Origin of the sequence: Arthrobacter gyeryongensis (assembly GCF_039543785.1) — a bacterium.
GTDB classification, from domain to species: Bacteria; Actinomycetota; Actinomycetes; order Actinomycetales; family Micrococcaceae; genus Arthrobacter; species Arthrobacter gyeryongensis.
In genome coordinates this window covers 112,458-168,584 of record NZ_BAABKK010000003.1, presented here as the reverse complement: position 1 = coordinate 168,584, position 56,127 = coordinate 112,458, and the positions used below count along the sequence as shown (strand labels likewise).

Annotated in this window: 60 protein-coding genes and 2 pseudogenes (2 of these 62 running past the window's edge); 40 read left to right on the top strand and 22 right to left on the bottom strand. The window is 63.5% G+C overall.

Going from position 1 to position 56,127, the window contains the following annotated elements; all coding sequences use genetic code 11:
- Together ABEA18_RS02505 and ABEA18_RS02500 are read right to left on the bottom strand one after the other, a co-directional pair.
- On the bottom strand, positions 1-1,248 hold the 5' portion of the coding sequence (locus ABEA18_RS02505) for a molybdopterin-dependent oxidoreductase (RefSeq protein WP_345447754.1). Its footprint begins 549 nt before the window's first position; only the first 1,248 of its 1,797 coding nucleotides appear in the window; its start codon is at positions 1,246-1,248; its stop codon lies beyond the left edge, outside the window.
- 658 nt (positions 1,249-1,906) lie between these two features.
- Positions 1,907-2,884, bottom strand: a complete 978-nt coding sequence (locus tag ABEA18_RS02500; protein ID WP_345447752.1) for an MIP/aquaporin family protein — start codon at positions 2,882-2,884, stop codon at positions 1,907-1,909.
- 245 nt (positions 2,885-3,129) lie between these two features.
- Here ABEA18_RS02500 and ABEA18_RS02495 point away from each other — a divergent pair, with 245 nt between their 5' ends.
- Positions 3,130-3,519 carry a hypothetical protein gene (locus ABEA18_RS02495; protein WP_345447750.1) on the top strand — a complete coding sequence of 130 codons (390 nt, stop codon included), beginning with the start codon at positions 3,130-3,132 and terminating at the stop codon, positions 3,517-3,519.
- 1,056 nt (positions 3,520-4,575) lie between these two features.
- On the opposite strand, the gene ABEA18_RS02490 is transcribed toward ABEA18_RS02495, so the two are convergent.
- A complete protein-coding gene (locus ABEA18_RS02490; protein ID WP_345447748.1) occupies positions 4,576-4,845 on the bottom strand; it encodes a hypothetical protein in 270 nt (89 codons plus the stop codon).
- 194 nt (positions 4,846-5,039) lie between these two features.
- Between ABEA18_RS02490 and ABEA18_RS02485 the strand changes: the two genes are divergently transcribed.
- On the top strand, positions 5,040-5,927 hold the full coding sequence (locus ABEA18_RS02485; protein WP_345447746.1) for an IclR family transcriptional regulator: 888 nt from the start codon (positions 5,040-5,042) through the stop codon (positions 5,925-5,927).
- A gap of 230 nt (positions 5,928-6,157) precedes the next feature.
- Positions 6,158-6,445 (top strand): hypothetical protein, encoded by a 288-nt coding sequence (locus tag ABEA18_RS02480; RefSeq protein ID WP_345447744.1) that lies wholly within the window; start codon positions 6,158-6,160, stop codon positions 6,443-6,445.
- Between the two features lie 225 nt (positions 6,446-6,670).
- Here ABEA18_RS02480 and ABEA18_RS02475 read toward each other — a convergent pair whose 3' ends face one another.
- The gene (locus ABEA18_RS02475) at positions 6,671-6,928 is read right to left on the bottom strand and encodes a VOC family protein (protein ID WP_345447742.1); all 258 of its coding nucleotides are present in this window, start codon (positions 6,926-6,928) and stop codon (positions 6,671-6,673) included.
- A gap of 155 nt (positions 6,929-7,083) precedes the next feature.
- Positions 7,084-7,746 carry a helix-turn-helix transcriptional regulator gene (locus ABEA18_RS02470; protein ID WP_345447740.1) on the bottom strand — a complete coding sequence of 221 codons (663 nt, stop codon included), beginning with the start codon at positions 7,744-7,746 and terminating at the stop codon, positions 7,084-7,086.
- Between the two features lie 150 nt (positions 7,747-7,896).
- Between ABEA18_RS02470 and ABEA18_RS02465 the strand changes: the two genes are divergently transcribed.
- The 3 genes from ABEA18_RS02465 (at position 7,897) to ABEA18_RS02455 (ending at position 9,359) form a co-directional block, all read left to right on the top strand.
- A complete protein-coding gene (locus tag ABEA18_RS02465; RefSeq protein ID WP_345447738.1) occupies positions 7,897-8,085 on the top strand; it encodes a hypothetical protein in 189 nt (62 codons plus the stop codon).
- A 10-nt stretch (positions 8,086-8,095) separates the two neighbouring features.
- Positions 8,096-8,599: an FAD-dependent oxidoreductase gene (locus tag ABEA18_RS02460; RefSeq protein WP_345447737.1), complete on the top strand. Its 504-nt coding sequence runs from the start codon at positions 8,096-8,098 to the stop codon at positions 8,597-8,599.
- A 412-nt stretch (positions 8,600-9,011) separates the two neighbouring features.
- On the top strand, positions 9,012-9,359 hold the full coding sequence (locus tag ABEA18_RS02455; protein WP_345447736.1) for a cupin domain-containing protein: 348 nt from the start codon (positions 9,012-9,014) through the stop codon (positions 9,357-9,359).
- A 516-nt stretch (positions 9,360-9,875) separates the two neighbouring features.
- On the opposite strand, the gene ABEA18_RS02450 is transcribed toward ABEA18_RS02455, so the two are convergent.
- From ABEA18_RS02450 to ABEA18_RS02440, 3 genes are all read right to left on the bottom strand, one after another.
- Positions 9,876-10,406, bottom strand: a complete 531-nt coding sequence (locus ABEA18_RS02450) for a universal stress protein (RefSeq protein WP_345447734.1) — start codon at positions 10,404-10,406, stop codon at positions 9,876-9,878.
- 52 nt (positions 10,407-10,458) lie between these two features.
- On the bottom strand, positions 10,459-10,821 hold the full coding sequence (locus ABEA18_RS02445) for a DUF488 domain-containing protein (protein ID WP_345447732.1): 363 nt from the start codon (positions 10,819-10,821) through the stop codon (positions 10,459-10,461).
- A gap of 243 nt (positions 10,822-11,064) precedes the next feature.
- Positions 11,065-12,081, bottom strand: a complete 1,017-nt coding sequence (locus ABEA18_RS02440; RefSeq protein ID WP_345447730.1) for a universal stress protein — start codon at positions 12,079-12,081, stop codon at positions 11,065-11,067.
- Positions 12,082-12,361: 280 nt separating this feature from the next.
- Between ABEA18_RS02440 and ABEA18_RS02435 the strand changes: the two genes are divergently transcribed.
- From ABEA18_RS02435 to ABEA18_RS02420, 5 genes are all read left to right on the top strand, one after another.
- Positions 12,362-12,715 carry a DUF3040 domain-containing protein gene (locus ABEA18_RS02435; RefSeq protein ID WP_345447726.1) on the top strand — a complete coding sequence of 118 codons (354 nt, stop codon included), beginning with the start codon at positions 12,362-12,364 and terminating at the stop codon, positions 12,713-12,715.
- Between the two features lie 64 nt (positions 12,716-12,779).
- Positions 12,780-12,953, top strand: coding sequence for a hypothetical protein (locus ABEA18_RS02430; RefSeq protein ID WP_345447724.1), 174 nt, complete (start codon positions 12,780-12,782; stop codon positions 12,951-12,953).
- A 78-nt stretch (positions 12,954-13,031) separates the two neighbouring features.
- Positions 13,032-13,289, top strand: a complete 258-nt coding sequence (locus ABEA18_RS24595; RefSeq protein ID WP_425550465.1) for a YegP family protein — start codon at positions 13,032-13,034, stop codon at positions 13,287-13,289.
- A 131-nt stretch (positions 13,290-13,420) separates the two neighbouring features.
- The gene (locus ABEA18_RS02425; RefSeq protein WP_345447722.1) at positions 13,421-13,900 is read left to right on the top strand and encodes a hypothetical protein; all 480 of its coding nucleotides are present in this window, start codon (positions 13,421-13,423) and stop codon (positions 13,898-13,900) included.
- A gap of 442 nt (positions 13,901-14,342) precedes the next feature.
- Positions 14,343-15,059: a uracil-DNA glycosylase gene (locus ABEA18_RS02420; RefSeq protein WP_345447720.1), complete on the top strand. Its 717-nt coding sequence runs from the start codon at positions 14,343-14,345 to the stop codon at positions 15,057-15,059.
- Positions 15,060-16,106: 1,047 nt separating this feature from the next.
- On the opposite strand, the gene ABEA18_RS24590 is transcribed toward ABEA18_RS02420, so the two are convergent.
- Complete coding sequence (locus tag ABEA18_RS24590) at positions 16,107-16,643, bottom strand: YegP family protein (RefSeq protein ID WP_425550466.1); 537 nt, start codon at positions 16,641-16,643, stop codon at positions 16,107-16,109.
- On the opposite strand from ABEA18_RS24590, the gene ABEA18_RS02410 reads away from it, so the two are divergent.
- From ABEA18_RS02410 to ABEA18_RS02395, 4 genes are all read left to right on the top strand, one after another.
- The gene (locus ABEA18_RS02410) at positions 16,539-16,838 is read left to right on the top strand and encodes a hypothetical protein (protein ID WP_345447716.1); all 300 of its coding nucleotides are present in this window, start codon (positions 16,539-16,541) and stop codon (positions 16,836-16,838) included. The genes ABEA18_RS24590 and ABEA18_RS02410 overlap by 105 nt on opposite strands.
- Positions 16,839-17,169: 331 nt before the next feature.
- Complete coding sequence (locus ABEA18_RS02405) at positions 17,170-17,622, top strand: hypothetical protein (protein ID WP_345447714.1); 453 nt, start codon at positions 17,170-17,172, stop codon at positions 17,620-17,622.
- A 123-nt stretch (positions 17,623-17,745) separates the two neighbouring features.
- On the top strand, positions 17,746-18,834 hold the full coding sequence (locus tag ABEA18_RS02400; RefSeq protein WP_345447712.1) for a hypothetical protein: 1,089 nt from the start codon (positions 17,746-17,748) through the stop codon (positions 18,832-18,834).
- Between the two features lie 1,022 nt (positions 18,835-19,856).
- Entirely contained in the window at positions 19,857-20,822 is a 966-nt protein-coding gene (locus tag ABEA18_RS02395) for a hypothetical protein (RefSeq protein WP_345447710.1), read from the top strand.
- A gap of 312 nt (positions 20,823-21,134) precedes the next feature.
- Here ABEA18_RS02395 and ABEA18_RS02390 read toward each other — a convergent pair whose 3' ends face one another.
- The gene (locus ABEA18_RS02390) at positions 21,135-21,278 is read right to left on the bottom strand and encodes a hypothetical protein (protein ID WP_345447708.1); all 144 of its coding nucleotides are present in this window, start codon (positions 21,276-21,278) and stop codon (positions 21,135-21,137) included.
- A gap of 452 nt (positions 21,279-21,730) precedes the next feature.
- The gene (locus ABEA18_RS02385) at positions 21,731-22,837 is read right to left on the bottom strand and encodes an IS110 family RNA-guided transposase (protein ID WP_345447706.1); all 1,107 of its coding nucleotides are present in this window, start codon (positions 22,835-22,837) and stop codon (positions 21,731-21,733) included.
- A 567-nt stretch (positions 22,838-23,404) separates the two neighbouring features.
- On the opposite strand from ABEA18_RS02385, the gene ABEA18_RS02380 reads away from it, so the two are divergent.
- Positions 23,405-24,454 (top strand): IS110 family RNA-guided transposase, encoded by a 1,050-nt coding sequence (locus ABEA18_RS02380; RefSeq protein ID WP_345447705.1) that lies wholly within the window; start codon positions 23,405-23,407, stop codon positions 24,452-24,454.
- Between the two features lie 504 nt (positions 24,455-24,958).
- On the top strand, positions 24,959-25,171 hold the full coding sequence (locus ABEA18_RS02375; RefSeq protein WP_345447704.1) for a hypothetical protein: 213 nt from the start codon (positions 24,959-24,961) through the stop codon (positions 25,169-25,171).
- Positions 25,172-25,179: 8 nt separating this feature from the next.
- Here ABEA18_RS02375 and ABEA18_RS02370 read toward each other — a convergent pair whose 3' ends face one another.
- A complete protein-coding gene (locus ABEA18_RS02370; RefSeq protein WP_345447703.1) occupies positions 25,180-26,202 on the bottom strand; it encodes a LacI family DNA-binding transcriptional regulator in 1,023 nt (340 codons plus the stop codon).
- Between the two features lie 162 nt (positions 26,203-26,364).
- On the opposite strand from ABEA18_RS02370, the gene ABEA18_RS02365 reads away from it, so the two are divergent.
- Entirely contained in the window at positions 26,365-27,300 is a 936-nt protein-coding gene (locus tag ABEA18_RS02365; protein ID WP_345447701.1) for a dihydrodipicolinate synthase family protein, read from the top strand.
- Between the two features lie 123 nt (positions 27,301-27,423).
- Positions 27,424-28,791 carry an MFS transporter gene (locus ABEA18_RS02360; protein ID WP_345447699.1) on the top strand — a complete coding sequence of 456 codons (1,368 nt, stop codon included), beginning with the start codon at positions 27,424-27,426 and terminating at the stop codon, positions 28,789-28,791.
- 482 nt (positions 28,792-29,273) lie between these two features.
- Here ABEA18_RS02360 and ABEA18_RS02355 read toward each other — a convergent pair whose 3' ends face one another.
- The 3 genes from ABEA18_RS02355 to ABEA18_RS02345 are packed head-to-tail and all read right to left on the bottom strand — an operon-like array spanning position 29,274 to position 31,547.
- Positions 29,274-29,483, bottom strand: coding sequence for a hypothetical protein (locus tag ABEA18_RS02355; RefSeq protein ID WP_345447697.1), 210 nt, complete (start codon positions 29,481-29,483; stop codon positions 29,274-29,276).
- Positions 29,484-29,511: 28 nt separating this feature from the next.
- Positions 29,512-30,534 (bottom strand): NAD(P)-dependent oxidoreductase, encoded by a 1,023-nt coding sequence (locus tag ABEA18_RS02350; protein WP_345447695.1) that lies wholly within the window; start codon positions 30,532-30,534, stop codon positions 29,512-29,514.
- Positions 30,534-31,547: a cyclase family protein gene (locus ABEA18_RS02345; RefSeq protein ID WP_345447693.1), complete on the bottom strand. Its 1,014-nt coding sequence runs from the start codon at positions 31,545-31,547 to the stop codon at positions 30,534-30,536. The genes ABEA18_RS02350 and ABEA18_RS02345 overlap by 1 nt, the downstream gene beginning before the upstream one ends.
- A 134-nt stretch (positions 31,548-31,681) precedes the next feature.
- Here ABEA18_RS02345 and ABEA18_RS02340 point away from each other — a divergent pair, with 134 nt between their 5' ends.
- The 9 genes from ABEA18_RS02340 to ABEA18_RS02300 all read left to right on the top strand — a co-directional run bounded on the left by ABEA18_RS02340 (position 31,682) and on the right by ABEA18_RS02300 (position 40,990).
- The gene (locus ABEA18_RS02340) at positions 31,682-32,470 is read left to right on the top strand and encodes an IclR family transcriptional regulator (protein ID WP_345447691.1); all 789 of its coding nucleotides are present in this window, start codon (positions 31,682-31,684) and stop codon (positions 32,468-32,470) included.
- 186 nt (positions 32,471-32,656) lie between these two features.
- Positions 32,657-34,165 (top strand): sugar ABC transporter ATP-binding protein, encoded by a 1,509-nt coding sequence (locus tag ABEA18_RS02335; protein ID WP_345447689.1) that lies wholly within the window; start codon positions 32,657-32,659, stop codon positions 34,163-34,165.
- Between the two features lie 7 nt (positions 34,166-34,172).
- Complete coding sequence (locus ABEA18_RS02330) at positions 34,173-35,291, top strand: ABC transporter permease (RefSeq protein WP_345447687.1); 1,119 nt, start codon at positions 34,173-34,175, stop codon at positions 35,289-35,291.
- Between the two features lie 71 nt (positions 35,292-35,362).
- Positions 35,363-36,505 (top strand): substrate-binding domain-containing protein, encoded by a 1,143-nt coding sequence (locus ABEA18_RS02325; RefSeq protein WP_345447685.1) that lies wholly within the window; start codon positions 35,363-35,365, stop codon positions 36,503-36,505.
- Between the two features lie 85 nt (positions 36,506-36,590).
- Positions 36,591-37,580 (top strand): NAD(P)-dependent oxidoreductase, encoded by a 990-nt coding sequence (locus ABEA18_RS02320; protein WP_425550464.1) that lies wholly within the window; start codon positions 36,591-36,593, stop codon positions 37,578-37,580.
- Positions 37,577-38,347, top strand: coding sequence for an SDR family oxidoreductase (locus ABEA18_RS02315; RefSeq protein ID WP_345447683.1), 771 nt, complete (start codon positions 37,577-37,579; stop codon positions 38,345-38,347). The genes ABEA18_RS02320 and ABEA18_RS02315 overlap by 4 nt, the downstream gene beginning before the upstream one ends.
- Positions 38,347-39,447, top strand: coding sequence for an L-idonate 5-dehydrogenase (locus ABEA18_RS02310; protein WP_345447681.1), 1,101 nt, complete (start codon positions 38,347-38,349; stop codon positions 39,445-39,447). Before ABEA18_RS02315 ends, ABEA18_RS02310 begins: the two co-directional genes overlap by 1 nt.
- Positions 39,447-39,977: a gluconokinase gene (locus ABEA18_RS02305; RefSeq protein WP_345447678.1), complete on the top strand. Its 531-nt coding sequence runs from the start codon at positions 39,447-39,449 to the stop codon at positions 39,975-39,977. Before ABEA18_RS02310 ends, ABEA18_RS02305 begins: the two co-directional genes overlap by 1 nt.
- A gap of 17 nt (positions 39,978-39,994) precedes the next feature.
- Positions 39,995-40,990: a sugar-binding transcriptional regulator gene (locus ABEA18_RS02300; protein ID WP_345447675.1), complete on the top strand. Its 996-nt coding sequence runs from the start codon at positions 39,995-39,997 to the stop codon at positions 40,988-40,990.
- 491 nt (positions 40,991-41,481) lie between these two features.
- Here the strand turns inward: ABEA18_RS02300 and ABEA18_RS02295 are convergent, their stop codons facing one another.
- Positions 41,482-42,840, bottom strand: coding sequence for an MFS transporter (locus ABEA18_RS02295; protein WP_345447672.1), 1,359 nt, complete (start codon positions 42,838-42,840; stop codon positions 41,482-41,484).
- 429 nt (positions 42,841-43,269) lie between these two features.
- Here ABEA18_RS02295 and ABEA18_RS02290 point away from each other — a divergent pair, with 429 nt between their 5' ends.
- Both ABEA18_RS02290 and ABEA18_RS02285 read left to right on the top strand, forming a co-directional pair.
- Positions 43,270-43,839: a VOC family protein gene (locus tag ABEA18_RS02290; RefSeq protein ID WP_345447669.1), complete on the top strand. Its 570-nt coding sequence runs from the start codon at positions 43,270-43,272 to the stop codon at positions 43,837-43,839.
- 166 nt (positions 43,840-44,005) lie between these two features.
- Complete coding sequence (locus ABEA18_RS02285) at positions 44,006-44,485, top strand: ribose-5-phosphate isomerase (RefSeq protein WP_345447666.1); 480 nt, start codon at positions 44,006-44,008, stop codon at positions 44,483-44,485.
- Positions 44,486-44,615: 130 nt separating this feature from the next.
- On the opposite strand, the gene ABEA18_RS02280 is transcribed toward ABEA18_RS02285, so the two are convergent.
- From ABEA18_RS02280 to ABEA18_RS02265, 4 genes and pseudogenes are all read right to left on the bottom strand, one after another.
- Positions 44,616-44,951 (bottom strand): hypothetical protein, encoded by a 336-nt coding sequence (locus tag ABEA18_RS02280; protein WP_345447766.1) that lies wholly within the window; start codon positions 44,949-44,951, stop codon positions 44,616-44,618.
- 112 nt (positions 44,952-45,063) lie between these two features.
- Positions 45,064-45,201: pseudogene (locus tag ABEA18_RS02275) on the bottom strand (transposase); the annotation flags it as partial.
- 580 nt (positions 45,202-45,781) lie between these two features.
- A complete protein-coding gene (locus ABEA18_RS02270) occupies positions 45,782-46,435 on the bottom strand; it encodes a response regulator (protein ID WP_345447663.1) in 654 nt (217 codons plus the stop codon).
- 7 nt (positions 46,436-46,442) lie between these two features.
- Positions 46,443-47,900: an ATP-binding protein gene (locus tag ABEA18_RS02265; RefSeq protein ID WP_345447660.1), complete on the bottom strand. Its 1,458-nt coding sequence runs from the start codon at positions 47,898-47,900 to the stop codon at positions 46,443-46,445.
- A gap of 614 nt (positions 47,901-48,514) precedes the next feature.
- On the opposite strand from ABEA18_RS02265, the gene ABEA18_RS02260 reads away from it, so the two are divergent.
- The 7 genes and pseudogenes from ABEA18_RS02260 to ABEA18_RS02230 all read left to right on the top strand — a co-directional run bounded on the left by ABEA18_RS02260 (position 48,515) and on the right by ABEA18_RS02230 (position 53,097).
- Entirely contained in the window at positions 48,515-49,372 is an 858-nt protein-coding gene (locus ABEA18_RS02260) for an ABC transporter ATP-binding protein (RefSeq protein ID WP_345447657.1), read from the top strand.
- Between the two features lie 26 nt (positions 49,373-49,398).
- A complete protein-coding gene (locus ABEA18_RS02255) occupies positions 49,399-50,253 on the top strand; it encodes an ABC transporter permease (protein ID WP_284991788.1) in 855 nt (284 codons plus the stop codon).
- A gap of 66 nt (positions 50,254-50,319) precedes the next feature.
- On the top strand, positions 50,320-51,426 hold the full coding sequence (locus ABEA18_RS02250; protein ID WP_345447651.1) for an ABC transporter substrate-binding protein: 1,107 nt from the start codon (positions 50,320-50,322) through the stop codon (positions 51,424-51,426).
- 178 nt (positions 51,427-51,604) lie between these two features.
- Entirely contained in the window at positions 51,605-51,835 is a 231-nt protein-coding gene (locus ABEA18_RS02245) for a hypothetical protein (protein WP_059390052.1), read from the top strand.
- Between the two features lie 40 nt (positions 51,836-51,875).
- Positions 51,876-52,094: a hypothetical protein gene (locus ABEA18_RS02240; protein WP_059390051.1), complete on the top strand. Its 219-nt coding sequence runs from the start codon at positions 51,876-51,878 to the stop codon at positions 52,092-52,094.
- A gap of 440 nt (positions 52,095-52,534) precedes the next feature.
- Positions 52,535-52,722: pseudogene (locus tag ABEA18_RS02235) on the top strand (IS30 family transposase); the annotation flags it as partial.
- A gap of 138 nt (positions 52,723-52,860) precedes the next feature.
- Positions 52,861-53,097, top strand: coding sequence for a hypothetical protein (locus tag ABEA18_RS02230; protein ID WP_345447647.1), 237 nt, complete (start codon positions 52,861-52,863; stop codon positions 53,095-53,097).
- Positions 53,098-53,536: 439 nt separating this feature from the next.
- Here the strand turns inward: ABEA18_RS02230 and ABEA18_RS02225 are convergent, their stop codons facing one another.
- Positions 53,537-53,917, bottom strand: coding sequence for a DUF7793 family protein (locus ABEA18_RS02225; RefSeq protein ID WP_345447644.1), 381 nt, complete (start codon positions 53,915-53,917; stop codon positions 53,537-53,539).
- 487 nt (positions 53,918-54,404) lie between these two features.
- On the opposite strand from ABEA18_RS02225, the gene ABEA18_RS02220 reads away from it, so the two are divergent.
- Positions 54,405-54,947: a hypothetical protein gene (locus ABEA18_RS02220; RefSeq protein ID WP_345447641.1), complete on the top strand. Its 543-nt coding sequence runs from the start codon at positions 54,405-54,407 to the stop codon at positions 54,945-54,947.
- Positions 54,948-55,099: 152 nt separating this feature from the next.
- Here ABEA18_RS02220 and ABEA18_RS02215 read toward each other — a convergent pair whose 3' ends face one another.
- A complete protein-coding gene (locus ABEA18_RS02215; protein WP_345447638.1) occupies positions 55,100-55,372 on the bottom strand; it encodes a DUF1508 domain-containing protein in 273 nt (90 codons plus the stop codon).
- 138 nt (positions 55,373-55,510) lie between these two features.
- Here ABEA18_RS02215 and ABEA18_RS02210 point away from each other — a divergent pair, with 138 nt between their 5' ends.
- Positions 55,511-55,804 (top strand): hypothetical protein, encoded by a 294-nt coding sequence (locus ABEA18_RS02210; protein WP_345447636.1) that lies wholly within the window; start codon positions 55,511-55,513, stop codon positions 55,802-55,804.
- 190 nt (positions 55,805-55,994) lie between these two features.
- Positions 55,995-56,127 carry the start of a hypothetical protein gene (locus ABEA18_RS02205; protein ID WP_113990746.1) on the top strand. The gene runs 146 nt beyond the window's last position, so only the first 133 of its 279 coding nucleotides appear in the window; it begins with the start codon at positions 55,995-55,997; its stop codon lies off the right edge, out of view.

The window sequence follows — 56,127 nt, the reverse complement described above, 5'->3', positions numbered from 1 at the left end:
CATGTACGGGGAGATGTCTTTTTCGGTGTATTGGCCCGGTTTGGAGTCGAGGTGCTCGAATAGGCGTTGCGCCGGGCCGATGAGCGCAAACCCAATCCGCTGGACCGTTCGCGGATGCCGGTAGGTGAACGGGGTAACACCCACCCAGATCACGATGATTATGGCCAGGGATGCGGCGAAGACCCAGAATCCGTACCAGTCGCCGGAATTGCGGTCCGCGTACATGTAGTTGAAGTTCCGTAATGCCTCGGTGGCGACCACCAGGGATACGTGCATCACGATGAACAGCAAGAACCAGACCATGACCAGGAAATGTAAAGACCGCGCAACCTGGATGCTGAAGACTCTGCTGATCCAACGGAATTTGGTAGACAACGCCGGGGACATGCCCAGCCCGGTGATGAACGCCAGCGGTGCGGCGATAAAGACCGTGATGAAGTAGGCCATGACCTGGAGACTGTTGTAGGCGACCCAGCTGTCGTCGGTCGGCCAGTTCAGCGAAGCGTACTGGATGGACATCGAGATGGCATTGGGGATGACGTCCCAAGTGGTGGGCACCAGGCGGAGCCACTGACCCGTGGTGAAGATGAGAATATAAAAGATCAGCCCGTTGAGCAGCCAGAGCGTGTCCATCCCGAGGTGCCACCAGCGCGCCAGTCCGATCGAGTGCCGCCGGCCCGGGAGTCCCACCCCGTTGGGGAGCGTGATGGAGTCCTGTTTGGCCGTGTACAGCGGGTCAGCAGGCACCGGTTTTTGCATCCGGAACCATTCCTTGCCCGGGGTAGAGTGCCGGGTCCAGTACAGCCGCGGGTGATCGGCGAGGATGGCCCATCCTGCCCGGATGATCGGGATCAGGAGCAGCATGTTGAAGAAGTGTTGCCAGCCGATCCAGACGGGGAAACCGGCCCGGGCTTCCGCACCCGGCGGCACGATCCGGCCGGGGAACTGCCGGATGAAATCAGCCACTGCCGGTACTCCGCGCAACCCCTTGGCGACGGCAACGGCGGTAATCAGCAGGACGAAGCCGATCGGCAGCAGCCATAGCAGATTGAACCACTTACTGGCCCCGATACGTATCCGCGGTGCCACCCCGTATTGCGCCGGGGCAGACCCGGCCCAGGAAGCATCGACGACGGTGTTCGCTTCTTGTGGAAGCTCCCCCCGGAAACCGGCCGGTGTTTGCGGTCCGCCGGTGGAGACTGTGGACCTGGAACGGTTCGGATGGCCATGATTGTGGTCTCTTGCCACGATGTGCCTTCAATTGTCGCAGCAGCTGCAGTTCGGGTGGATACCTGTTTGCTGATCCCAAGAATACGCTCCCGTCGCGGACACGCAACGGAACCAGCTGGCGTGCGTAGCATACGGTGCAGCCACCACATGTAGACAGGCTGCCGATCATATGCGCATCTGGCGGATCTGCGACTGGGACCTGGAGGTTTCCGAAGAAGCCCTTTGGGAGGACCATCCGTCTGGACGTTCAGCAGACCGCCAGAGCCATGCGGCCGGGTTACCAGAGTCAGCCGGCCAGGAGCTGGCGCAGGACGTAGGGCAGGATCCCGCCATGGACGTAGTAGGCTTCCTCGGCGGGCGTGGTGGCTCCGGCCAGCCCGGCTTCGCCGCGGGCGAGCAAAGACGGCGCCTCTCCATGCCGTGCGCTCAGGCCCCACAGGTCAGGTTCTACCGGATCCTCGGCGCCTGTGGTTCAGTTCAGTTATGCCGTCTCGATCCCCGGGAAAGCCACCAACGGCAAGTCTGGGTCCAGGCCTGAGGTGAAGCGCGGACCGACCCGTAACCTGTACTCTCGCCCTTCAAGGGAGAACTCCGGAGGGCAGATTGGCCGTTGGTGCAGCGGTCTACCGGCGCAGATGATCGTTGCCCGGTGGCTTCCGATCAGATCCTGGATGCCTTACTGTCCTGCCGTGCGTTTCGGTTCGGACGCCGGAGCGATGTCTGCGCCGGTCCGTCCCGGAAGAGTGGGTTCCGCCAACAGGGTGCGCGCATGGAGCACGTCCCCGATGAACCAGTCGTAGATCAGCACACCGATCACTCCACCGACGAGGGGGCCGACGATCGGGATCCAGAAATACCAGCTGAACGCTCCGTCAACGGTGCCCGGCAGTGCCGTCTGCCCCCACCCGGCGAGCCAGGCAAACAAGCGTGGTCCGAAGTCACGGGCAGGGTTGATGGCGTATCCGGCGTTCGCGCCCACGGACATGCCGATCGCCGCCACGGCCAGCCCGATCATGAACGGGCCCAGGTTCGACTGCACGGCCGTGTTGCGCATGTCGATGATGGCCACGACGAACAAGACGAGGAAAGCCGTGCCAACAATTTGGTCGACCAATGGACCCACGGGATTACCGTTGAAATACGGTGCCGGGAAGGTCGCGAAAATGGAGTAGGTCGCCAGCCCCTTTGGATCCGCGCGCCCGGTGCCGACAGCCTTGTTATAGGCGTCGATGGCATCGTGGTAGAGCAGGTACACCAGCGCGGCTCCGGCGAACGCGCCGACAATCTGGGCAAGGATGTAGGGGCCTACCTTTTTCCACGGGAACTTCCGCCGGACCGCGAAAGCCAGCGTCACGGCCGGATTGATGTGGGCCCCGCTGACCCCGCCGCCGACGTAGATTGCCATCGTTACCGCTATGGCCCATCCCCACGTGATCAACAGCCAGTCGCCGGCGGCCATGAAGATCGTGGTCGACGTCGCGGCCCGTCCCGAGCCGGGCAAGGCGGCAACCGCCATGGCCACAACCCCGTCGCCGAAAGCGATCAGCACAAATGTGCCGAGGAACTCGGCGAGGAGTTCACCCCAAGTACCACCCAGTTGCTTGAGGCCGCTTCCTTTGCGGACTGCATTCCTTAGTGGACTGACTTCACTCATTCCGAGTGCCTCCTTGAGTCATCCGATTCACCCTTGGAAATTGACAACCCCAGCAACTTCATGGTATGTCGAACGACCTACGGTAACCAGCCGATTGCCTTAGGTAACCAACGATTTTCCCTGGCATCCATGAGCCAAAGCGTTCCCGTGCCGGCCCACCGTTCCCTGTCGCGGAACAACGGTCCTCGCTAGACTTAAAGCGCGCTGTAGGAAGACGCGGAGTTCGTTTCGGGAAAGGCACGAACATGACCGACAACAGCAGCTTCGAAGACGCTGTCGATGAGGCGGGCACGGCGGAGAAGCCAGAAGAACCAGACCTGCGGGGCCGATACGTCGAAGGCGACTATGGCTCAGCCGGGGTTCAGAGCGGCCGCCATGCGGACGACGAGGAAGGCCAATACATCGAAGGGGATTACGGTGCGGCCGGCAGCGAAGGCGGACTTCCCGAACCTCTTGGAGAAAAGGCCAGGGAGTCGGGACGCTACGTGGAGGCCGACTTCGGCGAGACTGGATCGACCCCCGGCCGCACCGCCGAGTCCGAGATCGGCCGGTATTCAGAAGGTGACTACGGAACAGACGGCACCGTGGACCCGCTCCGCAAACCCGGCACCGGCGCCGGAACACAGCACACGTAAGCACCAACCCTGCCGAACCGGGCTTACCACTCAGGTCCGGCAGGGAATGGGCGCGCGCGATACCGTAGAAGCCCAAGCCGCTCACAAGGCCCCCTCGGCGAATACCCGGCACAGCAAATCGTTGTTCCCGACTCTGCCGCAATTATGCAGCGCGCGGAATCGGGAGATTCTTAGCCGCCTCGACTTCGCGTTCTCAACCAGAATCCCAACCGTGCAAATGAATCCTTGCTCTGGACGGGCACGGGAAGAAGAGTCAAGAATGAGCCAGCACGGGCCACCGGGATCCTGCCCGGGCTCCTCCTGCCCGGCTCGACTGATGGTTCGGGACCGAAGATGAAGGCAGTTGTTGTCGGGGCAGGGATCGCGGGACTAGTCGCCGCCCGCCAGATCGGTTTGGCCGGCTGGGACGTGGAGGGCCACTGACCACCCGCAGGCCGGGAACCGTGAAATGTCGGGCGGGCCGCCGCACCAGGGCGAACCCAACGCTGCTGGTCACCAGCGGCGGCCTGCCGTTCACCGCCATCAACACGCGCGGCCCCCGGGGTGGGAAACCATCCTAGAAGCCAGGAACGACTCCCACCCGGTCCGCCGGCGCGGCCCGGATGCGTTGTGCACCCAATACCCACAACCACCCCGGCCAACCAGCCACAGACTGTGGACAACCCCGGCCCGGGCGTCCACAGAAAAGACCCGGCGCGCCCCCGGTCCTCGGGCGCCGCCAGAGCAATCTCTCTTTCGGAGCCCGGCCAGAAGCAGCGAGGACGGGATTCCTCAGATCCTGGCGGGATGATCAGCACGTAGCTGCCAGCCGCCCCACAGTTTCAGTGAGTGGCCGTTTCCCCTGCTTCACCTATTTTCTGTGACACGAATCACGGAAAGCACGGACTTGAAGACAAGAGACTTTCTGCGTTCCTTCCGGATCCTGCAAGATGGTCCGGAAGCGGGACATCGGCTGGAGCCAGCTCCGGGCGCGCACCGCAACAGTCGCACAGGATGGCGGAAGGCCCTGCCTGACCAGGCGACGTCGGCGGACACTTCGACAACGATTGGTTCCACCTAGGTCAGGCGCACCGGCTCTCTGTCCTTGCTGAACCGGTCCAACAAGGTGGGCGGGATCTCTTCGGGCCACGAGTGACGCCCGAGAGGCTGGCGCAAATACCTGCCCAGGGTTCTGGACGGCGCGGCACTCAACTCAGTGGACCGGCCGACCATCCAAAGCCGGCCATGCGTCGGCAGCCCCACAACAACGGTTGAAGGAGCGCCCATGGGACCCGTCACGCCCGCACAGACAACGTCCAGGACATCGTGGTGCTTGCCTTCAATCACTGCCACTTTCCGCCCACGTACAGCTGGGAAGCAACCCTTGACCTTCCCCGTCAACTCGAGCGTGTTGAAGCATAGAGCTTCTGCGAGAGGCCCTTCCTTCGACGTGACTCTCGGCGGTAGCGTGCACGTGCGGCGCGGGTGCCTTTCACTGTCGGGACGTGGTTCTAAGATGGAGAGAGGTTTTCCCTATTCGGATGCCGCTGCAGGTCGTGCTGCTGGCGGCTGCGGATATCATCGACAGAGGACAGATCATGCCAGGCAGGCCGCGGCTAAACGACGAACCACTCCAGGGGGCTGCCGCCTCACTCCTTAACGGCCTTGGCGTCCTTGAAGCGTTCTCGATCGGAAAGCCCGCGCTGGGGGTAACGGAGATAGCGCAGAAGGTCAATCTGCATAAGAGCACTGTCTCCAGGATTCTCACCGGACTGGCCAAAGCCGGGTATGTGGAACGCGACGATGAGACAGGACGCTTCCGGCTTGGTCTGGGCCTGATAGGCCTCTCCGGTCCCCTGCTCGCGGAGCTTGACGTCCGCCGCGCCGCACACGCCCAGCTGGAACAACTCACGGCCACAACCGGGGAAACAAGCACATTGGCCGTATGGAACGGGGCCGAGGCAATTGTCGTGGAGGAGATCCCCAGCCCGCACCAGGTTAAACACACCGCGGCAGTCGGGACACGCTACAACCAGTACGAGAGCTCTTCGGTGCGGGTGTTTCTTGCCCAGCTCCCCTTTGCCAAGGCGGAGCAGCTTCTAGAGGCAGGGCGAATCACCCATTCGCCAGAATCGGGCCCGGACGGCGACTTCCGGCAACACCTCGCAACTGTCAAGGAACAAGGCTACGCCGTGAACGACGGCTTCACCTCTTTTGAGGAAGTAGGCATCTCCGCCGTCGTACGGGACTACCGGGACGAGGTCGTGGGTTGCATCATGCTGGCGGCACCACGTTCCCGCACCGGATCTGACCGGATTGCTGAACATTCAGACAGCGTGATGGCAGCCGCCCTTTCCGTCTCGGCCCGCCTCGGCCACCGGCCGGCGGTGCATCAGCCGGCCGGAAGCCAGCACGCTGCGGACATCTGACTTCCACGACCCGAACATCCTCGAGGAGGGCATGCAACACCTCAGCATCCCCCGAGGGCGGACATGACCCACCCGATTTTTCTGACTCCTAAAACGCCTGTCTCCTGGCCTTGGTTTCCGCGCAGCTGCAGGGCAGCCAGGCGGTAAGGAAATGGTCAGCGGTCACCGAGGTCGCTAATGCGTGTCTATGTCACGCCCGGCCAGCAGGTACTACGGCGTACGCTTCTGACATGGAAGCCCAGTTTGAGGTAGAGATGTTATTTGAGCACGAGTACCTGGTGCGTGCCCGGGCCGCGGGGGAAGTGATCGAGACTCGGATCATGGTCGAGCCAGGCGTACTGGAGCAGCTGGGCCTGGAGGGTGCGGACGAGCGGCAGGTGGTCAAGGAGACTGCGGTGTTTTTGGCGGACCATCAGCCCCTCATTGATTTTCCACCTTTGCTCGATTTGGCTGACGTTATCGCCAGCTACGACGACTTTCCTGAACAGCTCAGGCGGCACCTTCCAGCTGATCACTGAATGACTACTTGCCGCTTTACGGGCCGGATCCGGCGCCCGGGCCAACGGTGAGCCGAGCCGGTTGGTCGGTCAGGCGTACAGGTAGCTGTCGAAGATTGAACGCGGCTGTTGTGCCGGGTCAGGATGGGCTATGACGACGCGAAGGCCGTCGGGGTCCCGACCTTCGACAAACGTGACCTCGCCGGCTGTGTGGGTGTTTGTGTAACTGCCCGCGTCCTTCAGTGCCTATTCGAAATATTCCAGGCCTTGGGCGCTCTCCGTGGCCCACATCAGCAGGTGGTGTCCCAGCCCGCCCGGGTGGCGCTGAACACGTTTCCCGCGTTCGATGATATAAAGCTGGAAGCCTTCCGGGGTCAGGAGAAGGGCAGCGTCATCCGAGCGGAGGGTTACTACACATCCAAACAGGTCGCGGTAAAAGGTTACGGACCGGTCAAGTTCGGATACGAACAGAACGGATGATGCGACCTTGGCTGAATACCTCATTCAGTCATTCTTGACCTGCCGGGCTGCAAATGGCCGGCACCACCAGGCAGGTCAGTCATCGGAAGCCAAACCAAGCCGCGCAGGGGACTCCAGGGTGCCATGCTGGCGACGAGACCCGTGGGTGCCGTCACGCCTGTGTTCCGCCGGGGTGTGGCTCATTCTGTCGGCCTCGTGAGCCGGGCGCAGCAGGCTGAGCCCTCGGGTGCGGGCTCGACCCGGTGCTGCTTGTCGTTGCACCCGTCAAGAGCGCCTTGGAGAAGTGCCGTGTTGAGTCCGCAGACGAGCTGGGTGTTCCTGGTGAGGCGGTCGAACGGGCAGTTGGTGAGAACCAGGCCCCGGGCGTCAGCCTCCGGTTCAAAACCGTTGTCGGCCAGGGCTTTCTCGACGTTTCCTGCGAGCAGCCCGAGCCGCTGGCCTTCGGCGTAGGCAACGGCGCGAAGTGCCTCCGCCACCGGATCTCCCGTTTGGATCGAGGTTTCGATTGCCGACGCCAGCAGGCGTCCTGCCAGTTCATACTCCCGGGCTGGAAAGGACAGGTGGACCTCGTCAACGGCCGGCCTGTACAGCTTGGTCGGACGTCCGGAGCCTGGACCGGTTTTGGGGCCGAGCTTCCTGCTTTCGGTTTCCAGGAAGCCATCGCGCACCATCCTCTCCAAGTGAAAGGACGCCGTGCTGGGGGCGAGGTTCAACTTTCTAACCAGCTGGTCCCGACTCATGGGCACGGGACTGCGTATCAGTGCCTGGTAAATAGAGCGCCGCACGGGGTCCGCCAGCGAGGCAGCGTCCGGACCCTGGGTTGGAATCGATGAAGGATTCATATGGAAATTAGATCACCTCCAGAAGGGCTTGACGGTCCCAATTATACGTTCTAAGTTCAATTTATTCGACTTTAGAGGGCAGTCGTGCTTCCCTCAGGACTCCGCTCCAGTCGCATTCATCCGACGCGATCGAAGGTACGAGGTTCCACTGTGTCACTACCAAGAACGAAGTTGGTCAAGAAGGAAGAAGTAGCCGAACAAACCATGGCCTTCATGTTCGAGAAGCCTGCTGGATTCACCTATAAGGCCGGCCAATTCGCGGACTACACGCTGATTGACCCCCAGGACACTGACGAGGAGAAATACCCGCGGATTCTCGCTTTCGAGTGCCCCGTATGAGCCCAATCTGATGTGCACGACCCGCATGCGTGACACCGCGTTCAAACGGGTTCTCAAAGACATGCCCATCGGGACCGAGCTAGAGCTGGATGCCCCCTATGGATCGTTTACCTTGCACAACAAGGTCGCCAGGCCCGCGGTCTTCCTCACCGGCGGGATCGGAATCACACCGGTACGCAGCATTGCCCTGCAGTCGGTCCACGACCAGACAGGGCACACGATCTTTGTGTTCGCCTCCAACAAGCGGCCCGAGGACGCAGCCTTCCTGGACGAGTCAAATGCCGACATCACCTTCGTTGCCACCATGACCGAACCCGAGAATTCGCACCAGCACTGGGACGGAGAGACCGGGGTCATCGATCAGGAGATGATCTCCAGATACGTGGAGGATCTGAGCACTCCGATCTATTACCTTTGCGGCCCAGCCGGCTTGGTCCGAGCCATGCGCAGTCTCCTTAATGGCGCGGGCGTGGACGATGACGACATCCGCACAGAGGAGTTCACCGGATACTGAAATGCAAACCTGACCGGCGCGAAAGCAACACACCTCGGCGCGCTCTCTCAAGGCCGGATCGAGCGCAACTCGCGTGCGCCGGCCATGGTCAATCGGGTGCCCGGCAGGCATCCCGCCGGACAGGATCGCCCGCCTCAACGGGGATGTGTTGTCGCATTACGTAAGGCCAAATCCTGGCTCGTGCGTTGCTTGCTTCGTAGCACCTCACCTGCGGGGCTACCATGAGACAGACCCGAACAGCCGAGAAGAAGACGTCATGTCAGCCATGCAGCGGCTGCGTATCAGGAGACTGACCCGGTGGCATAAGACAGTGCTGGTGGAATTCCGACTTCCGTGATGGGCCCCCTCCTGACCCTGCTGATTCCCACGTTCGCTTAGGTCCTTTGCGGACCGGACAGATTGAGGTGTAAACGTGCAGAAATATTCCCTCGATGCTTTGGCCCGTGAGCTGCTGGGGCGCGCGGCCGCAGCCGGTGGCGGCCACACAGCTGACACAGTTGTCGGTGGCCACGAGCGCGTGCTCCGTCAGACGGTCATTGCGCTGGTACAAGGTACGTCCCTGGCGGAACACGAGAATCCCGGTGAGGCGACGGTGCACGTGTTGCTTGGCAGGGTCCGGCTGAGCGCCGGTAAGGTGTCATGGGAGGGCCGTCCCGGTGACCTGCTCATCGTTCCCGACACGCGCCACAGTCTCCACGCGCTGGAGGACTCGGCCGTTCTGCTGACGGTCGCCAAACTGGACGACAGCCCGAAGCGGTAGAGGGTTCCGGAGGCCCACGGCACTGGCTTCACCATGCTCTCCACCGACTCTCAAGAACATCATTAAAACCGCGTTGCCGGTGCAGCATTCGGCCCGGCGGACGCGGGCCAACAAGGTCCGGGCGGTTGCGTCAACGACGGCTCCACGTTCGAAGCATCGGGACCCAGGTGCTTTCCATCCGTTTGCTCGGTGGACGTTCGGCGAAATGATCCCGGACACATCGGCGCGACCGTCGCCCGAGGGGCGCTCCCCGCTGTCGCGGATCCGAGTGCGGACCGACTGCCTGCGTTCGGATCCTCCCAACAGAAAGTCACGGATCTCCGATTCGGGCACACCGAGTCGACAAGGGCCACCGACGACGCTCGGCATTACCGTGGCGGTCTCAGCAGCAGGAAACCCACCGAAGCGCGGGCAGCGATTGCCAATTAGAGGTCGGAATTTCCGGTATTCCCATTAGCCGGCCGCGGGCCATTACGCCGCGTACGGCTGCGCCGAGCAGAGGACCTACCCCCGTCGTCATGACGGGATGCCATCACGCGAAGGATCGGGGATCAGGACGACGGGGCAGCGGGCGTGGGCCACCACATGCTGACTCACCGAGCCCAGCAACGCGCCAACGAAACCTCCGTGGCCCCGGGAACCGACCACCAGCATGGCAGCGTCCCGGCCTGCACGAACGAGCACTTCTGCGGGGTGTCCCTCGACGGCCTCCCACGTGATCGCCACGCTCTGGCCCTCTCCGGCCTCTTTCCCGAGCCGGGTGATCTCGGTGTCGGCGGCACCGGCCAAAATTGTTCCCGAATCACCGGACGGGTCCATGCCCAGCCCCCACACATCGGGGCCACCGAAGTACCGGGGATATTGCCAGGCCATGACGAGATGGAGACCAGCGCCGCGCAGCCGTGCTTCCCCGACTGCCCAGTGCACTGCGGCCAGCGACCCATCCGATCCGTCCACCCCCACAACAATCCTTGCTCCATGCGGGCTGCTCGCCACGCGGACGTCGTCGGATTCAGCTGTGTCAGTAGCAGTCCCGTTGTCAGCCATCGATCGGTTCCTTCCGAAAGTCTTTCTCCTGGGGCGTGCGCGCCGTGGCCCTCTACCGTCGGAGCATGTCTGCCAGGACGGTCGCCTCACTGATGTCGGCCGCCCTCGTGGCCGTCAGCAGCGTCAGCCTGGAGCCCCTGGCGAGTTCGCGCAGGTGGTCAAGGGCCTGCGCCCGGACAGGGTCTTCAAGTTCGGCTTTGTAGCGCTCGGTGAATTCAACGAACTTGGCTGGGTCGTGCCCGTACCACTTGCGCAGTTCCGTTGACGGGGAGACGTCCTTGCACCACTCCTGCAGTGCTGCCTTGGCTTTGGTCATCCCGCGGGGCCAGATATGATCGACCAGGACCCGTGTTCCGTCGTCGTCGTTGACTGCGTCGTAGACCCGGCGCACCTGTACATCCGTTTTGGTCGACATTCTCCAGCCTCCAAGCTGACCTGCGCCCCCGTGCTGCTCCCATCGGAAGAGTGGCGTCCGATGCAATCGAAAGTCCCCCGTCTTTGGCCCCGCTTACATTATGCTCCCCACCGGTCCTTCGAATACGCGATACAGATCACCGTGCCCCCGGAGCCGGTACGACACGCGGCCTAGTGCGGCCGCCCTGGCTTCGGATTCGCCGGCCCTAACCTGCCTTCCTCTGAGGAGAACGCCGAATCCGGGTCATTGAGGACGTGTGTGCCGAGGGTGTCCGGGGTCCGGTATGAGGACGATCGGGCAGCTGGCGTGGGCCACCACATGCTGGCTCACCGAGCCCAGCAACGCCCCGACGAATCCGCCATGGCCGCGCGATCCCACCACCAGGGCGGCGGCGCTCTCGGCAGACTGAACCAGCACCTGCGCCGGGTGACCCTCGACGGCCTCACAGCTGATCTTCACGCCGCTACCCTTCACCGATTCCTTCGCGAGGCGGGTGATTTCAACGGTGGCCATGGCCATGACGGGGTCGGTATCACTCGACGGGCCGCCCGTGCCGACCGCCCAGCCGTTCGTAGCACCCGGACCCGTAATTCGCTCCCACGCTATTACCGCATGGACGGCGGCTCCGCGCAGATGGGCCTCTTTGACTGCCCATGCCAATGCCGCGAGTGATCCGTCCGACCCGTCCACACCGACCACAATCCGTCCGGACAGATCCTGGGCATGGGCGTCTGGGGTGGTACCCGTCGGCACGCTTTCCCCCGCGGGGGCGGGGATGAGAATGACCGGGCAACGGGCACGGGCCACCACATGCTGGCTCACCGAGCCCAGCAGCACCCCGGCGAATCCGCCGTTGCCCCGCGAACCCACCACGAGAGCCCCGGCACCCTCGGCCGCCCGGACCAGCACCTCTGCCGGGTGCCCCTCCACGGCCTCCCATGTAATATCTGCGTTCTGACCCTCGCCGGCCTCCTTGCCGAGCCTTTCAACCTCGGTTTCGGCGGCATGGGCCATCGTCTGGCGGCTAACACCCGAGGAGTCCATGATCATCGTCCACACCGTCGCAGGCCAGTAGGACTGTGGATGCCGCCAGGCCATCACGACGTGGACGGCGGCTCCGCCCAATTGTGCTTCCGAAACGGCCCACCGCAGGGCAACCAGCGATCCTTCCGACCCGTCCACTCCGACTACAAGCCTCCCGCGGTGGTTGTCGACGGTATCCGACCCCTCCGGTTGGGATAGTGCTCCCGTTTCGCTCATTGTCTTCATCCTTTCGGGGATACTTAACGCCGAACTGTCGATGTCGCCCGCGGCGGGAATGGCCTCCGGGGTAACGCGCTGGCCACGTCTGGCGTTCACGTCGGCGCCAGTGACCTCATCCACTCCTACCTCTGGAGATGACGAGGACGATCACTACGGCACCGCATCCAGTCAGCCTCCGAAAAAGGCTCCTTGACTTCCACCGGGAACCCTCCTATGGTCGGAATACTAACATTAAAGATGTTGGATTTAGAATCCGCGCACCGCCACTGTGAGCTGCGTGACCTCGCCAAAGGTTGAGGAAAGGTATCAGAGGAGGTTCCCGATGCCGTTGTCGGACAGAGAGCGGAAAGTACTTAAAGAGCTTGAGCTGGACTTAGCCGCTGACGATCCACGCCTGGCCCAGGAACTCTCGTCCGGGTCTGTTGAGAACAGGTTCAGGGCAAGCTCCTACTTCGGCGCGGTTGCGTGCCTGATCGGGGTTGTGTTGCTCATCGCGGGAGTCGCTTCGCAAATCGTTGTCGTCGGCGTCGGCGGCTTCCTGCTGATGGGGACAGGTACCTACCTTCTCGTGGGGAACGGCTTCGCCAGCCATATTGTCCGGCCTGAGCCATTGAAGCCCCCTTCAGGTTGATGCTGCTGCGGCTTCCGGAGGTCAGGGAATGCAACCAGAGCCGGGCCGCAGAAAGGTGAGAAACATGGACACATCAGAGTTAGCAACAGACGATATCCGGGTCCACAGCGAAGCCCCGGCCGAAGGGGACACCTCCCGGGAATTTCCCGAGATCCGCTTCCACTCCCAGGACCCCGCCGAAGGATCTGACGGGATCACTGAAGCTGACACCAACAAACAAGGGCAACCGGAACCCTAGCCCCGGTACCCAGCCGGTCCTGGCTGAGTTCATTAGGTCGCTCACTGGACCAACGCGCCCCTAGGAGGATGCACTGCCGTGACAGGAATATTCGAACTGGTGGAACCCAGCCGTGGAGCCTTTGAGTTCAGGCTTGTTTCCGGTACAGGGAAGGTGCTGGCCGTGTCCGGAACATACAGAGACAAGGACTCAGCGGTCGCGGCCATGCGCCTTGCACGACAATGCGCGGCAACAGCACTTGTCCAAGACCACACGACGGGTCCGCCGCAGCCCCCAACGCCATCGAAGGCAAAATCAGGGCGCGGCCAAGGGGCGCCGTCGCGATGGTTCGGATGAAAAGAGTCCGAACTTGAGTCGTTTGTGCATCCTTCCCCATACCGGGAACGGGTGAGTCACGCTGGCGAGTGATGGAAGAGGCGCTCCCAGCTCAATCAACTAGCAACATCAGCAATTAGAAGGAGACTATCGTGGCTGCCACCTCAATTCCTGTCCCCGCCGACGGCGGGATCAGCCGGGCCCTGCACCGTGCACGCGTGGAACCTGCCTATGCGGCGTTCCTGACGTTGTTGGCCGGTTTCGTTGTCCTCCCCATTGTCTTCGGCCTGGACAAGTTCACCAACCTCCTGACGAACTGGGAAGGATACCTGGCTCCATGGCTTGTCGCCTTGCTGCCTTTCAGCGCGCACACGGCAATGCTCATCGTGGGCGTCGTGGAGATTGTCGCCGGGATCCTGATTGCCATCAAACCGCGCTACGCCGCGTACGTGGTGGCATTTTGGCTGGCGGGCATCATCATCAACCTGTTGACATACTCAGGCTTCTACGACGTTGCCCTGCGCGATTTTGGGCTCCTCGTCGCCGCACTGGCCCTGGCGCAGCTGGCACGCACCTATGACCACGGGAGCGGCCGTCAAGACCACGCGAACGCTGAGAATCGGTCGCGTTGACACGGAGGCCCTCGAAGCTAGAGCCGGCCTCGCTTCCACCTTGTAGCTTCGCCGTTAAGCCGGTGCTGTTCCATGGACGAGGCTGATAGCCGTGATAGGAGAACGCTTCAATGGAGAATCCGAGTCTCATAACCAGATTGATGCAGTGGACTCAGCGACTTGTGATGAGCATCTTAGGCCCTGCGGACAGAGCTGATGGGGAAACTCCGGTCATCCACAGAAACGATGACAGGGAAATAGCATCCAAGGAGCAACTTGCTGACATCGACGTGGAACGCGACAACGAGGGGCATTCCTGGGCATTCCGGAAAACGCGTCCGGAAAACTGACGGCTGCATGGTTCCCACGTAAAGCCCTGGTTCGTCAGTCCGGCTTCCCGGGATGGACAGGTTTAGAAACGCGCCGGCCCCGGTACAGTCCTGCAGGACACAAAGGAACGTTCATGGCCAAATGTTCAATCCAGACATTCGTGGAACATCTTGCTGCAACCAAAGCCGGTCCGAACAGCGACAATTTCTTCGACTTCACCAGCCCTGAGAACGCCGGCCGCAGACGCAACTTGGAGCTGTATCTGCAGGAGATGTTCCAAAGGAAACCAAAAGTACTTCTCTTAGGGGAAGCGCCGGGTTTTCGAGGGATGAGAATTACAGGGGTCCCGTTTACCAACACGGCCATTCTCCAAGGCGGGACCAACCACTTTGGACTATTTGGGGCCGGAAGGGGCTACACATTGCCGAGCGGATCCCCGACTATAGCGCCCGAGCCGACAGCGACCGTGATGTGGCGAGTACTCGGGGAACTTAATTTCCTTCCTTTGCTTTGGAGCGCCTACCCGCTGCATCCACACCTTCCAAACCGATACCTGTCAAATCGCACCCCTACCATTTCCGAGACCTTGGCCGGCCAACCGTTTTGGCTGGCTCTGACCCGTTTGTTCCCCATAACGTCTGTTGTAGCCGTCGGAAACGTCGCCTACCGCAGCGTTCTCGCCAGCGGACGATCCGTGCCCAAAGTGAGGCATCCCGCCCACGGAGGCAAGGCCGGGTTCCGGCGAGGATTGCAGGAGTTTCTGGAAGCGGGGATCACCATTAGCCCGGACCCGCCGCACCGTCCCTGCGAGGGCGTTGAATGCAAGGAACCCCCGGCAAGCCAGACATGAGCGTCTGCGCTGAGGCGCCGCTGGACACCACGGTGTGCAGTCCACGGCGATCGTCCATGCCGACGCACGTCACAGGCTCGCCCTTAGCCCGAACCTAACGCGTCACGGCCAGACGGAACACATGATGCCCTCGAATTGGCATGCCGCTTTCCTCAAAGCCCCGTGGCTGGTTTCAACCGCAGCGGCGGTGGTGTCGCACCTTTTCCCGCGGATCCGGTTCCGGGTCCAGGCGGAAACCGCATTGGCATTGCCACACGAGAAGCAGATCCGGCATGGCATCGTCCGAGCTGGGAGGCACGGAATCCCCTGCGGCATCAGCGCCCTGCATGGTCAGCTGCATATCGTCACCGCAATGACGGGGACGGCTCACAGGAGGCAGCAGGGTTCCCGGGTCGACTGAAGGGTCCCCTTCCTGGCTAAATTTACGAATTGTATGATCGTTACCAAAAAAAATCATCACGTGTTTCCTCCGAACCATTCAACAAGAAAACGAGTGTGTTTTCGTGGCTCGACGTAAGCGACACCGGAAAAGTGCAAAGATCTCACCCGACCGAGTGAATGCACCGGGCACCGTAGCAAGTCGAGGTGCCTGGACCTCTTCGTGGAGGCTTGCTCCCCACTTGCCCAAAAGACTATCGGCTGGGCGTGAAGCTCCTTGCAAAAGGGGCTCTTGCGAATCAGCAGTTCCTTCTTGTTGACTTTTCTACTGCCATCACCCGGATGGCCTGGTGGCCCGCACCTGTTCTCTGATGAAGTCGCGATCTCGCGCCGATAACTCTAAACGCCCGTGCCGATCCTGATCAGCATGGCGGCCTGCCACCTCGCTAACGGCATTGGCTACCGTTCGCGGGAGAACTAGACAACCCGGGTTTTCCGCGAACCAATGCTGGATTACCGGGTCAAGGTCACCCCACCATTGTTCAATCGGCCGCTGCATCATCCTGGATCCTCCTCCTCAACCCTGCAGACCCTTAGTGGCTCGGTGATCCGAGGTGAAAGCCGGGTGCCGGCAGTTACCGTCCAGCCATGGGGATCGATCTTGCCTATCTACTCTGCGCCCGGTTCCAAGATCTCAAGCCGGCAAGGTGTGGACGCCGAGCCTGTCGCCGAGGGCAGTTTGCCGGACCGACAGGCAGACCGCAGTTCCCCCAGCGGCATCATTCCCACCGCTGCATGGCGAAGGTCAAGGACCACGGCCAGTCCGTTGACGATGGTGCTCGTACGTCGAACAACCGCATACACCGCCCCCAGATTGCGTTCGGTGACACGGCCCCGGACCTGGATGCGCGCCCCGCTCATATCGACATCGAGGCGGATCAGAAACTTCAGCTTCGATCTCATGGCCGGACCCGTACGATTGCCGCCCAACCCCGGTGTACTCCCGGGTCTCATAGGTTGTCGGGCAGCCCTGCGAGCCAGGGGGGAACAAATCTTGCGAGCGGGTACGGCGGATGCGGCGGTTGAGGACTTGTCCACTATGTGCCCCGCGGCCGCATTCTCCCGCACAGCCATGATGGCCTTCGCCGCCTGGCCTATTTCCGCAAATCCCCCCGAAACCGCAAGAACCTCGCGTTCCTCGCCAATGAGCCGGAACCAGAAGCGCGTGCCGTTCCGAAAGATTTCAAACTGTCCAGCCATTTCGAAGGCCTTTCTCTTGAACTCCGGCAGCGGCCCCAGCCCGCCTTTGTCCCACGCGGTTTCCTCACTGAAATCGCTGCAGCACCATTCCTCGTCAACTTCCCGTCGAAAGTGTTGCTGTATAAAGAATATAATTGCTGAGAGTGCAACAAGTCAAAACGGTGTCCTTGAACTGGGTACTGATCCCGTAGTCTCCACACGGGCTCCCACCAAAGTCGAGTACCAAATACGCATGAAATGCCTCGGGCACCATGCGAAAGTGGCGATCACATTCAACAACTCCAAGAGGGACCCACAAGTGAAACGACCGCCTGTTCACGTCACCTCGGGCCGACGCGCAAAGAATTCAGCAGCACCAAAGCTTCGAAAATGCGAGGTTCGCGACCGATGAAGCGGGGTATGGCATCAAACCCTCTGGCCCTCGAGCACTTCTGCCTTTACAAATTGTCGGCACCAGGTGGGATCCTGCATCATGGCAACCAAACGTCGTCGATCAAGCAGTGAGGGTGCCGGCGCCCTCGGGTGTGGCCCGCTCCTCGCCCTCATCGTGATCGGGCTCCTCATCCAGTATTGGTGGGTTCTCTTGATCGCTCTCGGATTGGTTACTGTGACCGTGGCACTCGTCCGCGTCGCTACGGCCCCGCCCCGTCCGGCCAGGGTGCGCCCGCCCAAGCCAGCCCGCCTGCCCAAGCCCCGACCGGTCATGACCCCGCCCGACCCGGCCCTCGTCGGTGACGATCTCGCGGACCAGATGCGCGCAGCCAAACAGGTCCGCCATATACGGGAAATGCAGGAGTGGGACTACGAGTGGCTCCGGCTGACCAACCCCGAGAAGAGCAGCCGTGACCTCAGTGAAATCGCTAACGCCCACTTCGCCCGGGGCCGGTCGATCGGTATCAACCATGGCGACCCCTCCGTCCCCTGACTCGGAGGCCGAAAGCCTCAGTGGCCTACCGCGCCGCTATCCTATGCGGGCCACTGTGTGCTTGGCCCCTGGGCCGGTTATGCGACTTCCCTCGTCTTGGCCCGTGAAAGTAGATGAGGCTTCATGGAATCCGTTCAGGTGTACACCAAGGCCATCCTGAAATCGTGGGTGGATGTTCCGATCCTTCGGACCTATTTCGAATCGGATCTTCCCGAGCCCGAAGTGGTGGCACTTCTCGAACGGGTTCTTGCCACAATGGACCTGCCTGCCGCCGGGGCTGGCCAGGGCGGTGTCGCACCATACCCCTTGGGCCCCATCGTTGCGATCCACCGTGCGGACTCGACTGCAAGAGCGGGATCCCTTCTGGAAGCTTTGGCCGCCGGCATCGAGGCCCAAGGCGTAACCGGAGCCCTCCGGGCTCTTCCGCGGGAGCACCGGATCGTCGGTCGCCCCGGGTTGGATATGTCTGGGTTTGCAGCCGGGGTGCGTTTGATCGGCGAAACAGACCCCGAAGCCATCAACCGACTGATTGTGCCGGTTGAGCTGATGGACGCTCTGATCGACGTGGCCCTTGAATGGTGCCAGCTACCTTCCGGTACCCATTACGTGAGCACGGCCTGGTCCCACGTGAAATGCACAGCCGGCCAGCGCAAAGCCGTACACAAAACCGGGTGGGACCCCTACACGTCGAGTTCATTTGCCTGCGTCAATGGGCCTGACGAAATCAGGATTGTTGCATTCGAGGCGTGGGGGACCGTCCAGTTTGGCCGCCTTGATCCTGATCGTCGCTGGGAGCCCGCGGTGGCCGATTTGGCCGACCTGCTGGCGTCCCTGGCTGATCAGATCGAGTACGGGTGCGTTAGGCGGGCCAGGCTTGGGAATGGATCATGGCAGGTATTCCAGGACTATGACTGGCCTGCACGGCCACACCTCAGCGATTCCCAATTCGCAACATTCTTTCTGCCGAGGCAGGTACCGGATGCTTACGGTGTCCAGGTCCTTGGTCCCGGCCACCAATTGCCGGATCCCCTCGCGCCAATCTGGACGGCGCAACAGGTAGGGAGCGCATCGACGCTCCTGCAGCACAGGGATCTTCCGTCTTTGTTTGAAGATCGACTTCCCGAACCTGACACCCTTGATGAGGCCCGCAGATCCCTTGGCCCTCTCCTGATAACCACCGAGCAGGTGTTTGTCGCCCGGGGCCTGAAGTAGGCCCGCGATGACCTTGTAGCGTCCTGAGGCTGGCTCTCTGACCGCGATGAGGTTTGGCTAACGCGTCGCCCAGGCCAGCTCAGCCGCCGAGGTGCCGGGCTCAATGTAGGTCATCGGATACAGCTGCCATTGGTCCCGTTGACGGCCTGGTGGAACTTCCTGCCCCGGACCGGGGGGAAACACGGCAAGCTTTCGCAAGAGCGTCACCAGATCACCTATCCCGGGATCGAACGGTCCCCCTCGAATTTGGTGTAGTGCCGCCCGTAAGCCGGTCTATCACCGTGCTGCGGAAGCCCGCCGCCACATTTGTCAATTTCAGAAGTCGTCTGCACTGGGACCGCAGGGAAGCGGCCATCGGAAGGCGGACCCTGACCGGGCCGAAAAATGGCCGTTCTCAAACCGCACGGAGGAGGAACCAACAGAGGCCGTATGAGGCCGGGGGCCCTGCCGGGCACAGCTATGCCATGCTTCGTCAGCGGCAACGACAGGGGGGGGAGAGGGGCTCCGGTACTTCAGGCGCCGCGCCAACTGAAAGCGACAGCTGGGGGGAGTGGTGGCCACCCAAGTGGTTCCAGTTCCAAGGAAATGGGACAGTAGGCCTCGCCATGACGACCTCTTGCGTATTTGCAAGCGAGAGGATTGGTGAATGCGTGCGGCATAGGGAACGATTCGAGTTATGGCTGACGTCGAACCAGAGATGGCAATGCATGATGGTGTGAAGGAGCAACTGCGTGAGCACATCGCCAGGCGGTACCTCGAGTCTCCTGATTTCAATGGAGTCGAAGCTCCTCGGCTCATTGACGCCTTGGGGGAGTTTCCTGTCGACATAGAGGCCGTGCTCGCTGAGCTTGTCGCAGAGGGAGTGGTGTACGCCAACTTCGGTCATGAGATGACCAACCCTCACATCATCGGATTTCCGCACCAGCCGGCCGCCGACAATCTTACGGAGGTACAGCAGCGCGGCGGAGTTTGTGCCGCCGTTCTTTACCCAACCCGGGATACTCTCGCCGCGATGTCTGCGGATGATCGCTATCCGGGTGCTCCGTACTCGGCCGCTCTCGCACTCGGCCGCTCTCGCACTCGGCCATGCCCAGCTGGAATCTGTGTTCTTCCGGGCCGACGTTCTTGGTAGGTACCGCGACGACCCTCGTTACGATTACACCCTTGACATTGGCGGCGAGATCCGGGCTCGGGAAGGCACACCTCACAACACCTACCTGACGACCTTCAGCATCGGATTCGACTCGGACAAGGACAATCACGAGATCGTGGTCGGCGTACCGCTCCGATACCTTCACGACCTCTCGCCGGCCGAACAGGCCTACTGGAAGTCATTCGAGCACGAACGGCAGGATTGGGTGCTTCACCCGGACTGGGTGCGTGCGCACCTCATGGGGGAGTTCCCCGAGCGGGTCAGTCCCTACACGGCGGTTCTGATGGAAATGCGACTCATCAATGACATCTGTGAGGCGATCGGCTACCCGAGGCTCTTCCGGAATCTTTATGACGGAGCGAGCCGCCCCACCGACTATGGGTACCTGATCCGGCCCACCAAGCGTGAATTGTTCAACTTCATCGAGCAGCTCAACAAGCTACTAATCGACAACCTCGACCAAAAGTTCTTCGTCCGTGCCCAAATCCCGCTCACAGAAGAACGGAAGGACGGTGAGGACAACACCTACCAAGGCCAGCGCGGCACAATGAACATGCTCATCGAGTGGATGGAACGCACGGTCAGACACGACCCTAAAGGGATGGTGCCTTCCGCCGTCAGCATCCTCAAGGAGATTCGTCGAGCACGGTCCAACGTCGCTCATACGCTGCGTGAGAATGAGTACGACCCATCAGTATGGAAGGAACAGCGCCGCTTTGTTGTCGAGGCGTACCTTGCGGGGCAAACCGTACGGCAGCTCCTTCAATCCCACCCGGAGGCGGCGGCGGTCGAGGTTCCCGAGGAACTTGACGAGCCCAAAGTCTGGCCGTTTTAACGGGCGGCGGAAGACCCTGAAAAACCGCCCCAAGTGTCCGGGTGTGTGCTGAGTTGTGGTTCCGTCGGGCTACGAAGGGGTCGGAACCCTCCCCTTAGGGGTTCGTCTTACGGGCGCCGGTGCGATACCGGGCGATCACAAATCTCCATCACATGGCGATCAAATCCACACCTTGGGGGAGCGTCCTACTGAGAGTCTTCCAGTTCCAAGGAACCGGAAGAGCGCTCACGGTGCCGGTTCGTCAAGAACTTTCTGAGATTTCCGCGACACGATTCTGCCCATGGACTCACTGTATCCGTAGGGAGGGGTATGTCAGTTATTGGCACTTCCGCCGGGGCTGCGAAGCAGCTGCTCCGGGCACGCCTCGTAGCCGGCCATCACGTCGTCGAAAGAAGATAGTTGCAAGCCGCCGTAGACGGCGGCAGCGTCGAGCGCCTCGGGTAGTTCCTCGTCCACGGAACATAACAGGGGCTCGCAACGCAGCCCGTCCCATTCGAGGGTGGCTACAGCCCAGGGACCTCTGCCTCTTCGAAAAAGTCGCTCTCTCGCAAACTGAGAGTCTAAAACCACCTTGAGCAAGGTACGGCTAGTACCCACCTCCTGATATGTAGGTCTGGTTGTCAATAGCCATAGGTGAGCGGCTCCTGGGTTGTGGTTCCGGGGCCGCTCATCTTGTGCCGATCAGGGTGGGTAGCTTGGTGCTTGGGCGGGTCGGTTTCGACTGGCAGTGTCAGGCTGACATTCGCGGGTTGGTTACCGCATGACGATGTGTTCGGCTGGAGCGTATCGGTGTCTAACATCGAGCGTCCAACAGCGGGTCATCCGTGTGCTCATAGAGGTGGCCCCGAGTTAGCTCCGTGTGCTGCCCATCGCACCTGCTCCACGTCCCGGAGGGGCACGTTCATGGGTTAGGCCGCGTTCATGCGTTCTCCTTGCTGGAGCGGGGCGGCCAGTGACCAGCACCAGCCCGCGAGCTCGCGGGCGATCGCGGTGTTGGCCTTGACGGGCATCTTGTGTCGGTCATCGAAATGTTCCCATTTCTGGTGGAGCCGGTGGTTTCCTTCCAAGGCACGGATGCGGGTTGCAGGGGCGACGAGATCGAGCTGGCGCAGCAGGCGTTGCCCGGGCCGGGCGTAGGGGCGTCGGTGCTGCCAGGCAGATTCGATGAGGAGTTTGCGGGCGTAGGTGTTTCCGGCCTTGGTGATCGGGCCCTGGTGCCGGGACTGGCCGGAGGAGTTCTCGCTGGGCACCAGCCCGAGATAGGAACCGATGGTGGAGCCGGTGAAGCGGGTCCAGTCCCCGATCTCCACGGCCAGCCCGAACGCGGTCGTCATCTGGATGCCCCGCAGGCACATCAACGCCCCAATCACCGGAGAGTAGCGGCACTCCGCGGCCGTGGCCGCGACCTGCTTGTCGATGCGCGCCAGATGCGCGGCGAGCAGCTCGGCCTGCTCGAGATCGGCCTGATAGGTGAACTGCAGCGCCGGTTCGCCAAGGTTTTGGCGGTGCAGCCACTGGATGTGTTCCTTTGTCCACCGGGTGTCCTTGGTGTAGCGGATGCCGTGGCGCAGCAGGATGGCGTTCACGTGCTGGCGGCCATGCGCGAGGTCGCTGGCAGTGCCTGCGCGGAGCCGGGGCAGGTCCCGCAGCGCTTCTTCTTCGAGATCCGGGATCCGCACCTCGGTCACCGAGCCCACGGCGAGCATCTCGGCCAGCACCCGGGCGTCCCGCCTGTCGGTTTTAATGCGGTCTCCGGGAGCGCGGAGCAGTTTCGAGGACGCCGCGACCACACAGTTGATGCCCGCGGCCCGCAGGTAACGGGCCAGGACGAACCCGGTAGGGCCGGACTCGTAGACGACCTTGACGGGTGGATCGAACCGCCGGATCCACTCCAGCACGATGGCCGGGTCGGCGGCCATCGTGTGCTGCGTGATTTCGCCGGTGGCCGGGTTCAGCGCATGTCCCACCACGTTGACCGCGTGAACATCCAGACCAATGAAAGTAAGCTCAAACATAGCCGGGACCTCCCAAGCCTCACATGTGGCACTACCATTGCACTCCCGAGGAGCCGTCAGGCCAAGGGAGCCGTCAATGGCAACCCACGGCCCTGTGAAACAGAAGGCCCCGGCCCCCACCGGCTCTCGGCCGTTCCCTGGCCGTCCGGGATAAAGGACATCACCGCCCGGGTTCCAGGCCCCGCAGCGCCGCCCTTCATCGGGAGGCAAGCGGAGAACGCTCAAGCCGGCGCTGGCGGGGACCGCCCGGCGATAATGGCCGGCCCGGACGGGCAGGATCTGCTTTCACTTCATATCTCTAATGGGTAGTGACCAGCCCGAGGTTGGTTGGCAGACTGCTTTCCGGGACCGCCGGGGCGTGACTCCCTTCATATCTGACCCGCCTGCGGTGTCTTATAGACGACCTGTCCGCCCACGAGGTCCCGGGAGCAGTCGGCCCACTCCGATGGCTTGATAGAAGGCTGTCCGCTCCGCCCCACGATGGTGCTGCGTGACTCGTTAGAGATTTGCCTCAGGGTGATCCTCCCGGCTGGTTCCGACTGGACCTCTTCGGATAGGAGCAAGCAAATGACCATAGTCGCGGAACAATTCGCACACGTCGTCGGCGTGGACACGCACGCCAGAACCCACACGTTCTCGGTCCTCGCCACCTCGACGGGCGCGGTGGTCGGGACTGACACGTTTCCCGCCACCGGGCCAGGCATGAGCCGGGCGGTGGAATGGATCCGCCGCCGCACCGCGACGGGCAATGTCCTGGTCGCGGTCGAGGGGACGAGCTCCTACGGAGCAAGGCTGACGCGCCTGCTCGAGGTGGAGCGTTTCGCCGTCTGCGAGGCCAGGCCGCCCCGGCGACAGTCCCGCCACGCTCAAGGCAAATCCGACGCGATCGACTCCGTCGCCGCTGCCCGGACAGTCTTGGGAACGGCCACTACAGAACTCATCAGCCCGAGGGCCGAGGGTCTAAGGGAAGCGCTTCGGATCCTCCTGGCGGCCCGGCGCTCGATGGACACCCAGCGCACGAGTGCGCGCAACGCACTGACCGCCCTGCTGCGGACCCTCGATCTGGGAATCGACGCACGCTCCCCGCTGACCGCTGCCCAAGTCACAACGGTCCAAGGCTGGCGGGCCAGACAGGGCGACGGTGCTGCCGCCGCCGTCGCACGGGCCGAAGCACGGCGGCTCGCGTCTGCCGTCATCACTCTCGGCGCGGAGCTGGAGGACAACCAGCGCGCCCTGGCGGAGCATGCCGAGCTCATGGCCCCGGGAGTCCTGGACATCCGCGGGGTTGGCCCGGTGACCGCGGCGATTATCCTCGCCGCCTACTCGCACCACGGCAGGGTCCGCTCGGAAGCGGCCTTCGCAGCCCTCGCCGGCGCCAGCCCCATCCCGGCATCCTCAGGCAACACGACCAGGCACCGGCTCAACCGGTACGGAGACCGGCAACTCAACCGCACACTAGACGTCGTCGCCCGGACCCGAAGCCTCACGGACCCCGCCACCCGTGCCTACATCGAGCGTCGCACCGCAGAAGGCAGGAGCCTAAGGGAAATCCGCCGCTGCCTCAAACGCTTCATCGCCCGTCAGATCTTCCGCCAACTCCAGACACTCATGGCTTGACTTATCACCATAGAAGGGTCGTCTAACTCAACAATGAGCGGGACGACCGCATGAGCTCCGTGGCACTAAAGTTGTTATAGGAGGTGGGTACCAAAATCCCCGGAATTACAAGGATTATTGCCAATTTGTGGATGTCCTTGTGGCACACAACGACCCACCTCATTTAGTAACGTTGGTGGCTTCATTTTGCTGACATCGCCATCTTTTTTGCCGCCGACTGGAACGATGTCGGCGGTCACCGACCCAGCAGTTTCGATCTTGTGCGCACAACAACGTGACGGATTAGATCGAAACGCCAGAGTCGTGAGATAAGACAAATTGGCCGGTTTCCTGGTGCCGGCGAAGGACGGATGCAGTTGGCGCGCCTTCATCGGCGCTTTTGCGAGACGCGCACGCGTGGATCGCAGAAGTCAGCGTCCGTCATGGACGAAACTGGGCATGCAGACGATCCGGGCCGTGGCTTCTTGCGTCAGAGGCATCGGCCTATTTGTTACCGTCGCGGCCGTGACCACCACGGTCCAGATCCGCGATACCCGGCTGATCATCGTCGTTGCCGTCCTCACCGTCGTGCTGGTTATTTTCGCCGCCCTCTTCATCTTGCTCCACAGGAAGCTCACCACGCTCTCTTGCATTGGCGCAGCGGGGGTTCAGTGCTTCATCCGGGTCGGAATCATGACCCAGACTGAACCGGGGGCGCGACTACCCCGGTTTTATTGACGGTTTACTCACGCGTGCCTGAGGCGTCCGCTGGATTCCCTGGGGATCAGGGTGGGCATGGATTTGCGGATGTGTGGTTCCTTGCCTGGGTTGATGATGAGGTCGATGGCGGTGGTGGCGATCTGGGCGAGGGGCACCCGGACTGAGGACAGGGGGGTGGAGAGCCTGGCTGAAAGTGGTGTGTCGTTGTATCCGACGAGTGCCAGGTCCCGCCCGACGGTGATCCCGAAGTGGTGTGCGGCGGCGATGATGCCCAGCGCTATGTTGTCGTTGGCCGCGAACACGGCGGTCGGGCGTTTTACGGCTTCCTGACCGAGCAGCGATTCTCCGGCCGTGAATCCGTTTTCTATTCCGTAACCGGCGGCGATCAGCCATTCCTGCGGCGGGTTGATGCCGGCCTCGTCCAGGGCCCGGCGTGCGCCTGCGAGGCGGCCGACGCCGCTGGAAGTGAAGGAGGGGCCGGTCACCACCGCGATGTCGCGGTGCCCGAGGTCGATCAGATGCCGGACGGCGAGGTATCCGCCTACTTCGTCGTCGCCGACCGCGGAGGGGCTCACGCCGTCGGTGCGCAGCACCAGGGCGTGCGCTACGCCGCGTTTGCGCAGCAGGCGGGGCAAATCGTCGTCGAGCCGGGCCGTTGCCAGGATCAGCCCGTCGACGTTGCGGTCCAGCAGGGTTTCGGCGGCGCGGCGTTCGTCCTCGGGGTCATCGCCGCTGGTGGCGACCATGGCAAAGTAGCCGCGGTCCGACGCCGCGCGTTCCAGCTCCTCGAACATCAGCGCCATCACCGTGTCGCTCAGGCGCGGCACGAGCACCCCCAGCGTCCGGGTTTCCCCCCGGCGCAGGCTTGATGCGAAGGAGTTCCGGCGGTAGCCGAGTTCCTCGGCAATCTTCCGGACGTGCTGGGCCGCGGCCGAGCGCGATACCGGACCCCGCTCGTCAAGGGCGCGGCTGGCGGTGGAAAGACTCACGCCGCTGGCCGCGGCAACATCCCGCAACGTGACGCTTGCGCCTGGTGCAGCCGGTTCCATGTGAAAACTCCTGTTCGGGATTGTCCTAGAAGACACTCTATTTCCTCCTTGCGATTGGCAGGGCCTTGACAGTGAGCCGGACCACACCGCACAATGAAAACGTTCCCGCAAACGTTCTCATATTCTAGCGGGACTACGATCAAGAAAACAGAGGAAGCTCTCATGACCATCGATCTTCGCGGGCTCGTTCCCGCACCTGTAACGCCGTTCAACCGGGACGGCAGCGTCGACGTCGACGCGATCCACCGCCTGGGTGGCTGGCTCGCCGGCGTCGAGGGCGTCAAGGGCCTGGTGGTCCTGGGCCACGCAGGCGAAGGGACCTTCCTGACCCAGGATGAGCAGGCCCTTGTCATCCGGGAGTTCAAGAACGCCGTCAACGGCGAGATCCCGATCATCGCCGGCATCACGGGGGAGGGCAACATGGTTGCCGCCCTGGAAGCCAAGCGCGCGGTCGAGGCCGGCGCATCTGCCGGTCTGGTCTACCCTTCCCACGGCTGGCTGCGCTTCGGATACCAGAAGGGCGCCCCTCAGACCCGGTACAAGGAAATCTACGAAACCTCGGGCCTGCCGCTGATCCTCTTCCAGTACCCGGACGCCACGAAGGCCACCTACGACCTGGAAACCCAGCTGGAGATCGCCGGGCAGGAAGGGGTGTTCGCCACGAAGAACGGCGTGCGGAACATGAAGCGCTGGGACACTGAAATCCCCGTTCTGCGCGCTGCCTACCCGGAGCTGCAGATCCTGACCTGCCATGACGAGTACCTGCTGCACACGATGTTCGACGTCGATGGCGCACTGGTCGGCTACGGCGGGCTCGCCCCTGAACCGCTTGTGGAGCTGATCGCGGCGGGCAAGGCCAAGGACTACGCCGCGGCGCGGGCCATTCACGACCGCCTCCTGCCGGTGACCAAGAACGTGTACCACCGCGGGTCCCACATGGAAGGGACCGTCGCCCTCAAGGAAGGCCTCGTCGCCCGCGGCATCCTGGAGCACGCCACCGTCCGGCCGCCGCTGCTTCCCCTGGCTGAGGGCGCCGGCGATGAAATCGCACGGGCCTTGAAGTCCGCCAACCTGGGCAGCGTCACCGTTCCCGCCTGATCCTCGCCGATCCCAAGGATGGCGGGCCAAGCGCCCGCCATCCTTCCCCCCCAAGCTTTACCCTCTCCAATCTTGGTCAACGACGACCCCCAGCACCGCAGCTGGAGAAGGAGGACTCGCAAAATGCGCGAGCTGAACAAGACCGCCCCCGCCCCCAAGGACCACCCGGCGCAGGCGGCCTCCGCAGCAGGTGCCGCACCTTCGGGCGGCACGTCCACGTTCTACACCCGCAGGGAGATCCGGTTCATCCTGGCCTTCGCCCTGCTGGGAACCCTGTTCGACGGCGCCGAGCTGAACCTGATCGGTTTTCCGCTCGCGTACATCTCCGACAGCCTGCACGTCTCCACCATCGCCCTGATCACGGTCGCCACGGTGCAGGGCTTCGCTTCGATCCTGGGCGGGTTCGTGTTCGGCACCCTCGGGGATACCCTCGGCCGGCGCCGCACCTTTGCCATCTCAGTGCTCGCCTTCGGCGTCGCGGCCACCCTCGGCGGCTTGGCCACCAACTACGAAATGTTCCTTCTGACCCGGGTGCTCGCCGGCATCGGCATGGGCGGCCTCTTCGGGCTTTCGTTCTCGATGTTCACCGAATGCTGGCAGACCACAAAACGCGGCACCATGGGCGGCATCATCCAGTCCATGTACTTCGTCGGCGAAATCCTCACCGCAGGCCTCATCTACCTGTTCCTGTCCACCCTCGGCCACGACCTGGGCTGGCGGGCGGGTTACATCGCGATCGGCCTGATCAGCCTCGTCATCGGGGCAGCATCACTGAAGCTGCTGCCCGAATCCAAGCAATGGCTCGCCTACCAGGAACACCGCAGGAACGGCACCCTCCCGCCGGAACTGCGCCGCTCCAAAGTTCCCGTGATCGACATCTTCCGCCCGCGCTTCGCCTACGGGACCGTCCTGTTCATGATCCTGTCGACCGCGATGTTCCTGACCACCAACTCGGTAGGCGCCTACCTGTCCACCTACCTGCTCAAGACCCAGCAACTGCCCCTGGACACCGTGAGCCTGATTGTCCTGCTCGGCTACGTCTCCACGATCATCACCTACTCGACCACCGGCTTCATCTCCGACCGCATCCGCCGCAAGTACGCATTCACCGCAGCATGTGTCTTCGGAACCGCAGGCTTCGTCTGGTTCCTGTCCCTGCTCACCTCGGGACACGCACACATCACCGGCGCGTTCTGGACAGCCCCCGCGTTCTGGGCACTCATGATGTGCGCCGGAGGAGCCGGAGGATTCGGCGTCCTCGGCGTCTGGATGTCCGAATTCTTCCCCACCCGCATCCGCTCCACCGGCTCCAGCGCCAGCTACTACGTGGGACGGGGCCTTGGCGCCGGAGTCTTCCCCCTCTTCGCACTCACCCTCGCCGGCACCGTCCCGTTCGCCCTCGCACTCGGCATCATCGGCCCAGTGGCAGGCGTCATCTTCTCCGTCCTCACCCCCGACCGCACCGGACGCACCATCGCCGAACTTGAATAGCAGCATCGATACTGGAACGATTGCTACCGCTGTCCCGTTGTTCGCCTCCACTGTGAACAGCGGGACAGTGACATGTGATGGACTTAAGTGCCGAAGGAGTACTCCTCGGGGCCCTCTGGTGGCCCACGAGGAGAAGAGCTTAGCGCGCGAGGGTGCGGTCGGGGTGAGTCCGGGCCCCGCCGGTGCCCGGTTGATTCTCAGCTGGTCTCGGATCTGGGGAACATCGGCGCGTCTCCGTACTGTCTTCGCGCGAGCAGCGGCACCAAAGGCTGGCCCTCACCCCCAACTGTGGGGCCTATTGTCGTTCGTCCTCCTGCGCCTCTCTGATCTCTCCTGTCAAGAAGTGAGTCCGTGACGGAACCGGCCACCATCAGCTTTGACAAAGCGGATCAGAGCGTCGTGGACTTGCAGGTTCGTTGGAATTTCGATGCCTGCAGGTCCGGTTCAGGATGACCTTTTCGGCAAGCCGGTCTGTAATCGGGTTAGGCCTTCTCGTGGGTGTAGCCGAAGGGGACCTCGGGGCTCAGTTCGAGGGTGAATCGTCCGGGGCCGTGCTTGGTGATGAGGATTCCCGCGGTACCTTGCGCAAGTGCCCTTGTCTGCAGCTCCCGGACGCTCGAATTGAGTGCGTGGTCCACGTCCCGGGCGTGGTGGACGACCACTTCCATTTTTTCGTGTGCGATCTGTGTCATGGCTTGCTTTCTGTTTTGGTGTGCTGTGCTAGCCGAGCCTCAGGGAAAGGCGATCTTTGAAGGCGGCGGTGTCGAGGACTTCGCGGTTGATGACGAATTTCGGTGCGCGCCCGCTGGCGACATCGACGATGGCGCGCACGCAGCTGCTGCCGTTGCCGAGGGACATTTCGTCAGTCCAGGAGAGGCAATGGGGGGAGAGCGTGACGTTGTCCAGGCCGATGAGCTCGTTGGTGACGGGTTCCTTTTCGAACACGTCCAGGCCGGCTCCGGCGATGCTTCCGCTCTTAAGGGCCGTAATGAGGTCTTGTTCGTTGATGATGGGGCCGCGGGCCATGTTGATGACCACGGCAGTTGGCTTCATACGGTCCAGAATTGCGGCGTTGACTATGTGGTGGGTTTGCTCGGTCAGCACTGCCATCACAATGAGGGCGTCACAGCGGGCGGCAACTTCGTCCAGTTCCATCAGTTCTACGCCCAGTTCACGGGCGCGTTCGGGCGGGCAGAAGGGGTCGTGGCCCACGTACCGGACGCCGAAGGGCTTCAGGAGGCGGACCAGTTCCCCGCCGGTGTTTCCGACGCCGAGCAGACCAATGGTTTTTCCCGTCAGGCCAGTGCCCATATACCCCTCGCGGAGGTCCCAGCGCTGTTCTCGGACCAGACGGTCCTTCACAACCGTGTTGTGCAGTACGGAAAGCAGCATGGTCAAGGTGGCCGTCGCTACCGGGCCGCGGGCACCATCGGGAGTGATGGTGGCTACTGTTCCGGCGCTGGTGCAGGCGTGGAGGTCGACTGTGTCGAAACCGACGCCGAATCTGGCCAGGATCAGCGGTGGATTGGTGACACCGGCGAAGGACGCCTCCGTGACGGCTGGGGCGGCGTAAAGGATGGCGTCGTATTGCTCCATTTGTGCCGGAGTCAGGGCCGCGGACCTGTCGTGCATGTATTCCCAGGCCAGACCGGCTTCGTCGAGTCCGGAGAGGCCGATGTCGCCCCACACGTTGTTGCCGTCGGGGTCAAGGAAGTCGGGGGAGATGCCTACTGTGAATGTCATTAGAAGACCGCCAAGGGGTTGATGGGCGAACCGGTGCCACGGGGGATGTTAAGGGGAGCGACGACGAACATGAACCGGTAGCGGTGCTCCTCGGCGCACGCGGTGCCGAGGTCTTCGAGGTCGAGGTTGTCGAGAAGGGGCAAGCCCATCGCGGTGATCGCGAGGACATGGATGGGCGAGTGGATGCCGGGGGTGGGTGAGGGGCGGACGTCGGAATCCCCGTCGCCACCTAGGAGGCTGATTCCGCGCTCGGCCAGCAACGGCATGCAGTCAACGTGCAGCCCGGCACTCAGGTCCGAGGAGTCCCAGATCCCGAGTTCGCGGGCGCGGCGGAAGTGACCGGTACGGATCAGGACCGCATCGCCCTGCGCGATGTGTACGCCGAGACGTGCTTCGGCGGCAAGGATGTCCTCGGCGTGGATGGCGGTTCCGGGCTCAAGCCACGGCACGTCGAAAAGGACGGTGAAATCCAGAAGCACCGCAGAGGTCACCAGGGAACCAAGCGCGCTGACCGAACCGAAGTCGGCACCGGTGGCAGTCACGACATCCCTTGAGATCCGGCCCTCATACAGGAGGCCCTTGTAGGCGATGTGGCTGAGGGCATCGAGATGGCTGACGGCCTTCCCGTGATAGTCGACGCCGATGAAGTCTTTATTGCAGGACGGCTCGGGAGCCTCGCGCACTCCAAGGTCCGTCATGTAATGCAGGGCCGGGTTGGCGTTGGACGGTCCGCTGACGGTATTCCAGGGCAGGGCCGTGGTCACCACGCGCCCACTGCGGACAAGCGATGCTGCTTCCACTACCGAGGCCGGGGTGACCGACTGCCATGCCCCGGCCGAGGGGTCGGTATAGGTTCCCCAGGTCTTGACCTGTTCGAAGATCTCCTCGAAGCGGTCCTGCGGGACGGCAGGCCCATTGTTTGTCGGGGCCCGATAAAGTGAGCTAGCCCTGATATCTTCCGCGCACACGGTGTACTCCTTGAGAAAATTGGGGACCGCCCGGAATTCCGTCATGGCTACTCCGTGACGGGGGACGGACGGCCTCATCTGTGCCACCGGTCCTGAACGGGAGGCGGGAGGGGGGTGACGCGACAATGATAAGCCAATATACTGGCTTAAAGTCAATATCTTGGATTAGAGGAACCACCATGACGCTAGAGACAAACTCGGCAGCCCAAAGCTCAGTTCCGGCCGTCACCAGGGCAATGGCCATACTGGACCTCATCGCAGCTGCCGGCCAAGCGGGCATGAATGTGCCCGAAATTGCGAAGTCGATGGACCTCGCCAAATCCTCCACAGCCAATATCTGCGCTGCCCTGGAGGGCGAAGGGATGCTCCGGCGCTCCGACGGCCGGTTCACGCTGGGGCGAAGGATCCTCTCGCTCGCCGGAGACTACCTTCGCTCCGCCGACCACCTTTCCGAGTTCTACGCCCTATGCCGGCGTTCCCGCCTGATTTCCCGCGAAGCGGCCCGCCTGGCGCTCCTGGATGGAACCGACGTCCTTTACCTGGCGCGCTATGAGGGAACCAACCCGATCAGGCTTACCGCGAATATCGGCGACCGCTTCCCGGCCCATGTCACGGCCACCGGAAAGGCGGTGCTCTCCACCCTTCCGGACGCCGTGGTGGAGGACCGCTACCGGGGCAAGACCTTCGTGCCGTTCACCTCGCGCTCCCTAACGAGCATCTCCGAGCTCATGTCCGACCTCGAGAAATCCCGCCACCGCGGCTACTTCATGGACGACGAAGAGACCACAATCGGCGTTGTGTGTTTCGCCGTTCCCGTGGTGGACATCCCGGGCGAGCCGGCGCAATTTGCCATCAGCGCGACGCTGCTCAAAGCCCGCGCCGACGAGCTGGACCACGCGGACATCGTGGAGGAGCTCCAGCAAATCGCACGCGCCCTGGCCAACCCGCTCAGCGCGCACTCCCTCTGAGACCCGCGTTCCCGGGCCAGTGCTGGGTGCGGTCTGCCCCTGCAGACCGCACCCTTTTTGAGTAATGAAGAGTTTCATTCAATCAGCTATTGACCAACAGGCTGGTTTTAGTACAAGATATTGGTCAAGCAGGTCATTGGTGACCACCCAGAAATTTACGCAGCACTGGGGCTGCAAGGAGCGAACATGGGACTCAACCCACCTCCCGCGGAACCGCTGATCCAGATTGAACACCTATCCAAGCGGTTCGGAGTCAACGCGGCTCTGCAGGACGTCAACCTCACCCTGGATGCCGGTAGCATCCACGCGCTGCTGGGCCAGAACGGTGCGGGCAAGTCCACACTGATCAAGATCCTCTCCGGGCTGTATTCGCCCACCAGCGGCCAGATCACGATCGCCGGGCATGCATTGGGTACACCGGAGGCGACAGCGAACATGGCCTTCATCCACCAGGACCTTGGTCTGGTGGACACCATGACGATCGCGGAAAACATCGCCCTGAGCACGGGTTTCGGCCGCACCGGCGGATTCATCTCCTGGCGGCAGGTCCGCGACAACGCCGCCGAGGCATTGCAGACTGTCGCATCCCACCTCGAGCCGGACCGGTATGTCTCGGAGCTGAGCAGGGCGGACAAGTCCCTGGTCGCCATTGCCCGGGCCCTGGCCTCGAACGCTTCGGTCATTGTCCTCGATGAACCCACGGCAAGCCTGCCCGCAGCGGATTCCCGCAGGCTGTTCGATGTGCTTGAGAAACTTCGCAGCCAAGGCCACGGGCTGCTCTACGTCAGCCACAGGCTCGATGAGGTCTTCGCCATCTCGGACACCGTCACGGTGCTGCGGGACGGCCGGCTCATCCACAGCGGACCCATCGCCGAGAAGACACCGCGCGAACTCGTGGTGGACATCGTTGGCCACAAACCGCTCAGCTACACCTCGACCGGCGGAGTGCAGCAGGACACCCGGCGCCTGGAAGTACTCGAACTGGCCACCGCGCAGACCCGGCCCGTCTCCTTCTCCGTACATGCCGGTGAAGTGGTTGGCATGGTGGGGCTCACCGGAGCCGGACATATGGAACTGGGACGGGCCCTGGCCGGAGCCCGCAGGATCATCTCCGGCACCGTCAAGCTCGACTCGGAGGATTACCGGCCCCGCACGCCGACTGACGCGGTGGACTCGGGCGTAGGATTCGTCACGAGCAACCGGATGGACGAGGGGTGCGCCCCCGAGCTGACAGTGCGGGAAAACTTCCTGCCGAATCCCGGCATCCGCTCCAGAAACCCTTTCGCGTGGACCAGCCCCAAAGCCGAACGCAAACTCGCCCGCAAACTCGTGGACCAGTACGGGGTCCGGCCCGCTTTGACGGAAGTGGCCATCGCCACCCTCTCCGGAGGAAACCAGCAAAAAATCATGGTCGGCCGCTGGCTGAGCACCCGCCGGAAACTCATCATCCTGGAGGAACCCACCGCGGGCGTCGACGTCGGAGCCAAAGCGGACATCTACACCCTCCTGGAAGAGTCCCTCGCGGCCGGATTGGCCGTGCTGATGATTTCAACCGACTTCGAAGAAGTCGCCAACGTCTGCCACCGGGCACTCGTTTTTGTCCAAGGAACGGTCACCGCGGAGCTGTCCGGGGCTGGCCTCACCATTGCAAACCTCACTGCGGCGGCCTCCGGTGCTGCTCTCACTTCGGAGTAATCCTCACATGAACCAGATGAAAACCAGCCGCCAGGGCGGCGTCGCCCACCTCCTCGGACCTTACGGACTCGTAGTGATCCTCGTGGTGCTGTTCGCGGTATTTGCCCTGATCCTGCCGCAGACCTTCCTCTCCGGCCGCAACTTCAACGCCATCCTCAGCAACCAGGCCATCCCGGCGCTGCTGGCGCTGGGGGCCATGATCCCCATCGCCACCGGCAAATTCGACCTGTCCATCGGCTACGGACTCGGGCTCTCCCACGTGATCGTCCTCAAACTCATCGTCGACGGCCACGTACCCTGGGGCATCGCCGCCCTGGCGGCCATCGGCGCCATGGCAGTGGTAGGCATCATCAACGGCCTCCTGGTCGAATTCGGCCAGATCGATTCCTTCGTGGCCACCCTGGGCACAGGCACCGTGCTCTACTCCATCACCGGCGCCATCACCAACGGCGCCCGCGTCGTTCCAGGCGACGCCGGACTGCCCGCATCCTTCAAAGACCTCTACGACTCCAAGATCGCCGGCGTCCCGATCGTTGCCGTGTACCTGCTGATCGTCGCCGTGATCCTCTGGGTCCTGTTCGAACGCCTCCCGCTCGGCCGGTACTTCTACGTGCTTGGCTCAAACCCCCGGGCCGCCGCGTTGATGGGCATCCCCACCAAGCGGTATTCCATCTACGCCTTTTCCTTCTCCGCCGTGGTCACCGGTGTTGCCGGGGTACTGCTGGCTTCCCAGCAACAGATCGGAAACCCCAGCGTCGGAATGGACTACCTCCTCCCCGCCTTCGTCGGAGCACTCCTGGGAGCCACCGCCATCAAACCCGGACGCGCCAACGTCATCGGCACGCTCGTGGCGGTCATCACCCTGGCGATCGGCCTTGCCGGCATCTCCCAGCTGGGCGCCCAGTTCTGGGTCACCCCGCTCTTCAACGGCGTCACCCTGCTGATCGCCGTCGGCCTGGCAGGCTACTCCGCCCGCCGCAAGCTCCGCGCCGGCGCAGTCGCTGCCCCGCCGCCCACCATCCCCACCGCAGGCGAACCCGCCGCGGACGACGCCGGACCCTCATCTCCCGCCGGACCCGAGACTCCCGCAGCGCCACCGGCCACCCCCGCCACCACTGCCCGCTGACACCGGGCCAACAGCTCCACCCGCTCCACGCACCACCCCTGACGATTCCCCATGACTGAAAGGCTTCCACCATGAACCACTCCGCCCCCCGACTCCTGCTCGCAGCCGGCGCCATCATGGCCCTGGGACTCACCGCCTGCACCAGCGGCTCCTCCGAATCCGCGGCCAGTGCAGCCGCCACGGGAGCCAGCGGCTGCGCCGACGTCGTCGCCGCCGCCCAGAAAGCCCTGGCAACCGCGTCCAAGACCGACGCCCCCTGGGACGGACCCACCACCGGCCCGAAGGCCGCCACCGGAAAGACCCTGGTCTACGTGGCCCAGTCCATGACCAACCCCGGCGTCGCCGGCGTGGCCAAGGGCCTTCAGGAAGCAGCCGCGGCGATCGGCTGGAACGTCAAGGTCATCGACGGGCTGGGCACCCCGGCCGGGATCCAGAGCGCTTTCAGCCAGGCACTGACCACCAAACCCGACGGCATCGTGATCGGCGGGTTCGACCCCAAGACCACCGCAGCCCAGGTCGCCGAGGCCAACGCCGCCAAGATCCCGCTGGCCGCGTGGCAGGCACTCTCCACCCCCGGCCCCAGCACCGACCCGCAACTGTTCACCAACATCACCACCAAAGTCGAGGACGTCGCGAAGATCAGCGCCGACTATGTGATCGCCAAATCGAACGGCAACGCCGGCGTCGTCATCTTCACCGATTCCTCCATCCCCTTCGCCGAGGGCAAATCCCAGATGATCAAGAAGGAACTCGAAACCTGCTCCGGGGTCAAGGTCCTGGACTACGACAACGTCCCGCTCTCGGACGTCAGCGCCCGGATGCCGCAGGAAGTGTCCTCGCTGCTGAGCAAATTCAATAATTCCTGGACCTATTCGGTGGCCATCAACGACGTCTACTACGAAAACGCGGCCGCGGCCTTGCGTGCCGGCGGCGTGAACGCCAGCGGGGCCCCCTTCAACGTGGGCGCCGGTGACGGCGACTCCTCCGCGCTGCAGCGGATCAAGGCCGGCGAATACCAGACCGCCACCGTTCCCTCACCCCTGAAGTCAGAGGGATGGCAGATCGTGGACGAACTCAACAGGGCCTTCAACAACCAGCCCGCCAGCGGCTACGTCCCGCAGATCCACGTCTCCACAAAGGAAAACACAACAGCCACCGATGCCTGGGATCCGACAGGCTACCAGGACGCGTACCGCAAGATCTGGGGCAAATAATCCCGGCCTCAAAGCCCACCCGGCACATACAGGCCCCACCACCCAGAGCACATACGGGCCCCGGCCCGGGAACCAAGGTTGGAAATTGAACAACGAGAACAACCCCCGCGGCTCCGGCCCGGCGAAGACCACGGGCATTCCCCGCAGTGCCGGCTTCGTCGGGCTGGGGCTGATGGGTGCACCCATGGCAGCCAATCTGCTCAACGCCGGATGGACGGTCACCGCATGGAACCGCTCCGCGGCCGCCGTCGAGGACTTCGTCCGGCTCGGCGGATCCAGCACCAAGAACGTCGCGGCCCTCCGGGACGAGCCGGTCATCATCTTCATGCTCCCTGACCTGTCCTTCATCGAGGACGCCTCCACCGGCCTGCTCGACGAATGGCGGTTGACGCCGCCCCGGCCGGGGACGCTCGTTGTGGTGATGAGCAGCGTGTCCCCGGTCGCCGTCCGGGCCTTCGGGCAGGCCGTCGCCGAAGCCAGCGAAGGGAACGCTTCCGTGATCGATGCACCGGTCAGCGGGGGCACCAAAGGCGCGCAGGACGGCACGCTGGCGATCATGGCCGGCGGCCCCGACGAGGACTTCCGGCGGCTCCTGCCGGCATTCGAGACCATGGGAACCACGGTACGGCGCCTCGGTGAACTGGGGGCCGGATCCCTGGCCAAAGCGTGCAACCAGTTGATCGTCGGGACGACGACGGCGGCACTTGCCGAGGCCGCTGAACTCGCCGAGCGCTCGGGCATGGACGTCGAAACCCTGTTCGAGGTGCTCTCCGGCGGGCTCGCCGGAAGCCGGGTCCTGGATTTCGTCGGACCCCGGCTGGCGGCCAAGGATTACGCGCCCACGGGTCCGGCGAAGTTCATGCACAAGGACCTCAAGTTCGTGCTCGAAAGTGCTGAAGCGGCCGGTGCCGCTGTTCCGATGGCAACTGCCGGCGTCGAACTCTATCGCGAACTGATTGATCAGGGCCTCGGCGACCAGGACCTCGCAGTTGTCCGCCAGGCCATCGCAATCCTTGGTGACAGCCGCGCCGCCGCCGCGGGCGGGACCGCCACCGTTCAGGAGGCAACGCCATGAAATCCCTGTTTGATCTCACCGGGCGCGTTGCGCTCGTGACAGGATCCAGCCGCGGCATCGGCAACGCGCTGGCCCGCGGACTGGCTGACGCCGGTGCCACCGTTGTCCTCAACGGCATCAATACGGAACGCCTCAAGGACGCGGAAGCCGCCATGGCGGCGGACTTCGGTCCCGGGCGCATCCACAGCTGTGCGTTCGACGTCACCAGCGATGCCGAAGCGGCCCGCGGCGTTTCCTGGGTCGAGGAGAACGTCGGCCCCCTGGATATCCTCGTCAACAACGCGGGAATCCAGCACCGCGTCCCGATGCTGGACCTGGATGTGAAGGACTGGGAGCGGGTCATCACCACCGACCTCACGAGCGCCTTCCTCGTAGGGCGCGAAGCCGCCCGTCACATGATCCCGCGGGGCCGCGGCAAGATCATCAACATCTGCTCCGTGCAGACTGACCTGGCCCGCCCCACGATCGCCCCGTACGTCGCGGCCAAGGGCGGCCTGCGCAACCTGACGCGCGCCATGACCGCAGAATGGGCGGCCTCCGGCCTTCAGATCAACGGCATCGCCCCCGGTTACATCCACACCGAAATGACCCAGAACCTCGTGGACGATCCCGACTTCAACTCCTGGATCCTTGGCCGGACGCCCGCCCACCGATGGGGCACCGTGGCGGATCTCGCCGGCCCTGCGGTATGGCTTGCCTCCGAGGCTTCGAACTTCGTCAACGGCCAGACGATCTTCGTCGACGGCGGAATGACGGTGGTCGTCTAATGAGCGATCTCCAGCACGCTGGCTTTCAGCTTCCCCGGACTTCGCCCGCTGTCGTCGCGCACGCGGCCGGCGACCTTCGCATCGAGGACATAGCCCTCGTTGTTCCCGCCCCGGGCCAGGCCGTTGTCGAGATCGCCTACGGTGGCATCTGTGGCTCGGACCTGCACTACTGGCTCCATGGCGCGGCGGGGGAATCGATCCTCAAGGCCCCGATGGTGCTCGGTCACGAAATCGTCGGGACCGTTGTCCAGCAGGCCGCGGACGGCAGCGGCCCGGCAGCCGGAACGCCCGTCGCCGTCCACCCCGCGACGCCGGCCCCGGGTGCCGCTAAGTATCCGGAAGACCGGCCCAACCTCTCCCCGGGCTGCACCTACCTCGGGAGCGCGGCGCGGTACCCGCACACGGACGGCGCCTTCAGCCGCCACGCCACACTGCCGTCCCGCATGCTCCGGGCCCTCCCGGCCACGCTGGACTTGCGCACCGCGGCGCTGGTGGAGCCGGCCAGCGTCGCCTGGCACGCCGTCGCCCGCGCAGGGGACGTGGCCGGAAAGACAGCCTTGGTGATCGGAAGCGGCCCGATCGGCGCACTGGCAGTTGCCGTCCTCAAACGCGCGGGGGCAACCCGAATCGTAGCCGTCGACATGCACGACAAACCTCTTGAGATCGCGCGCGCCGTGGGCGCCGACGAGGTCCTCAAGGGCGATGACGCAGAGGCAATCGCCGCCGTGGAAGCCGACGTCGTCATCGAATCCTCGGACAGCCACTTCGGACTCGCATCGGCCATCAAAGGCGCAGTCCGCGGCGGGAAGGTAGTCATGGTCGGGCTCCTGCCCTCCGGACCCCAGCCGGTCTTCATTTCGCTGGCCATCACCCGCGAACTCGAACTGCTCGGTTCCTTCCGCTTCAACAACGAGATCGACGACGTCATTGCCGCACTCTCGGACGGTTCGCTCTACGTCGATCCGGTCGTGACCCACGAATTCACGCTGGACCGCGGCCTGGAAGCCTTCGAAGTGGCCAAGAACCCGGCCGAATCCGGGAAAGTACTGCTCAGTTTTGAGCCGGCTGGTTCAAGACCTGCGACGGAAGCGGTCCTCTGATGGCGGGCATCCGGCCGATGGTCATCATGGGCGTGTCCGGAAGCGGCAAGACGGTCCTGGGACAATCCTTGGGAAAGAGGCTCGGCATACCTTTCATCGACGCGGACGACCTCCACCCGGCGTCGAACAAAGCCCTGATGGCGGCGGGTATCCCGCTCACCGACGCTGACAGGGTCCCGTGGCTGAACGTGGTCGCCGCCACCATCGCCAAAGGCGTCAGCGAGAACCAGCCCGGCGTCGTGGCCTGCTCGGCCCTCAAACGCACGTATCGTGACCTGCTCCGGACCTTGGTGCCCGATCTGCTCCTGATCTACATCGACGGTGCGGCGGAAGTCATCGCCCGGAGGCTGGAAGACCGCGAGCACGAATACATGCCCGCGAGTCTGTTGGCCTCGCAGATCGCCACGCTGGAGCAGCCGGAGGCCGACGAAGCCTACATACGGGTTCCCGCGGAGCTTACGGTGGAAGAGTCGGCGGACCTGATCCTGGGCACGCTCCACCTTTCACTCGCCGCACCACGCGCTGACTGAAGGACCCTGATCAAGCAGTGGGCCGGGCCGAGGAAGACCTTCACGACCAACTCCTGCAACGCATCGCCCACCACTACTTTGTCGGGGGCATGCTGCAGAGCGACATCGCCGCAGTCGAACACCTCTCCCGGCCCAGCGTCTCCCGCCTGCTGACGGAAGCCCGCGAACGCGGCGTTGTCCAATTCAGGATCGGCCCGCCCGTGGATCGTGTGCCTGAGCTGGAGACGGAACTGCAGCGCCGGGCACCCCTTCACGCCTGCATCGTCTCGACGGGCAAACCCCGGGCACTCTACGCAAACTCAAGCAGGCTCGGCTACGTCGCGGCACGCTACCTTGAATCCCAGCTCTCCCATGTCAGACTCCTTGGTGTCGCCTCGAGTCGGTCGCTTTCCGGCGTTGTTGAGTCGATGGTCCAGGCGCATAGGCGGGACCTCACGGTCATTGACCTGCTGGGGTGTCTCCCGGGCGGACGGGCAGACAGGGGACGCCGTACCGGGAGTGCGAGTGTGGACGGCGGTGGTCCGAACACCGCCCGGCTCATTGCCGCGTGGCTTGGTGCCTCTTTTCGGGCGCTACCGGCACCATTCGTGCACAAGACAGCTTCCTCGCTCGAGGCCGCCCTGAGCGCGACCGTGGTCCGGGAAACCTTGGAACTAGGCCCGCACAGCGAACTGGCTCTGGTGGGGGTCGGCTCGATGAAACGCTTCGACGGTACCGGCGCCTACAGTCCCATCCCCGTCAAGGAACTGGACGAACTCGAGACCCGGGGTGCCGTAGGCCACCTGTGCGGCCATTTCCTGCGGGAAGACGGTTCCGTTCTTGAACCATCCGGCGGCCCCTTCCTGCTCGGAATAGCGGCCGATGGGCTGCGGCAAATCCCGCAACGGCTCGCCGTAGCCGCCGGCTGGAACAAGGTCCGCCCCATCGCCGCAGCCATTCGGGGCGGCCTCATCTCCGAACTCGTCACAGATCAGGCAACCGCCGCCTCCTTGGTCCGGCTGCTCCATCCCTGAGACATCCCGGGGCTGGTTCCCGAGGGCTTCCGCCGTGGTGTGGAAAGAAATGCAACCCGTGTTCCCAGAAGGCCGATAAAAACGGATCTCTATATGTCATTCGTGCTCGAACGCGGGCAGAACAGCAACCAATGTTTCGGTCATCATGACCCATATCAGTTTTCTGAAGTACCCGTGCGTGGGTTCGGTCACCGCCGTGGATGCTCCACCGGTTGTACTCGATCGCGCCCAAGGTATCGGCTGCTGCCTGAACAGGTGGCAGCTGTTCGTGTTTGCGCACGATCTATTGAAGAGGTCTAACCGTGTTGTTTCCCAGCCCGAGGGCTCGGCAGGTGCAGCCTGATCCCTCGGGCTGGGAACATGATCCTGGCCGGGACGGTGGCGAGTCCCCGGCCAGGATCATGGTTGTCGCCGTTGTCCCGGGAATCGATCCGGCGCCCGTCGCGACCCCTATGCTGCGCTTCTCGTTCCCTTTCCGCAGCGGCCCCGGCCTACTCCAAAGCGACGGCTTTGGTCTCCTTGGCCACCATGTAGATCAGCCCACCCAGGGCAAGAAGAACGGCAAAGAGATAAAAGGCCGGCGGAACCGCCTGCACGGTGACGTTCTGTTTGATCATCGAGCCACCGACAAGCGCACCCATGAGGGCGGGGCCGAAGATCTTGGCCGTGGCGCCGAGGCCGTAGCCGAGTCCCAGGCCGGTCGCCCGGACCTCGTGCGGGAACTGTTCGGCTCCGAAGGCATTGAGGATGCCGAAGGCGCCGTCGCCGAAGGTCATGGTGATGAGCACACCGGCGAAGAACACCACGCCGGATTGGGCGTTTGCTGCGATGAGGCAGCCGACGGCACCGAGGAGGCCGAAGGACAGCAGGACCCAACGTCGGCCGATTCGGTCAGCCAGCCACGCCGACGTAAGACGGCCGAGGACGTCGCCGATCGCGACCCAGGTGAACAGGGCACCGACCGTGGCGGCGGTGTAGCCGTAGCCGTCCTTGAGCAGGGTCTGGCCCCAGGACTGGACGGTGAATGATCCCAGGATGAAGCAGAAAGAGCCGAGGGTGATGATGGCGAGCTGTTTTGGGTACTTCCGGAAGAGCAAGCGGTAGGGCGCCTTGGTTTGATGCGCTACGTCCGGCAGCTGTCCGACCTCGGTGGCGGGGATATCCATCGCCCACGCGAATGCATCGCGGGCTTCCTCGGTGCGGCCCTGGAGCTGCAGGAACCTCGGCGACTCAGGGACGCGCCGCAGCCACAGGAGAAGGAAGACCGGGAGGACCCCGAGGGCGATGAGACCACGCCAGCCGATGATGTCTCCCAGCCATTGCTGTGCCTGGGCGCCGAGCAGCAGACCGAGCGGGATGAACACTGACGCGAGGCCGGCGAGCAGGCCGCGCCGCTTCGCCGGCACGAGCTCCTGGACGTAGGGTATCGACGAGATATTGAGACCGCCGACACCGATGCCCACCGCCACCCGCAGGATGGCGAGGACCCACCAGCCACGGTCGGGGGTGAACAGGGACAGGAAGGTGAAGAAGGTGAACAGGACCACGCACCAGAAGAAGGCTTTGCGGCGTCCGATCTTGTCTGCAAGGCGTCCCCACATGATGGCGCCGAGGACGGTGCCGAGCCCGGAGCAGGCGAGGATGACACCCGCTTCCAGGCCGGTGAGGTGCCACGGCACAGTCAATAGCGAGACGACGAAACCGATGAGGAACATGTCGAAGAACTCCGAGATGTTGCCGAGAACCACAAGCCCGATGAGGCTCTTTTGGTGTCCGGTCAGGGGCCGGGAGTCAATCTGCTGTGTGGCGGTGGTGAGGGCGGGGGCAGCTGTCCCCGTAGGTGCTTTCATTGCGATCCGATCGTGATTGTGTTGCGGGTCAGCGGATGATCTGGTTGCTCGTCGGGACGGCTGACCCGCGCTCACGTCGGGAGCGCCGCAAAAGGCCGGAACTTGTGTTCCGACATCAAAAAGAACACGACAACGATGCTGGGAATCGCGGACGTTTTCGGATACCGGCCGGGTGCATATCGCTCCTTCGCGACAAGGCGGTGACCGGGGGCTGCGGTGCCAGCCGGACACCGAAAGTAGGTTTCGGTCGACCCGATACAACCCCAGTGACCTGAGGAGATCAATCAATACCCGCAAACCTGAACATCCGTTCCAATACGCCCGGATTTGACCGGATCGGTCCCGGCGCAATGCCTTGGAGCTAATACTGGAAGTCTGTTTTCGACGCCTCCTCACAGTCGAGGCCGCTTCAAGAAGAAGGGGATACCCATGCACCAAAACCAGCTGCTCACGTCCCGCACTAAGGAATTGCCGGCCCGAACGATGACCATGCATCACGTGTGCCTTGTTGTCTCCGATATTGCCGCCACCCGGGACTTCTATGTCAACGTCCTCGGATTCGAGGAAATTCACCGGCCCACGGATTTTGTGTTCCATGGTGCGTACTTCCAGAACGGCGACGTCGAAGTGCACGTGGTCCGCGAAACCGAACCCGGCCGCCTGGCCAGGAACACCCCCGGCTGGGAGGCTGAGGAACTGCGCACGGGGCTGTGCCATCACTTCGCGGTGCTGGTCGATTCTTTTGAGCCCTTCCTGGCAGCGATGCGGGAACGCGGACTTGAACGTGTGGGCGGACCACGCGTCCGCGACGACTACGTCGAGCAGATCTACATCGCCGATCCGGACGGGCACGTCATCGAACTGCTGTGCCAGCACACCCCGGAAGCCGGCCACGCGCGACGCATCGAGATCTTCGACCTTGGCATCGCCGTTCCCGTAGCCCCCGGGTACCCGGTAACGGACCCCCGGGCCAAGTATGGGGTGCTCTGCGGTGGCTAAGGTTTCCTTCAGGGGCGGCTTGCACTGCAGGCGGTCCTGAATCGCGCAAGCGGATCGGCGCATATCGCTTTTCCCTTGGGAGCGGGACCGCATCTTCTTTGCTCTGTCCTACTGATCCGCGTAGTCCCGGCTGCCCGGGCGACTCATGACTGAATGGATGATTATCGTGATTACAAGCCCTGCCGTCCCCCGCGTCCACATCGCCACGGACCACGCCGGAATGGAGCTCAGTGCCCACTTGGTCAGCCATCTGACACAAAAGGGATATGACGTCGTGGACCACGGGCCCAGGGAATTCGACCCACTGGACGACTATCCGTCCTTCTGCATCAATGCGGCACTGGCCGTGGTGGCGGACCAGCAGGCCGGGATGCATGCCCTGGGCATCGTGCTCGGCGGTTCGGGAAACGGGGAACAAATAGCGGCCAACAAAGTCAAGGGTGCGCGCGTCGCCCTTGCCTGGAACCATGCCACCGCCACCCTCGCACGCGAGCACAACGATGCCAACGTGGTGGCCATCGGAGGACGCCGGCACAGTGTGGAGGAGGCCACCGGCATAGCCGAGGCGTTCCTGCAGGAATCCTTCACCAACGAGGAACGACACATCCGCCGCATCGCGCAAATCGCCGCGTATGAGGGGCGCTAATCCTTGGAGACAGCCCTGTGTGCCTAGGATATTCGTTGATGCAGCCACCACATACCAGATCCGCAGAGTGCCCACGGCAGGGTCGATCTGAACCTTGATCTTCGCCGGCCTCGACCAATCGGGGCGCAGCTCAGAAGCCTACCTCAGCAATATCCGCCCGTTTCTCGGCGAGTACTACAGCGACCTGCATGGATTGCTGGGTCAGCCATTGGCGGTAGTTCTTCGCGAGGTTGTCGTTTCGGAGGAGGCCCCGTTCCAAGAGAGAAATTTTGGACGGCCAGTTGCCACGCTCGCGGGCAGCGGTCGTGATGGTTATTCCGAGCGTGGTGCGCGTGTGGCGAAGGTCGGTGTTGTTTGGCGCTGCTTGGGGGTTGGTGATCTGCCGGTAGATTTCCCGGACTGCGTAGCGTTTGAGGCAGCGCATGATTTCCCGTTTGCTCTTGCCCTCCGCGGTGCGTTTGACCACGTAGTCCTTTGTCCGTTGGCACGAGGCCATGCGGACCAGGACGACCTGATACAAGGCATGGTTGGCGTTGCGATCGCCCGCCTCTGCTGAGCCGGTGACGGGTTGTCTTGCCCGAGGACGCGGGTATGGGCGCGACCCCGACGAGGGCCGCGAATTGGGCTTCGTTTCCTATCCGGTCTGGGTTGTCTCCGACTGTGACCAGGAGTTGGCTGGCTACTTCCGTTCCTACACCTGGCAGGTCACAGAGCATCGGCGCGTAGACATCGAGGATTTCCCGGAGCGCGGCGTCGGCTGTGGCGATTTCTGCCGCGAGGGACTGGCAGCGGATGGCCAGGACTTCCAATGTCAGCAGGCACACGTACTCGGGGTTAGCCATATGACCGGCCGGCCTGGTGCGCTGCAAGGCTGTGATCATCGCCGAGGTTCCCAGCCCCCTGTATTTCGCCCGGAGCTTGTCCGGGGCTGAAACGAGGAGACCTTTGATCTGATTGATGGCAGCGGTGCGAGCCTTTAGCGCCGAAGTACGCCCGGCCCGCAGGATCCGCAGGCATTCAACGGGACCATCCCTGGCTTTAGGGACCGATGTGGTCCTGCCGTCGAGTACCGATTGAGCGGCCTGGTAGGCGTCCCAAGGATCGGACTTGCCCTTCAGCCGGCGCGCCGCACGGTTCGGGCGGTTCACCTCCAACACGGTCAACCCTTCGCCACGCCGGACTGGCCAGTTCAATTTCGAGTCAGTCCGGGGGGAAGCGGGGGGGGAGAAGTAGCCCTCCATAGCAAACGGCCAAGCCCCTCTTTCGCCGCCCCGACCGGGGTGGTGCCCCGTGCGGCTACGGCACGGTGTAGGAGTTCAGCGGCCTGCCGGTGGTGCCGTAGGTGAGGTCCAGGATGAGGAGGCCTTTGCGTTCCAGTGCGCTGAGGTAACGCTGGGCGGTCGGCCGGCTGACGCCGAGCTGCCCGGCGATCTCACCGGCGCTGACGGGAGCGCCCGCGGCGCGGACGGCGTCGAGCGCTTTCTGCATGGTGGGCTGAAGGCGCGGTGCCGGGGCGGCGGGCCTGGCCCCGGCACCGCGGGCGTTGTAGAGGCCGTCGATGGTTGCCTGGTCGGCGGTTGATGCGGATTCCAGCTCCTGCCGCCACTTCCGGTAGGCCTCCAGCTGCGTGCGGAGCCGGTCGAAGCTGAAGGGCTTGACGAGGTAATATACTGCGCCGCTGGCCATGGCTGATGTGACGGTGGCCAGGTCCTGGGCGGCGGTGATGATGATGCAATCCACCTGGGTTCCGGCCGCCTGCAGTGACCGCAGCAGCGAGAGACCGTCCTCGTCGGGAAGGTGCACGTCCAGCAGGAGCAGGTCCGGGTTGAGACGCACGATTGCCTCCCGCGCGGCCGCGGCGCTGTACACCTGGCCCACGCATTCGAAGCCGTCAACCCTGGCCACGCGGGCCGCGTGGATTCCGGCGACCCGGAAATCGTCGTCAACCACCAATGTCCTAATCAACGTCCGCCCTCCTGTCCTTCTCCGCAAGGTGAGGGTTTGCCGGCAGCCACACCTCAAAATTGCCGCCGGGCCCCGGAAACACGTCAAGGGTTCCCTGTGCCCGGTGCACAATCCTCCTCACCAGGGCCAGCCCGATGCCGCGCCGCATGCCAGGCCGCGGGTCCTTGGTGGAATAGCCGTCCACCACCACCTGGTCGATCTTCTCTGCCGGGACACCGGGGCCGTTGTCGCGCACTGCGATGAAAACGCCGTCGGCGTCGTCAAACTGCACCGTTACCGTGCGCGGCCGGGGCGTGTTGGCCAGCGCGTCCACGGCGTTGTCCAGGAGGTTGCCGACGATGGTCAGCAGTTCCGCCTGGTCAACCTGGGGACGTTCGAGCCGGGACTCGGCGGTCACCTCGATTTGCACGTCCTGTTCGGCGGCAACGGTGATCTTGGCCAGCAGCAGGGCCGCCAGCTCCGGCGGCGCGATCCGTGCGCGCAGCCCTTCGCCAAGGGACCTGGACATGTAGGAGATTTGCGAGACGTAGCTTTTGGCCTGCTCCACGTCCCCCATCTCCAGCAGGCCGTCGACGATGTGCAGCCGGTTGGCGTATTCGTGCTCCAGGGCACGCATTGCCTCCATCAAGCCCTGGACGGAGTGGAGGTCCCGGACCAGGCTCTCGATCTCCGTGCGGTCCCGCAGGGTGATGACGGAACCGATGCTCCGCCCGGCGGTCGAGACGGGCATGCGGTTGACCACCAGCAGGGCATCCTCCGTCAGCGCCACCTGGTCGGCGCCGGAGAGCTCGCCGGTGAGCAGGTCCCGGAGCCGCCCCTCCGGAATCAGCTCGGCAACCGGTTTCCCCAGCGCCGGCTCCTCGATCTGGAGCAGCCGCCGGGCCTCCCCGTTGATGACCGTCACCCTTCCGTCGTCGTCAAGCCCGAGGACGGCCTCCCGGATCCCGTGCAGCAGCGCCTCACGCTCCTGCAACAGGGAGGCGATCTCGGCCGGCTCCAGGTTGAAGGTGACACGTTTGATGCGGCGGGAGAGCAACAGCGAACCGCCGACGCCCAGGGCCAGGACCAGCGCCGAGAACCCGGCGATCAGCCAGATGTTCTGGGCCTGTGTGTCCAGGACCCTGGTGTCCTCGATGCCCACCGACACCTGGCCGATCACCGAGCCGTCCGCCCCGAAGACCGGGGCCTTGGCGTTCGCCGACCTGCCCAGGCTGCCCTGGTCGAACCCCACATGGGTTTCGCCGTCCAACACGGCGACGGGTTCCTCCAGTTTCTTGCCGATCAGTGACGGGTCCGGGTGGGAGAACCGGATGCCGTTGCGGTCGGTGACCACGACGTAGGCGGACTGCGCGGCGCCCGCGATCTCCCGGGCGAGCCCGTCGATGATGTGCTGGGGGAGCGGAGCGGATCTCCGGCATCTGCGCGGTGGTGGTCGCAATCCCCAGGGCACGCAGCTGGTACTGCCGGTCCAGGGTCTGATTGCTGATCATCGTGAACAGAACCCCGCCCAGGACCACTGTGAGAACCAGCAACGAGAGCGAGCCCAGGAGGATCTGGGTGGTCAGGGTCGAAGAATGGCCGCTGCCACGGAGGCGCTGTGCCAGTGACAACCGGTTCACCGGTACCCGCGCCCCGGCCGGGCATTAACCCAGTGGCAGAAAACGCACAAAACGTGCACTTTTGCTGTTAAGACGCACAACTTACTGAAGACTTCTGGCACGAATGAGCACTTTCTAAGCTTGACATAGTTCCCGTGATCCACATCACGAAGGAAGCGACTCCCAGGAAGGGATTCGAGTGACAACGCTGTCAGAACGACAAAGAATCAGCCGCACGGCCGCCGCTCCGGCCCGCCGGCTACCGAATCCAGGGCCCCAACCCTCGACCGGGATGGAGCGGGCCCGAAGTTGGCCGCGTGTGCGCCAACTACAAGTCAAAAACCGCAGTTCCACGATGGCGCTGAACCGGAAAGAAACACCAGCCGTCCCGACCCCTGGCACACCACAGAGGCACGTCAGGTAACGAGTGGTCACAAAAACGGAAAGACAGAGAGGTCTTAGCAACATGGATGCTCACCATCCCCACCGGCCGCCCGCGGCCCCCGAGAGAACCGAAGACGCGGCAGGTATCGACATCGTCGGGTTGACCAAGCGTTACCTCACGCCCAAGCGCGAGACATTCACTGCCATCCGCGATGTGACGCTGAGGGTCGAACCCGGCCAGTTCTGCGCGATCGTCGGACCGACGGGCTGCGGCAAGTCCACCACGCTGGCCCAGGTTTCCGGCCTGGAACGGCCAAGCGCCGGCTCGGTGAGGGTCCACGATCAGCTCGTTGACGGCATCACCAACGGCGTCAGCTACATGTTCCAAGCGGACGCGCTCTTCCCCTGGAAGACCGTTCTCGGAAACGTGCTGATCGGCCCGGTCCTGCTCGGGACGCCCAAGAAGGAAGCCACCCTGCTCGCAAGGGATTGGCTGCGCCGCGTGGGCCTGGCCGGCTTCGAGGACCGTTACCCGCACCAGTTGTCCGGCGGTATGCGCAAGCGCGTCGCGATGGCGGCGGCGCTGATCAACAACCCACGGATCCTCTTGATGGATGAGCCGTTCGGCGCACTCGACGTGCAGACCAAGGCCATCATGCAGAACGAACTGCTGCAGCTCTGGGAGGAACTGCGCCCCTCTGTCCTCTTCATCACGCACGACCTCGACGAGGCAGTGGCGCTCGCGGACAAGGTGGTCATCATGACCAGCAGCCCCGGCACCATCAAGGATGTTTTCGAGATCGATCTGCCCAGGCCGCGTGGAGATGTCCAGAAGATCCGGCACGAGGAGCGGTTCCTGGAGTTGCAGGGCCAAATCTGGGAGTCCTTGAAGGACGAAGTTACCCGCGCCTACAAGCAATCGGCGGGTGTAGCAGCATGACAACCACAATCAGTAGAGGTGCTCCCGTGCAAGAGCAAGAAAAAGCACAAGCGAGTGAGCTTAAGAATTCCGCCCGGCGTGCCATGAACCGCCGCACCACGTGGGTTTGGGCCGGCCGCGCCATCCTCGCGGTCATCGTGATCGGCGGCTGGCAGTGGTTCACGACCGCCGGCTGGGTGGACAAGTTCTTCTTCGGCCAGCCGTCCGAAATCTGGAACAGCCTGGTGGATCTCTTCACCAAGGGCACGGCATTCGGCACCATCTGGGAGAACCTCTGGGTCACCATGCAGGAAGCCATCTACGGCTTCGCGCTCGGAACGCTGGTCGGCGTCGTGCTCGGAATCCTCCTCGGCTCCAACAAGTACCTGTCCGAAGTTGTGGGCCCGTACATCCGGATCGTGAACTCGATCCCCAGAATCGTGCTCGGCTCGATCTTCATCGTGGCATTCGGCCTCGGCGTCTTCCCGAAGGTGCTCCTCGCAGCGGTCCTGGTCTTCTTCGTGGTCTTCTTCAACGCCTTCCAGGGCGTCCGCGAAGTGGACCAGAACCTGGTCGGGAACGTCCGCGTCTTGGGCGCATCCCCGCTTCAGGTTGCGATCCACGTGACCATCCCCTCGGCAATGACCTGGATCATCGCCAGCTTGCACACGGCGTTCGGTTTCGCGATCATCGGTGCCCTTGTTGCTGAAGTGCTCGGCGCCCAGCAGGGAATCGGCCTGATCATCAGCCAGGCACAGGGAACCTTCGATCCCAACACGGTCTTCGCCTGCATGGTGATCATCGCAGTCATCACGCTCGGCGCGGAGTACCTCATCGCCTTGCTAGAGCACACGCTCCTCAAGTGGCGTCCACCAAACCGTTCTGAAGCACAGGCGATCTGACGCTCGCCGTCTTCCATTCCACTTACCCAACGCTCGAATCCTCACAATAGAAGGAAAAGCACAACCATGATGAAGAACAAGATCTACGCCGTCGGCGCTGCCGGAGTGATCGCCCTGAGCCTCGCGGCTTGCGGCACCAGCACCGCAAGCAGCAACAGCACGGCAAGCGGCAGTGCTGCCGCGGACACCGCCTCGATGCCCACCGTGAAGCTCATGGTCGGCGGTATCGACAAGCAGATCTACCTGCCGTACCAGCTCGCAGAGCAGCTCGGCTTCTACCAGAAGTACGGCGTCAAGATGGAGCTTTCCACCGAGTCCCAGGGTGGCGTCGGCGCCGAAGACGCCATGGCATCCGGGCAGGTGGACATGGCCGGTGCATGGTACGTCCACACGGTCGACTTCCAGTCCAAGGGCAAGAACGTCATCAACCTCGTGCAGCTCTCGAGCGCACCGGGCGAACGCATCATGTGCAACCCCAAGGCGAACGTGAAGACGGGCGCAGACCTCAAGGGCAAGACCGTGGGCGTCACCGACCTCGGCTCGGGAACCGATGAGCTCACCCAGTTCATCGCTGCAAAGGCCGGCCTCGCGAAGAGCGATTACCACACGATCGCCGTCGGCGCCGGAGCAACCGCAATCGCGGCGATCCAGCGCGGGTCCGCTGACTGCGTCATGACCACCCAGCCGACCGTGGGCGCCCTCGAGAACAAGAACCTCGCCGTTTCCGCGATCGACCTCGCCACCTCTGACGGAGCCAAGGCAGCGCTTGGGGGCACCCTGCCGTCGGCCGGCCTCCTCGCCCAGTCTGACTGGGTCAAGACCCACGAGGACGCAGCCCAGAAGGTAGTCAACGCCCTGGTGGACACGATGCACTGGATCAGCACCCACTCCGCCCAGGAGATCGCCGATAAGCTGCCCCAGTCCTACGTCCAGAACAGCACCATCTCCAAGGACCAGTACGTCGCCGCACTGAACCAGGACAAGGGTCAGTTCCTCCCGGACGGCATCATGCCCGCAGGTGGCCCCAAGACGATCTTCGACGAAGAGAAGACCATCGGCGTCGACACCTCCAAGGTCAACATCCCCGACACGTTCACCCAGAAGTACGCCCAGGCCGCACTCAAGCTTGAGGGCTACACCGCCACCACCACCCCTGCCGGCAACGACGGCTAATTCCCGCACACTGGCACAGGCGGCACGACACCCCCGGGCAAATGACGCCTCACGGCCGGCCTGCGTGGTCCTCCACGCAGGCCGGCCGCACCTCTCAACGCAGCCGCGCGCAAATCAACGCGGCCGCGCATATCAGAACCGTCTCCCGCACCATGTGCGGCAGGCAGAAAAGAGGACCGTGACAACCGACGAATACGTCCGCGACTGGACAAGGATCCGGACCCGCGACGAGATCAAGCTCAGCAAGGACGGCCAGGAAATCGCCCGCGGAATCGCCGACGGTGTCACCCACGACGGGAACACCCTCTGGCTGATTCAACCCGCCGGAAAAGGACGGTCCATGTTCACCCACCAGGACGACATCCTCGCCTTCCGCACCAAGGCCTCGAGACCCTCCCGGCAGATCTGACCCGCGGCCCGCCAAGGCCGCCCCGGACAAGGACACTCCCATGCACCAAACCGCGACGTTCCGTCTCGAGATCACCGTCAGCCAGACCCGCAGCAGAGACGACCAGCTCACCGAGGCCGTCAACGAACTGATACCCGCCGCCCTGGAACACCGGCACGGCATACTCGTCACCCAACACGACACCGCCACCTACACCCTCGAGGTACACCCGTCCGTCCCCTGCGGAACCATCCACGAAAAAAGACACCCGGAACCATAAAACGAACCGAAATACATCCCCGGTGCCACAACAGGCCCGAGAATTCCCCACCTTCCTGACCATCCCGGCCTACGCCAGCTACCCCACGGAAGCCCCCGACGAAGCCACCAAGGAAGAACTCTCGGCCGCGTAGAACAAACGTCAGCCAGGTCCCGGCAATCCATCGCAACAGGAAACCCGAAAGTCGGGTGCACGGGCCGGCTGCGGTTCGAGTGATGCGCCAGCCTCTGCAGCGGCGTATGACTGGGCCCTAGCTCCGCGTGCCGTTCGACAGGGCGGTACGCGGAGTGTCGGTGCTGAGAGTTCCTAGAATCTGCTCAGTTCCTAAGAAGGCTGACGCCGAATCGTCCAGGAACACCGAGGAGCCCCCGCCATGAACGCAGAACCACAGCCAGCACCGGACCCTTCCCACGCACCCACCCCCGGGGGCTCCCCGGCCGGGCGGCATCAACGAAAACACGAATGGCCAGCTGCGCCAGTACTTCCCGAAAGGCACGGACCTGAGCATCCACAGCGCCGAAGACCCTCGACTGGTTTGCACAGGAACTCAACGACCGGCCACGCAAAAGACTAGAGTTCAAAGTTCAGAAAACCGATCGAATTGATCGAAGGACTCCTGTTGCAATGACCGTTTGAATCCGCCCCCCCGTTACTGCAACACCGCGCTAGCCGTCCGCTGAGGGATCGGCTAACGGGCGTTCGAAGAAAAGGTTGAACTGGGCCACGACCGCTTCCTGAGCCGGTCCGCGCGTTCTACGGTTACCGTATGGCTCGAATGACACCGCAGGAAGCGACGGCCGTGAATATATTGCTGGGGTACTTCGCCGGCAGGCCCGAGCTACCGCCCGGGGAAATTGTGCGGTCCCTCGAGATCCTCGCAAATCGGGCGCACAACCGCCTGCAGGGTGGCTGGGACGAGTTCGCGGTGCGTCGCCAATGGCCATACGCCTACGAAGAAGACGTCCAGGCGCAAGAAGGGGCAGACGAGCCTTCCGAAGACTAAATAGAACTGAGGATCCTCGCCGGGTACTTCTCTGCAGCGGCGCGATGCGCCCGGAAAATTAGCGCTTCGCTCCAGCTGTGGCGCGACGATTCGCAGGGCACGATAGGGGCCGGCGACGTCTGGGGGTCGAGAGCTCAGGCTCCAGGAACTGGACGCTCTCTTCGTCGCCGGCCCGTCCGATAACCGGCCAACGGTTGGCGGGCCGGTCCACACTGTTTCCGGTTCAAGTCAACACCCGGCGCGGCGCTACTGCACCAGTAACGTGTACTCGTTTTTGCAGGTCAGGGCGCGGGATAACTTCTTGACGGCGGGGGGACCACTGCGATAGCTCCTGAGATGTCCACGCCTGCTGAAAGCACCGCCGGGGGAGTGCTGCATGCCCGCACCCAATCCCAGGGTGCATGGGCGGGCGTACCTTTTGCCTATGCTGAGGCCCGGGTCATTCGGCCAGGTCCTGCATCAACCAGACCAGTGCCTCGTCCCTGGACGTGAAGAAGCGGGTGGGACATGGCGGGATGTGGACACCAAGAAAGAAGTTTGCCAGAACCCGGTCAACAGGGCTGGTACCAAGCAAGGCGATCCGGGAGGCCGCACAAGGGATAGAGAAAACAGCACGGGCATGACGGTGCACGGACTCCGTTGTCGCCATGTCGACCAGCATCGGGTATTCCGAGCCCTTGCCGGCCTCATTCACGGCAGCCATTGCCGCATGGGCGTCGACAGCCTCGATGGTGACTCTGTCGTTCCAGACAAGGTGGATTATCCCGTCGGACCTGAGTTCCACGGTTCCTTTGCCGCCTTCGACCGCTATGGGTTCCAATGTCCGCCTCCCATTTGACGCCTCGCTTCGCGCGTGTCGGGGACGAGGCCCGTTGGCGTGATTTTCCTACCATACACAACGTTCACACGGGAAAGGAGGAGGATATGACTCGCGGGAAATCCTTGGTTACACGCACTACCGGCCGGAATCCGCGCCTGATGAGCGCCGGCCTTTCGCCGGTACAGCACAAGCAGATGCCGCCGTCCTGACCGCCGCCAAAGTCTCACCGTCAACCAACGGTCCATCCAGCCTGGTTCGGCCCTTCTTCGAGTCGAGTTCAAGGCCCGGTGCACGGTCAACCACAGTGCAGCGAAGCGCGGCTCCACGGCAGCCGGCCGCTCGTGGACAGCTTCTGGCTGTACCCTGACGCTCATTCCACGCACGCGCAACATCCGCGGCCACAGCCTTGCGCATACCGGACCGCTCGCTCACGGCCGGTGGTGGCCGGCCCTTCCGCCTTGGCGGTGCATGTCCGATGATGACCGGTATGAGGAGAACTATCGGATGGCTGGCAGCTGCAGCTGTGGTGACGCTCGTATTCGGCAGCCTTTACATCGCATTCCAGCAATCCGGGCGCCGGTCGGCCAATGTGGCGCCAGCGGCGGCAGCTGCGGCCCAGCTGCAGCTCCTCGGCACATCCGCCCCCGCGGTCCCGCGGGTCGAGTTGACCCCCGATAGCGGGGTCTTTGTCATCGTGTACGGCACCGATGACAACCCGGAGACGGGAACGGCTACTCTCCACGGAGTGCTGCCGGTGGTGCCATCCGGCGTGCTCGATACGGCCCGGAGATCAGGTGGTGACGCCGTGACGTGGCAGCCGGAGCCCGGCCTGCGGATGGCAGTCATTGCGCGCTCCTCGGCCGGAAAAGTCGTAGTCGCCGGGCGGTCGCTCGCCCCTTACGAGGCCACGGACACGCTGGTAATGGCCTATCTGGCCCTCGGATGGTTCGGGTGTGTCCTCGTCCTTGGCGCCGGGTTCGCCGCATCCGTGTTGCTGGGCCAACGGCAGCGCCAACCAGGTATCACCTGACACCGGCAGCCCGGGGTCTGGAGGATCCGTACGGAATTTCACGGTAAGAATCCGTTGGCCGTTCCAGGCAGGATCCGGACGCCGGCGTTACTGCCCGCCCCGGCCCGCGGATCCGCCGCGCCACATCGGACGGCGCCGGCGGCCGGAGCGGGCTAGCGTCCTGCTGCTTTCCGGGAACGTTCGATGTCGCCGTGCTGCGCGGAAGCGGCAAGGCGCTTCCGGTGGGTGGCCAGTTCATCGTGGCCGTGCCTGTGGTCCCTGACCGTGGCTGACGCGGCGATTTCCCTGATATTCGCGATGCCCTTCGCTGCGGCGGCCCCGTCGGGGAAGGTCACCGACATTGCCACCAGATAATCCTCGGAATCCACCAACGCCACCCTGTACCCGCCATCAGGGGCATCCATGAGTTCAAAATAGCCGGCCATGTCTTTTGCCTCCTGTCCGGCACGTACGCGTGTGAAAAGGGACAAACCAAGTCTACTGAGCACCACCGCTCGAGGCACCCCCGGGCGTGGGGAACCCGGTGTCGCGCCGTGCCGGCATGACCGGCCCACAGACGCGCCGTGGCTCAGTCATACCTTTCCCAGCCCTCGGGTACCCACCAGGACGGAACCGGAAGTGTCGTGGACGCTCCGCATTCGGTGCAGGTAACCCGGAGGGTCGAGGGGATCTCCAGCCCCGCTCCGTCGCCGACGCTGAACGGCGTGAAGAAAGTCTGGCTTGAATCCGCGCGGGCACCACTTGCCCCGCAGCAAGGATCCTGGGGCGAAACGACCGGAGTCCGGCCCGACGCATCGGGGCGTTGCCCCGTGCTGCTTGGTGCGACCATCGTGACCACCTCGTTGCAGATTCGATGAGGTCCCGCGTGCGTCAGGGCGCCCAGATCGTCCTTGCGTACGGTTGGGCTGATGAATCAACTCTAGTCTCCCGGGCCGCGGTGCGAGGTGCAGAGCGGGCCGCCGGCAAGGAACCCTCACGTCTTCATCAACAGGCGTGAGCTCCTCCCGGATGGCGATGGTGCGACTAACCGATCCTGTCGAATGCCAAATGGAGAATCGCAGATCGCGCGTCGCACTGGACCTCTCAGGTATCGCGACCTACGCCCAGGTGGGTGCCGCCTTCTCCAACGCCATGCTCCGGACCGCGCCTTTGACCTTGCCGATGATGATGGCGGTCCAGG

Bases quoted from the DNA above. Each gene is read 5' to 3' on its own strand.
- ABEA18_RS02470 (WP_345447740.1), bottom strand. From the start codon at position 7,746: ATGAATCCTTCATCGATTCCAACCCAGGGTCCGGACGCTGCCTCGCTG.
- ABEA18_RS02385 (WP_345447706.1), bottom strand. From the start codon at position 22,837: ATGTTTGAGCTTACTTTCATTGGTCTGGATGTTCACGCGGTCAACGTG.
- ABEA18_RS02440 (WP_345447730.1), bottom strand. From the start codon at position 12,081: ATGAGCGAAACGGGAGCACTATCCCAACCGGAGGGGTCGGATACCGTC.
- ABEA18_RS02315 (WP_345447683.1), top strand. From the start codon at position 37,577: ATGAAATCCCTGTTTGATCTCACCGGGCGCGTTGCGCTCGTGACAGGA.
- ABEA18_RS02475 (WP_345447742.1), bottom strand. From the start codon at position 6,928: ATGAGGTATTCAGCCAAGGTCGCATCATCCGTTCTGTTCGTATCCGAA.
- ABEA18_RS02460 (WP_345447737.1), top strand. From the start codon at position 8,096: ATGTGCACGACCCGCATGCGTGACACCGCGTTCAAACGGGTTCTCAAA.
- ABEA18_RS02370 (WP_345447703.1), bottom strand. From the start codon at position 26,202: ATGGAACCGGCTGCACCAGGCGCAAGCGTCACGTTGCGGGATGTTGCC.
- ABEA18_RS02350 (WP_345447695.1), bottom strand. From the start codon at position 30,534: ATGACATTCACAGTAGGCATCTCCCCCGACTTCCTTGACCCCGACGGC.
- ABEA18_RS02295 (WP_345447672.1), bottom strand. From the start codon at position 42,840: ATGAAAGCACCTACGGGGACAGCTGCCCCCGCCCTCACCACCGCCACA.
- ABEA18_RS02480 (WP_345447744.1), top strand. From the start codon at position 6,158: ATGGAAGCCCAGTTTGAGGTAGAGATGTTATTTGAGCACGAGTACCTG.
- ABEA18_RS02355 (WP_345447697.1), bottom strand. From the start codon at position 29,483: ATGACACAGATCGCACACGAAAAAATGGAAGTGGTCGTCCACCACGCC.
- ABEA18_RS02310 (WP_345447681.1), top strand. From the start codon at position 38,347: ATGAGCGATCTCCAGCACGCTGGCTTTCAGCTTCCCCGGACTTCGCCC.
- ABEA18_RS02445 (WP_345447732.1), bottom strand. From the start codon at position 10,821: ATGTCGACCAAAACGGATGTACAGGTGCGCCGGGTCTACGACGCAGTC.
- ABEA18_RS02395 (WP_345447710.1), top strand. From the start codon at position 19,857: ATGATCGCTATCCGGGTGCTCCGTACTCGGCCGCTCTCGCACTCGGCC.
- ABEA18_RS02240 (WP_059390051.1), top strand. From the start codon at position 51,876: ATGCACCAAACCGCGACGTTCCGTCTCGAGATCACCGTCAGCCAGACC.
- ABEA18_RS02405 (WP_345447714.1), top strand. From the start codon at position 17,170: ATGGCAACCAAACGTCGTCGATCAAGCAGTGAGGGTGCCGGCGCCCTC.
- ABEA18_RS02230 (WP_345447647.1), top strand. From the start codon at position 52,861: ATGGCTCGAATGACACCGCAGGAAGCGACGGCCGTGAATATATTGCTG.
- ABEA18_RS02220 (WP_345447641.1), top strand. From the start codon at position 54,405: ATGAGGAGAACTATCGGATGGCTGGCAGCTGCAGCTGTGGTGACGCTC.
- ABEA18_RS02290 (WP_345447669.1), top strand. From the start codon at position 43,270: ATGCACCAAAACCAGCTGCTCACGTCCCGCACTAAGGAATTGCCGGCC.
- ABEA18_RS02365 (WP_345447701.1), top strand. From the start codon at position 26,365: ATGACCATCGATCTTCGCGGGCTCGTTCCCGCACCTGTAACGCCGTTC.
- ABEA18_RS02330 (WP_345447687.1), top strand. From the start codon at position 34,173: ATGAACCAGATGAAAACCAGCCGCCAGGGCGGCGTCGCCCACCTCCTC.
- ABEA18_RS02380 (WP_345447705.1), top strand. From the start codon at position 23,405: ATGACCATAGTCGCGGAACAATTCGCACACGTCGTCGGCGTGGACACG.
- ABEA18_RS02215 (WP_345447638.1), bottom strand. From the start codon at position 55,372: ATGGCCGGCTATTTTGAACTCATGGATGCCCCTGATGGCGGGTACAGG.
- ABEA18_RS02250 (WP_345447651.1), top strand. From the start codon at position 50,320: ATGATGAAGAACAAGATCTACGCCGTCGGCGCTGCCGGAGTGATCGCC.
- ABEA18_RS02360 (WP_345447699.1), top strand. From the start codon at position 27,424: ATGCGCGAGCTGAACAAGACCGCCCCCGCCCCCAAGGACCACCCGGCG.
- ABEA18_RS02450 (WP_345447734.1), bottom strand. From the start codon at position 10,406: ATGGCTGACAACGGGACTGCTACTGACACAGCTGAATCCGACGACGTC.
- ABEA18_RS02340 (WP_345447691.1), top strand. From the start codon at position 31,682: ATGACGCTAGAGACAAACTCGGCAGCCCAAAGCTCAGTTCCGGCCGTC.
- ABEA18_RS02500 (WP_345447752.1), bottom strand. From the start codon at position 2,884: ATGAGTGAAGTCAGTCCACTAAGGAATGCAGTCCGCAAAGGAAGCGGC.
- ABEA18_RS02260 (WP_345447657.1), top strand. From the start codon at position 48,515: ATGGATGCTCACCATCCCCACCGGCCGCCCGCGGCCCCCGAGAGAACC.
- ABEA18_RS02485 (WP_345447746.1), top strand. From the start codon at position 5,040: ATGCCGCTGCAGGTCGTGCTGCTGGCGGCTGCGGATATCATCGACAGA.
- ABEA18_RS02305 (WP_345447678.1), top strand. From the start codon at position 39,447: ATGGCGGGCATCCGGCCGATGGTCATCATGGGCGTGTCCGGAAGCGGC.
- ABEA18_RS02335 (WP_345447689.1), top strand. From the start codon at position 32,657: ATGGGACTCAACCCACCTCCCGCGGAACCGCTGATCCAGATTGAACAC.
- ABEA18_RS02345 (WP_345447693.1), bottom strand. From the start codon at position 31,547: ATGACGGAATTCCGGGCGGTCCCCAATTTTCTCAAGGAGTACACCGTG.
- ABEA18_RS02420 (WP_345447720.1), top strand. From the start codon at position 14,343: ATGGCCAAATGTTCAATCCAGACATTCGTGGAACATCTTGCTGCAACC.
- ABEA18_RS02430 (WP_345447724.1), top strand. From the start codon at position 12,780: ATGGACACATCAGAGTTAGCAACAGACGATATCCGGGTCCACAGCGAA.
- ABEA18_RS02400 (WP_345447712.1), top strand. From the start codon at position 17,746: ATGGAATCCGTTCAGGTGTACACCAAGGCCATCCTGAAATCGTGGGTG.
- ABEA18_RS02495 (WP_345447750.1), top strand. From the start codon at position 3,130: ATGACCGACAACAGCAGCTTCGAAGACGCTGTCGATGAGGCGGGCACG.
- ABEA18_RS02325 (WP_345447685.1), top strand. From the start codon at position 35,363: ATGAACCACTCCGCCCCCCGACTCCTGCTCGCAGCCGGCGCCATCATG.